50 protein-coding genes (2 of these 50 running past the window's edge) are annotated in these 57,671 nt (G+C 44.7%); 32 read left to right on the top strand and 18 right to left on the bottom strand.

What is annotated here, in order from left to right; all coding sequences use genetic code 11:
• The 4 genes from ACRD7A_RS09225 to ACRD7A_RS09210 all read right to left on the bottom strand — a co-directional run.
• A protein-coding gene (locus tag ACRD7A_RS09225) for a hypothetical protein (RefSeq protein WP_430810567.1) crosses the window boundary here: on the bottom strand, positions 1–128 show its 5' end (the start). Its footprint begins 970 nt before the window's first position; the window shows 128 of its 1,098 coding nt (coding positions 1–128); the start codon lies at positions 126–128; the stop codon falls past the left edge of the window.
• Positions 129–159: 31 nt separating this feature from the next.
• Positions 160–2,955: a TonB-dependent receptor gene (locus ACRD7A_RS09220; RefSeq protein ID WP_430810568.1), complete on the bottom strand. Its 2,796-nt coding sequence runs from the start codon at positions 2,953–2,955 to the stop codon at positions 160–162.
• A gap of 144 nt (positions 2,956–3,099) precedes the next feature.
• On the bottom strand, positions 3,100–4,881 hold the full coding sequence (locus tag ACRD7A_RS09215; RefSeq protein ID WP_430810569.1) for an inorganic phosphate transporter: 1,782 nt from the start codon (positions 4,879–4,881) through the stop codon (positions 3,100–3,102).
• Between the two features lie 80 nt (positions 4,882–4,961).
• On the bottom strand, positions 4,962–5,414 hold the full coding sequence (locus tag ACRD7A_RS09210; RefSeq protein WP_430810570.1) for an inorganic phosphate transporter: 453 nt from the start codon (positions 5,412–5,414) through the stop codon (positions 4,962–4,964).
• Positions 5,415–5,614: 200 nt separating this feature from the next.
• Between ACRD7A_RS09210 and ACRD7A_RS09205 the strand changes: the two genes are divergently transcribed.
• The 3 genes from ACRD7A_RS09205 to ACRD7A_RS09195 all read left to right on the top strand — a co-directional run bounded on the left by ACRD7A_RS09205 (position 5,615) and on the right by ACRD7A_RS09195 (position 7,965).
• The gene (locus ACRD7A_RS09205) at positions 5,615–6,655 is read left to right on the top strand and encodes a sensor histidine kinase (protein ID WP_430810571.1); all 1,041 of its coding nucleotides are present in this window, start codon (positions 5,615–5,617) and stop codon (positions 6,653–6,655) included.
• Positions 6,656–6,723: 68 nt separating this feature from the next.
• A complete protein-coding gene (locus ACRD7A_RS09200; protein WP_430810572.1) occupies positions 6,724–7,422 on the top strand; it encodes a response regulator transcription factor in 699 nt (232 codons plus the stop codon).
• 114 nt (positions 7,423–7,536) lie between these two features.
• Positions 7,537–7,965, top strand: coding sequence for an SPOR domain-containing protein (locus ACRD7A_RS09195; RefSeq protein ID WP_430810573.1), 429 nt, complete (start codon positions 7,537–7,539; stop codon positions 7,963–7,965).
• An 83-nt stretch (positions 7,966–8,048) separates the two neighbouring features.
• On the opposite strand, the gene purE is transcribed toward ACRD7A_RS09195, so the two are convergent.
• The gene (gene purE / locus ACRD7A_RS09190) at positions 8,049–8,555 is read right to left on the bottom strand and encodes a 5-(carboxyamino)imidazole ribonucleotide mutase (RefSeq protein WP_430810574.1); all 507 of its coding nucleotides are present in this window, start codon (positions 8,553–8,555) and stop codon (positions 8,049–8,051) included.
• Between the two features lie 235 nt (positions 8,556–8,790).
• Here purE and hpt point away from each other — a divergent pair, with 235 nt between their 5' ends.
• The 19 genes from hpt to ACRD7A_RS09095 all read left to right on the top strand — a co-directional run bounded on the left by hpt (position 8,791) and on the right by ACRD7A_RS09095 (position 31,024).
• Positions 8,791–9,327 carry a hypoxanthine phosphoribosyltransferase gene (gene hpt / locus ACRD7A_RS09185; RefSeq protein WP_430810575.1) on the top strand — a complete coding sequence of 179 codons (537 nt, stop codon included), beginning with the start codon at positions 8,791–8,793 and terminating at the stop codon, positions 9,325–9,327.
• Positions 9,328–9,363: 36 nt separating this feature from the next.
• The gene (locus tag ACRD7A_RS09180; protein WP_430810576.1) at positions 9,364–9,936 is read left to right on the top strand and encodes an adenylate kinase; all 573 of its coding nucleotides are present in this window, start codon (positions 9,364–9,366) and stop codon (positions 9,934–9,936) included.
• 73 nt (positions 9,937–10,009) lie between these two features.
• On the top strand, positions 10,010–11,008 hold the full coding sequence (obgE, locus tag ACRD7A_RS09175) for a GTPase ObgE (RefSeq protein WP_430810577.1): 999 nt from the start codon (positions 10,010–10,012) through the stop codon (positions 11,006–11,008).
• Positions 10,978–12,813 (top strand): MutS-related protein, encoded by a 1,836-nt coding sequence (locus ACRD7A_RS09170; protein ID WP_430810578.1) that lies wholly within the window; start codon positions 10,978–10,980, stop codon positions 12,811–12,813. Before obgE ends, ACRD7A_RS09170 begins: the two co-directional genes overlap by 31 nt.
• Before the next feature lie 125 nt (positions 12,814–12,938).
• Positions 12,939–14,795 (top strand): DNA topoisomerase IV subunit B, encoded by a 1,857-nt coding sequence (locus ACRD7A_RS09165; RefSeq protein WP_430810579.1) that lies wholly within the window; start codon positions 12,939–12,941, stop codon positions 14,793–14,795.
• 14 nt (positions 14,796–14,809) lie between these two features.
• On the top strand, positions 14,810–17,443 hold the full coding sequence (locus ACRD7A_RS09160; protein WP_430810580.1) for a DNA gyrase/topoisomerase IV subunit A: 2,634 nt from the start codon (positions 14,810–14,812) through the stop codon (positions 17,441–17,443).
• 6 nt (positions 17,444–17,449) lie between these two features.
• Positions 17,450–17,977, top strand: a complete 528-nt coding sequence (locus ACRD7A_RS09155) for a shikimate kinase (protein ID WP_430810581.1) — start codon at positions 17,450–17,452, stop codon at positions 17,975–17,977.
• Between the two features lie 209 nt (positions 17,978–18,186).
• Complete coding sequence (gene hemA / locus ACRD7A_RS09150) at positions 18,187–19,455, top strand: glutamyl-tRNA reductase (protein WP_430810582.1); 1,269 nt, start codon at positions 18,187–18,189, stop codon at positions 19,453–19,455.
• A gap of 52 nt (positions 19,456–19,507) precedes the next feature.
• Positions 19,508–20,446 carry a hydroxymethylbilane synthase gene (hemC, locus tag ACRD7A_RS09145; protein ID WP_430810583.1) on the top strand — a complete coding sequence of 313 codons (939 nt, stop codon included), beginning with the start codon at positions 19,508–19,510 and terminating at the stop codon, positions 20,444–20,446.
• A gap of 1 nt (position 20,447) precedes the next feature.
• Entirely contained in the window at positions 20,448–21,212 is a 765-nt protein-coding gene (locus tag ACRD7A_RS09140) for a uroporphyrinogen-III synthase (RefSeq protein WP_430810584.1), read from the top strand.
• 1 nt (position 21,213) lies between these two features.
• The gene (gene hemB / locus ACRD7A_RS09135; protein ID WP_430810585.1) at positions 21,214–22,194 is read left to right on the top strand and encodes a porphobilinogen synthase; all 981 of its coding nucleotides are present in this window, start codon (positions 21,214–21,216) and stop codon (positions 22,192–22,194) included.
• A gap of 55 nt (positions 22,195–22,249) precedes the next feature.
• Positions 22,250–23,542 (top strand): glutamate-1-semialdehyde 2,1-aminomutase, encoded by a 1,293-nt coding sequence (gene hemL, locus ACRD7A_RS09130; RefSeq protein ID WP_430810586.1) that lies wholly within the window; start codon positions 22,250–22,252, stop codon positions 23,540–23,542.
• A gap of 77 nt (positions 23,543–23,619) precedes the next feature.
• Complete coding sequence (hemE, locus tag ACRD7A_RS09125; protein WP_430810587.1) at positions 23,620–24,654, top strand: uroporphyrinogen decarboxylase; 1,035 nt, start codon at positions 23,620–23,622, stop codon at positions 24,652–24,654.
• 104 nt (positions 24,655–24,758) lie between these two features.
• Positions 24,759–26,138, top strand: coding sequence for an oxygen-independent coproporphyrinogen III oxidase (gene hemN / locus ACRD7A_RS09120; protein WP_430810588.1), 1,380 nt, complete (start codon positions 24,759–24,761; stop codon positions 26,136–26,138).
• A gap of 174 nt (positions 26,139–26,312) precedes the next feature.
• Positions 26,313–27,233 carry a ferrochelatase gene (gene hemH / locus ACRD7A_RS09115; RefSeq protein ID WP_430810589.1) on the top strand — a complete coding sequence of 307 codons (921 nt, stop codon included), beginning with the start codon at positions 26,313–26,315 and terminating at the stop codon, positions 27,231–27,233.
• Positions 27,223–28,602: a protoporphyrinogen oxidase gene (hemG, locus tag ACRD7A_RS09110; RefSeq protein WP_430810590.1), complete on the top strand. Its 1,380-nt coding sequence runs from the start codon at positions 27,223–27,225 to the stop codon at positions 28,600–28,602. The genes hemH and hemG overlap by 11 nt, the downstream gene beginning before the upstream one ends.
• Entirely contained in the window at positions 28,590–29,033 is a 444-nt protein-coding gene (locus ACRD7A_RS09105; protein WP_430810591.1) for a hypothetical protein, read from the top strand. Before hemG ends, ACRD7A_RS09105 begins: the two co-directional genes overlap by 13 nt.
• Positions 29,034–29,071: 38 nt before the next feature.
• Positions 29,072–29,749, top strand: coding sequence for a response regulator transcription factor (locus ACRD7A_RS09100; protein WP_430810592.1), 678 nt, complete (start codon positions 29,072–29,074; stop codon positions 29,747–29,749).
• 27 nt (positions 29,750–29,776) lie between these two features.
• Positions 29,777–31,024 (top strand): sensor histidine kinase, encoded by a 1,248-nt coding sequence (locus ACRD7A_RS09095; RefSeq protein ID WP_430810593.1) that lies wholly within the window; start codon positions 29,777–29,779, stop codon positions 31,022–31,024.
• Here ACRD7A_RS09095 and ACRD7A_RS09090 read toward each other — a convergent pair.
• The 3 genes from ACRD7A_RS09090 to ACRD7A_RS09080 form a co-directional block, all read right to left on the bottom strand.
• Positions 31,014–31,688, bottom strand: a complete 675-nt coding sequence (locus tag ACRD7A_RS09090) for an inorganic pyrophosphatase (RefSeq protein WP_430810594.1) — start codon at positions 31,686–31,688, stop codon at positions 31,014–31,016. The genes ACRD7A_RS09095 and ACRD7A_RS09090 overlap by 11 nt on opposite strands.
• A 149-nt stretch (positions 31,689–31,837) precedes the next feature.
• Entirely contained in the window at positions 31,838–33,376 is a 1,539-nt protein-coding gene (locus ACRD7A_RS09085; RefSeq protein ID WP_430810595.1) for a YifB family Mg chelatase-like AAA ATPase, read from the bottom strand.
• A gap of 92 nt (positions 33,377–33,468) precedes the next feature.
• Positions 33,469–34,287: an MBL fold metallo-hydrolase gene (locus ACRD7A_RS09080; protein WP_430810596.1), complete on the bottom strand. Its 819-nt coding sequence runs from the start codon at positions 34,285–34,287 to the stop codon at positions 33,469–33,471.
• 173 nt (positions 34,288–34,460) lie between these two features.
• Between ACRD7A_RS09080 and priA the strand changes: the two genes are divergently transcribed.
• Positions 34,461–36,932 carry a replication restart helicase PriA gene (gene priA, locus ACRD7A_RS09075; RefSeq protein WP_430810597.1) on the top strand — a complete coding sequence of 824 codons (2,472 nt, stop codon included), beginning with the start codon at positions 34,461–34,463 and terminating at the stop codon, positions 36,930–36,932.
• Positions 36,933–37,061: 129 nt separating this feature from the next.
• On the opposite strand, the gene lpcA is transcribed toward priA, so the two are convergent.
• The gene (lpcA, locus tag ACRD7A_RS09070; protein WP_430810598.1) at positions 37,062–37,649 is read right to left on the bottom strand and encodes a D-sedoheptulose 7-phosphate isomerase; all 588 of its coding nucleotides are present in this window, start codon (positions 37,647–37,649) and stop codon (positions 37,062–37,064) included.
• Positions 37,650–37,746: 97 nt separating this feature from the next.
• Between lpcA and ACRD7A_RS09065 the strand changes: the two genes are divergently transcribed.
• From ACRD7A_RS09065 to ACRD7A_RS09030, 8 genes are all read left to right on the top strand, one after another.
• A complete protein-coding gene (locus ACRD7A_RS09065) occupies positions 37,747–38,556 on the top strand; it encodes an ion transporter (protein ID WP_430810599.1) in 810 nt (269 codons plus the stop codon).
• 232 nt (positions 38,557–38,788) lie between these two features.
• The gene (locus ACRD7A_RS09060) at positions 38,789–39,115 is read left to right on the top strand and encodes a hypothetical protein (RefSeq protein ID WP_430810600.1); all 327 of its coding nucleotides are present in this window, start codon (positions 38,789–38,791) and stop codon (positions 39,113–39,115) included.
• Positions 39,116–39,188: 73 nt separating this feature from the next.
• Positions 39,189–41,099 (top strand): DNA mismatch repair endonuclease MutL, encoded by a 1,911-nt coding sequence (mutL, locus tag ACRD7A_RS09055; protein WP_430810601.1) that lies wholly within the window; start codon positions 39,189–39,191, stop codon positions 41,097–41,099.
• A gap of 128 nt (positions 41,100–41,227) precedes the next feature.
• Positions 41,228–41,965 carry a rhomboid family intramembrane serine protease gene (locus tag ACRD7A_RS09050; RefSeq protein WP_430810602.1) on the top strand — a complete coding sequence of 246 codons (738 nt, stop codon included), beginning with the start codon at positions 41,228–41,230 and terminating at the stop codon, positions 41,963–41,965.
• A gap of 91 nt (positions 41,966–42,056) precedes the next feature.
• Positions 42,057–42,944, top strand: a complete 888-nt coding sequence (locus ACRD7A_RS09045) for a rhomboid family intramembrane serine protease (protein ID WP_430817941.1) — start codon at positions 42,057–42,059, stop codon at positions 42,942–42,944.
• 6 nt (positions 42,945–42,950) lie between these two features.
• Positions 42,951–44,057, top strand: coding sequence for an endonuclease/exonuclease/phosphatase family protein (locus ACRD7A_RS09040; protein WP_430810604.1), 1,107 nt, complete (start codon positions 42,951–42,953; stop codon positions 44,055–44,057).
• 258 nt (positions 44,058–44,315) lie between these two features.
• Positions 44,316–45,110 (top strand): thymidylate synthase, encoded by a 795-nt coding sequence (locus tag ACRD7A_RS09035; protein ID WP_430810605.1) that lies wholly within the window; start codon positions 44,316–44,318, stop codon positions 45,108–45,110.
• 54 nt (positions 45,111–45,164) lie between these two features.
• Positions 45,165–45,659, top strand: a complete 495-nt coding sequence (locus ACRD7A_RS09030; protein WP_430810606.1) for a dihydrofolate reductase — start codon at positions 45,165–45,167, stop codon at positions 45,657–45,659.
• 24 nt (positions 45,660–45,683) lie between these two features.
• Here ACRD7A_RS09030 and ACRD7A_RS09025 read toward each other — a convergent pair whose 3' ends face one another.
• The 7 genes from ACRD7A_RS09025 to ACRD7A_RS08995 all read right to left on the bottom strand — a co-directional run bounded on the left by ACRD7A_RS09025 (position 45,684) and on the right by ACRD7A_RS08995 (position 52,679).
• Positions 45,684–46,367, bottom strand: coding sequence for a hypothetical protein (locus ACRD7A_RS09025; RefSeq protein WP_430810607.1), 684 nt, complete (start codon positions 46,365–46,367; stop codon positions 45,684–45,686).
• A 169-nt stretch (positions 46,368–46,536) separates the two neighbouring features.
• The gene (locus tag ACRD7A_RS09020; protein ID WP_430810608.1) at positions 46,537–47,877 is read right to left on the bottom strand and encodes a DUF58 domain-containing protein; all 1,341 of its coding nucleotides are present in this window, start codon (positions 47,875–47,877) and stop codon (positions 46,537–46,539) included.
• Positions 47,878–47,888: 11 nt separating this feature from the next.
• The gene (locus ACRD7A_RS09015) at positions 47,889–48,875 is read right to left on the bottom strand and encodes an AAA family ATPase (protein WP_430810609.1); all 987 of its coding nucleotides are present in this window, start codon (positions 48,873–48,875) and stop codon (positions 47,889–47,891) included.
• Positions 48,876–48,887: 12 nt separating this feature from the next.
• On the bottom strand, positions 48,888–50,099 hold the full coding sequence (locus tag ACRD7A_RS09010) for a DUF4350 domain-containing protein (RefSeq protein ID WP_430810610.1): 1,212 nt from the start codon (positions 50,097–50,099) through the stop codon (positions 48,888–48,890).
• The gene (locus ACRD7A_RS09005; protein ID WP_430810611.1) at positions 50,096–50,821 is read right to left on the bottom strand and encodes a DUF4129 domain-containing protein; all 726 of its coding nucleotides are present in this window, start codon (positions 50,819–50,821) and stop codon (positions 50,096–50,098) included. The genes ACRD7A_RS09010 and ACRD7A_RS09005 overlap by 4 nt, the downstream gene beginning before the upstream one ends.
• A gap of 17 nt (positions 50,822–50,838) precedes the next feature.
• Entirely contained in the window at positions 50,839–51,717 is an 879-nt protein-coding gene (locus ACRD7A_RS09000; RefSeq protein ID WP_430810612.1) for a glycerophosphoryl diester phosphodiesterase membrane domain-containing protein, read from the bottom strand.
• Positions 51,714–52,679, bottom strand: a complete 966-nt coding sequence (locus ACRD7A_RS08995) for a stage II sporulation protein M (RefSeq protein WP_430810613.1) — start codon at positions 52,677–52,679, stop codon at positions 51,714–51,716. Before ACRD7A_RS08995 ends, ACRD7A_RS09000 begins: the two co-directional genes overlap by 4 nt.
• Before the next feature lie 110 nt (positions 52,680–52,789).
• Here ACRD7A_RS08995 and ACRD7A_RS08990 point away from each other — a divergent pair, with 110 nt between their 5' ends.
• The gene (locus ACRD7A_RS08990) at positions 52,790–53,518 is read left to right on the top strand and encodes an RDD family protein (RefSeq protein WP_430810614.1); all 729 of its coding nucleotides are present in this window, start codon (positions 52,790–52,792) and stop codon (positions 53,516–53,518) included.
• 106 nt (positions 53,519–53,624) lie between these two features.
• On the opposite strand, the gene ACRD7A_RS08985 is transcribed toward ACRD7A_RS08990, so the two are convergent.
• Both ACRD7A_RS08985 and ACRD7A_RS08980 read right to left on the bottom strand, forming a co-directional pair.
• Positions 53,625–54,329 carry a zinc metallopeptidase gene (locus tag ACRD7A_RS08985; protein WP_430810615.1) on the bottom strand — a complete coding sequence of 235 codons (705 nt, stop codon included), beginning with the start codon at positions 54,327–54,329 and terminating at the stop codon, positions 53,625–53,627.
• A gap of 46 nt (positions 54,330–54,375) precedes the next feature.
• Positions 54,376–57,671 carry the 3' portion of a sensor histidine kinase gene (locus ACRD7A_RS08980; protein WP_430810616.1) on the bottom strand. The gene runs 493 nt beyond the window's last position, so 3,296 of the gene's 3,789 nt are visible here — the last part of the coding sequence; its start codon lies beyond the right edge, outside the window; it ends in the stop codon at positions 54,376–54,378.

Here is a 57,671-nt window from a genome sequence, read left to right as displayed (position 1 = left end):
TCAACGTTTGTAGTGATTGTTCCGGCTATGTTATCCGAATCAACCGGGTTTACGGGATCATTGTCATCGTTACAGCTTGCTAAAACAAGCACCATTAATGATAAAAAGAAAAAAGAAAGTTTTTTCATCTTTTAAAATGTTAAGTTAAATATAGTCTTATTAGAAATTGTATTTTAATGATAAACTGAATGTTGCTCCCCGTTTATATTGACGAACTAAGTGGTCGTCATCCATATTTTTCTGTATGCGTTCAAAATATGGGTTGAGTATATTCTTTGCCGAGAAGTCAATTCCAAACTTGTTGAACTTTGTTTTCACAATAAAATCAACGGTGTTAACAGCCTGATCAATCTGATCCCCCATGTTTGAGTGTCCGATCGAATATAATCGCTCTGAGGTGTAGTTATAAACACCGGCAATACTGATGGTTTTATTGTTTTCGTCCCACCTTTTTTTATACCCCAATGTTAGGTTGGCCAAGAATGGGGCAGCACCCTGCAGCTCAGATGTTTCCTTGTTAAAATTAGCGTTAAAGTTATAGTTGGTTTCTTTTCTGATTTTATCGGTATTAATATCTGTTTGAGATGTCATTACCGTTATATTACCTGAAGCATATACTTTTCTGATTTGATCATCTGTACTAAAGTTAAACAGATCTTTTTTGGCCGCTACCTCAACTCCATAAACATGCGCTGCATCGCCCGTGTTGGCGTTTACAAACTCATTAAATGTACCGGCAATAGTGAACTTATTGATGGGCTCGTTAATATACTTCCCAAAAACACTAGCACTTACTGCTTCTCCATTCTTGGGGAAGAATTCCCATTTTAAATCAGCGTTGTAAACTGTTGATGGTCTTAACCAAGGGTTGCCCCAGATAACGTCCGTTAACCCGGCAAAGGCAATAAACGGCATCTCTTGTAACTGAGGTAAGGTATAGGTTTGTGAAGCTGCAAAACGGAAGTTTGATTTTTGAGTAGCTGCATATTTCAATGATAAACTTGGTAGTACTTTAAATTGGTTAAAGTCAATCTTTTCTGTACGACCAGTGATATTTTGACGAGAACGTGTTTTCATTTCCTGAAATACACGCTCGGCACGAATACCTGCTAGTACAAGGAGCTTAGGCGATACATTGTACTCATACATTAGAAAGCCGGCGTGAATATTCACTTTACCTTCATAACTCTCTCCATATTTCTGCTCTCCGTTTTCATCACCTGCTGTTGGTGTGTCAATTCGGAATAAGCGATCAATAAAGTTTTCTTCATTAAAGAAGTCATCCACCTTATCAATATCAACCATTGTACCTGCATGCAGCACCTGGTGGTTGAACTGATAGTTTTCAAAGTTTCTTACTTTTATCCGACCTGAATAACCGGCAGTTACTTTGCTTCGGTAGTCAGCATCGTCAGTTAAGCCTTCACCAAATTGTTTAGAAATTGAAAAGTTAGCCGCAATTTCATTATCATCGAACTCCTGTGCGTAGCGGTAGTTACGACCAACAGCCTCGGTATCCAACTCACCCATATTGGTGTCTTCGTAATAGAAAAGGTAGGTGTTCTCAATACGGTCGGGCACACTGTTCCAAACATAGTTGTAGGCTAGTCCCCAATTAAGTTGAGTAGCTTCAGTTAACTTGTGCTCGCCAAGCAGCTGATTCACTAATACAAAGTTTCTCTGAAAATCGCCACGACGCTTTAAACCAGGTGTTTTGGGGTCATCGTTTACATCACGAATATGACCAGCCATGGTTGTCAGCTCCTGCTTCGATGTGTTAAGCATCAAACTATTGAAATATATTTCCGTGTTAGGACGAGCGTAATTAAGATTAATCATCCCGCTTGTTTGAGTAGCATAATTGTATTCATCACCCCTCAGATCATCCCAGGCATTACCTCCTGCATTAACAACGCGCTCAAGCTTTTCAGTATGGCTACGGTCATTCTCAAATGAAAAGGTAAAAAAGGTATTTAGCTTTGATACTTCGTTTAGTTCAAATGACTTCCCACCTGAAACTCCCATGCCAAAGGCAGGTACAACATTACTTTCAACCGGATTCCATGAGTTTTCGAAACCATAGGCTTCTCTATTTTTGACCGCATCAATATCAGGTAATTTTGTAGTTGAAAAACCTGTTTTCCCCGGGCCATCGTTTAAGTAGAACTTATCTAAGTTGAATAAACTTGAGTTTTGAGATCCTTTAACGCTTAAAGTGAGGAATGAATCTCCCGTTAAGCGTTTAGATACAATATTAATATTAGCACCACCAAAGTCACCATATAAAGGTACTGAGTAGGTCTTTTCAATATTCATATAAGAAATTACATCTGTTGTAAACAACCCCAGGTCGATGTTTTTAAGTTCAGCATTATTTGAGGGTAATGGAAGTCCATTATAAGTAGTTGTATTATATCGGTCTCCTAATCCACGAACATTCAACGACTGTGAGCCTTCCTGTTTTGCAATACCGGAAACTTTCGTTGCCGCAGAAGCCGCATCGCCAACCCCTTGTGCCGATAGCTGTGAGGCTCCGATGTATTCAACGGCCATGGCTGCCTGCCGCTGTTCCAGCATTAAAAAATTTTCAGATTCCCGGTTGGCTTTGGCAACCACTTTTACTTCACTTAAATCAAGCTTTATCTCATCCATCGAGAAGTTAACGATCGTCTCTTTTCCTTCGCGCACTACTATCTGCTCTTTTACTTGGGGCTCGTAAGCAATATACTGACAGCGAAGTGTGTAGGTGCCAGGCTTCAGGGCGCTCAGGTTATAATCCCCCATCACATCGGTGGTGATGCCGGTGGAGGTGCCATCAATTACTACAGCTGCACCAATAAGTTCCTTTCCTGTGTCACTATCGGTGATTTTCCCTTTTAACCTGCCTGTTTGTGCAAATCCTGTTGTCAGGCTGATCAGCCATGCAATCAAAATTCCAAATACTTGTCTTTTCATTTTCCTCGCAATAATTCAATTCTTTCACGAGCAAAAGTAGGGCATTGATTAGGCGAAGCTGATAAGCGAAAGTGAACAAAACATTAATAGTATGTTATGTGCTTTTGGCCAGTGTTAATTGATTATTAAGCGGATAAAAACGGGCTATTTTTTCGTGTAGGATTTTGAGAAATCGCGATGTGCCTTCATGAGGTTGACAGAATGCAGAAGCAAATTTTTTGTTTCGCTCAGTACATCCATAAATACAATAGTCATGCGCGTGCGGCCGTTTCCTTTTTGAATGCGCTTAATTTGATTGCGTCGTATCGTATCCAAAAAGGTGATTAAAAAATTATACTTACTACTTATTTCGTTGAGGTGGTCAAATTTTTGCTCTTTTTTGATGTGAATCAGGTGGTTGAAGTAAGCGGATACTTCATCGAGCAATTCCTGAAGATCATTGCGCTGAGCCTCTGTCATGCCTTTGTGTTGGTTTTCAATATGTGAAAACAGAATCTGTGAAATATTGGTCAGGCTACTAACCAGTTCGGTGAGGTAATCATAAGCTTGCGCGAAGTATTGGCCTGAGTCGACATTTTCTTCAGCGATGTGGGCATAGGCATAAAAAAACTTCGATTTGCTGTTGCGTGTATATTTATTCAGTAGAAGTGCCTTATGATGTGCCTCATATAGCTGGCGCACATCTTCATCAATAAAGCCCTGTAGGCTGAGATAAAAAACCTTGGAGGCTTCCTGCAAGTGCTGCCGTATTTGGTCACCCCCTTCTTCTGCCAGGTGTTCCAGGTTGTTATCGATCCCCTCCTCAAGCTCTTCCTTAAGATGTTGCTTTTCTTCTTGTTTCCTCCGGTGATATCTGCTGCTAATAATCAGCCATGTAATGGCCACTGCTGCAAGAGCGAGGGCGGCTATCCACTGACCATGCCATATAATATAGGTAAAGATGAATGTTCCAATAAAGGCCAGGCTGGCCGTAAAAAACCAGCCGCTTAGAATAGATAGGACTCCTGATACGCGATAAACGGCACTTTCGCGTCCCCAGGCCTGATCGGCCAATGAGGTGCCCATGGCTACCATAAAAACGATAAAAGTAGTGGAAAGCGGAAATTGGAGATAGGTGCCCATGGAAATGAGAACGCTGGCAACCACCAAGTTGACCGCTGCTCTTACGGTATCGAAGTATATGATGCCGTCAATGCCTTGATGCTCCATTTGTTCAGCTTTGCGATAGCGTGATTCAATAAGGCTAGCCAAACGCTTGGGTAAAGCACCCATTATAAAGGTGTGCGCATGAAGGGCGTTGCGCACAATAATTCTGGATAGATGGGAGGGTTCAAAGCGCTCGAAGCCGCTGGATTGGCGTCCCAGGAATACTTCTGTTTCAGTAACACTTCGGGCTTTACGTGACGTAAATAGAGTGATAATCATAATTACAGCCGCCAGGGTAAAAAGAAGCATGTAGGTATAGTCGTTAAAGAGGTCTTTGCGAACCACTTCATCACTAATAAAAGCCATTGAATATTGCGCAGGAATAGATTGGCCGGAAGCCAGAAAAGCTCTAAAGCTTTCAAAGGCCGATAAAGGAATGCCAATGAAGTTTACTAAATCGTTGGCTGCAAAGGAAAGAGCCAGTGCAAAAGTGCCGAACAGCACTATTATCCTTGGTATATTCAAATTAAAGGATAGGCCAAAGAACAGGAATATGAAGGTGGATCCGGCAAAAATGCCCAATAGTATCTCATGCTGATAGATCATGATGGCTTCAAACCACTGGTGGCCGTCAAATAGGCTCGACTGACTTAGAGATTTTTTAAAAATCATAAAAACCATAGTGCTAATAGCCAGTCCGCCCACCACAGCAAATAAATATTTGAGTCGGTTTGTGTAATTAAAACTAAAAATCAGGCGGGTAACAAATTGAACGACCATGCCTGCGACAAATGCCAGGAAAATTGACAGCAGAATGCCCGCTAGAATAATAAAGGCCTTGTCGGTGTTAACCAACTGAGCTAACTCAAGACTTGGATATTATCAGTTTTGCTTTTTATAAACGAGAGGGCCGTGGCTCCACCCAATAGCTCAAAAACAACAGCAATTGTTGTGGAGGTGGGGAAACCAAGGGTGTTAAATCCGTCTATAAGAATGATATCCAATATCATAACGGCAGTAAACACTACCATGAGTTCGACGAAATTAAAGCTTGAAGGATAGATAACACCTTTGCGCGCTACTTCCATCATGTTGGCAGAAAGCAGGGAGCCAAACAACAGACCAATGGCGGCAATCCAATATATCAGCTGTCGCTTAGCCGCCCGTGATCCAAGTGCCGCATTTAAAAAATTAACTGCGTCGTTAGATACGCCGACTACCACGTCGATAATGGCAAGCAAGCTTAGGAGAACGACTGCGATCCAGATAAAAGTCATAAGGCAATCGAAATTTAGTGCAAAGATAGGTTGCATGGAGTTAGTGTTGATGTTGTCAATGTTAAGTTTGTGTTATTTTCTACATAGTCTTGAAGGTAGAAAATGCAGGTAATCGCAGGCTGGTAAAGAAATAGGCTCTTAATATTTTTTTAACATGGGCAGAACGGTTTATGGCTTGAGAGATACGCTTATAAATCTGTTAACTTTGCCCATATACGATCAATTACTATTGTGTTATGAAATCTCTCGAACCGCAGAAAATCGCTGGTTTTGTGTCCATTGGTTTTCTAGTAATGGCTTTTATTTTTTTCGGGGTGAATTATTATAGTCCTAATCTGTATTATTCCTTGGTCATTTCGGTGCCGGTTTTCTTTGCCATCGCTTTTGCATTTGTTAATTTCCTGATTAATACCTTTATCTATTCCAAGATTAAAACCTTATATCAAAAAGTGTACAGTCATGATAAGGTTTCGTTAGCTTCGAATAATCAGACTGATAGCGATGATATCTTGTCAACTGTTAACAAGGAAGTGGTAAGTTGGATGCAGGACAGAACTCAGGAGATACAGCAGTTGAAGAAGATGGAGAAGTATCGTAAAGAGTTTTTGGGTAATGTATCGCATGAACTTAAAACACCTGTTTTTAATATACAAGGGTATATCCTAACCCTGTTAGATGGCGGTATTGACGACCCTAATATCAACAAGCGTTTTCTTACACGTACGGAGAAGAGTATTGATCGCATGATTTCCATTATTGAAGATCTGGAGGCCATATCGAAACTCGAGACCGGGGAATTGAAATTAAGTACTGAGCGTTTTAATTTGATGCAATTAATCGATGAAGTGTTTGAGATGCACGATATGAGAGCCCAGGAAAAGAAAATTAAGCTATTGCAGGGTAAGGGTGTTGCTTCGCCTTTATATGTGATGGCTGATAAGCAGCGTATTTTTCAGGTTATGAGTAATTTGGTGGTTAACTCCATTAATTATGGAAAAAAGGGAGGCAGTACCACTGTTAGCGTCTTTAATATGGATAACCGGGTTTTGGTGGAGGTTGAGGACACCGGTATTGGGATAGCAGAAGAAAATTTGCCGCGTGTCTTTGAGCGTTTTTACAGGGTTGATAAGAGCAGAAGTCGCGAGCAGGGCGGAACGGGTTTAGGCCTGGCCATTGTTAAGCACCTTATCGAAGCTCATGGGCAGCGCATTAATGTGCGCAGTGTTTGCGGGCAGGGTTCAGTTTTTGCTTTCACACTTGAAAAAGCTGCAGAGTGAAATTTTATGTAGCCTCAATGTTTTTTATATTACTATTTGAATCTATTTTTTCTTATTAAGTTAGCATTATGGATGTGGAAAATTACAAAGTGCTCCTCGTGGATGATGAGCCCGATATATTAGAGTTTATAAGTTATAATATGCGTAAAGAGGGCTTCAATGTGCTTACCGCGAATAATGGGCAGGAGGCTATTGAGCTTGCTAAGACTGAGAAGCCCGAACTCATTGTTTTGGATGTGATGATGCCCGAGATGGATGGCATAGAAACCTGCGAGGAACTGAAAAAATTTCCCGATTTGCAGAATACGATAATCGCTTTTCTGACGGCCCGTGGTGAGGATTACTCGCAAATTGCTGGATTTGATGCCGGTGCTGATGATTATATTACTAAGCCGATTAAACCGAAGGTATTTATTTCGCGGGTAAAGGCTTTGCTCAAAAGGTATCGATCAGAAGAAGTTTCGACCTTAGATGATCAGCCGGATACTGTCAATATCGGCAACCTGGTGATCGACCGTGAACGCTATTTAGTTATTAATTCGGGCAGCGAATTGGTATTGCCTAAAAAGGAATTTGAGTTGCTTTTATTGCTGGCATCAAAACCGCACAAAGTTTTTACCCGCGAGCAGATATATAATGAAGTGTGGGGTGAAAATATTATTGTAGGTGACCGTACCATCGATGTGCACATTCGCAAATTGCGCGAGAAGCTTGGTTCTGAGTATATTAAAACGATTAAAGGGGTGGGTTATAAGTTCGTGGTTTAATCGCAAAACAATATAGTTGTTATAAATATTGTATAGCCTTAGCAAATTACTTACTTTTATCCTTGTTTAATTTATGCCTAAATGTTAGTGGGCTTATCAAGCAAATTTAGTTCTATGAGGAAACTAATAACATTTTTTGCCATCACTGCACTGTTGGTAGGAGCAGGATGTAAAGACAAAGATGCCAAGGTACCACAGAAACCGGTTAAAAAAGCCGTTGTCCAGAAAAAGGTGGAAGTAAAAGATACCCTTGTGCAGGAGCCCATTGTTGAGGAGGTGATCCCTGAACCGCCTAAGCCAGCCAATAAATACTTCCTAATTGCGGGTAGTTTTTCAAAGCGTCACAATGCGGATGTATTCATGGAAAAGTTGATAAACGATGGGTATAATGCCGAAATAATTGAGCGACGCAATGGTCCGAATGAGGAGTTTTTTAAGGTGTCGTATAAGGCTTTTCATGATAAGACAGAAGCGCTGGCCGAACTTCAAATTGCCCGCAATACCGCCGGCAGTGAGAATGTATGGCTGTTGATAAAAAAGTAATCGGGAATACAGAATAAAAATTGGGAATTAAAAAAAGCTTGCCAGTGTGGCAAGCTTTTTTTTAATTGGTAACTAATGCAATATTAGTTTGTTTTGTAGGCATATTTAACTGTTTTAAGCTCTTCGTTGGCTTTAACAATTTTATCCTTCAGGCTTTCTTTAAAATCAGCGAGTTGTTGCGATAAGGCGGCGTCGCCGGTAGCAATCATTTGAACGGCTAGTATACCTGCGTTTTGGGCGCCATTGATTCCTACGGTGGCCACCGGAATGCCCGGAGGCATCTGTGCGATAGACAAGAGGGCATCCATGCCATCAAGGCTGGCGTTAATGGGCACACCAATCACCGGTATCTTTACCATCGAGGCTATTACGCCCGGCAAGTGAGCAGCCATACCGGCCGCTGCGATAATCACTTTTATGCCACGCTGTTCAGCGTTTTTGGCAAACTCTTCTACTTGAGCTGGTGTGCGGTGAGCCGAGAGTGCATTAATCTCAAATGGCACTTTCAGGTCATTTAAAAAATCAGCGGCTTTCTTCATCACCGGAAGATCCGATGTGCTACCCATGATAATACTGACTTGTGGTTGCATAATTAATCGATATATGGTTTTTAATAATTCTTTGTGAGTAACTTTCGATGATCTTTTTTTCAGTCACAAAAATAGTTAAGAAAGGTTATAATCATGTGGTTATTCTTATTTTTTATACTTTTGCAGCTTAAAATCCAGATTTTTATTTGTAAGCAATGTCCTTCTAATATGTAATTATTTATTTTTCAAACAATTACATTGGATTGTTGTTTTAACCAGATTAAAAAAAGAAGCAATGAGCCGAGTTAAGTTGTTAGACAGAGAATTCGAATTGTCAATACCTGAAGAAAAACTGTTAAAGGCAGTTGATCAGGTAGCGGAAAAAATGAACAACGACCTGAAGGATAAAAATCCCCTGATGGTTTGTGTACTCAATGGTTCGTTTATGTTTGCTTCTGATCTGATGAAGCGACTTACCTTTCCCTGTCAAATAAGCTTTGTGAAACTATCGTCTTACGATGGCACAGGGTCTACCGGTAATGTAAAACAGTTGATCGGTTTAAATGAGGACATTAGTGGACGTACTGTGGTGCTGCTCGAAGATATTGTGGATACAGGCCTAACGATTCAAAATACAGTGGAGCAGGTGAAGCAAATGGGACCTGAGGCTGTTAAGGTAGCTACCATGTTGTTTAAACCGGATGCCTGTAAGCGTGATGTGCAGCTCGATTATGTAGGGATGGACATACCCAACGATTTTATTGTGGGTTATGGTTTGGATTACGATGGATTTGGAAGAAATCTGAAAGACATTTATACAGTAGTAGAATAACATCTATATATTTTTTCATTTTAAGGGGTAAAGAAAATGCTCAATGTTGTCATATTTGGCGCACCCGGATCGGGAAAGGGTACGCAAAGTAAATTAATTGCCGAGAAGTATAACCTGGCTCACGTGTCTACGGGTGATCTGCTAAGGCAAGCCATTCATAACAATACACACGAAGGTGTGATTGCGAAAAGCTACATCGATAAGGGTGAGTTGGTGCCCGATGAGGTAATCATTGGTATGCTCGATGCTTTTATGGAGAAGTTGCCACAGGGCAAGGGTATTATATTCGACGGCTACCCACGTACCGTATCGCAGGCCGAAACCTTAATGGAAATGATGAAGGATCATGGCACTAAGGTGTCAGTGCTTCTAAACCTTGAGGTAGACGAGGCCGAGTTGATGGATCGTTTGCTGAAACGTGCTGAAACAGAAGGTCGTTCTGATGATAATCCGGAGACGATTAAAAAGCGCCTTTCTGTGTATGAAACACAAACATTGCCGGTGATAGAGTTTTATCGCAAGAAGCGTTTGTATAAGCCTATCAAAGGGGTTGGTGAAGTCACCGAAATATTTGATCGTATTTCAGAGGTTCTAAACGAGCTGAAGTAATAATATTTAACGATATTTGAGCCACGGTAATAACTCTTTTGCCGTGGCTTATTGTGTTTATAAAGAAGTAGGTATGGCGAGTTCTAATTTTGTTGATTACGTTAAAATATTCTGCCGCTCAGGTAAAGGGGGCGCTGGCTCAACGCATTTGCGTCGCGAGAAGTTTGTGGCCATGGGGGGTCCTGATGGAGGTGATGGTGGCCGAGGGGGGCATATCATTGTCAGAGGTAATCGCAATACCTGGACTTTGTTACACTTAAAATATAAACGCCATGTCTACGCAGGTCATGGAGCCAACGGTAGCAAGCAGCGTTCAAGCGGTGCCGATGGTGAAGATCGCATTATTGAAGTGCCTTTGGGTACCATTGCCAAAGATGCTGAAACCGGGGAGGTACTTTTCGAGATTACCGAGCATGATCAGGAGCACATTCTGGTAAAAGGCGGACGAGGCGGATTGGGTAACTGGAACTTTAAGTCGGCCACCAATCAAACTCCACGCTATGCACAGCCCGGAGAGGATGCTGTTGAGATGGCTGCCATATTGGAGCTTAAGGTATTAGCTGATGTGGGGCTTGTGGGTTTTCCCAATGCCGGTAAATCAACCCTTTTGTCGGTTATGTCTGCTGCCAAGCCAGAGATTGCTGATTATCCGTTTACCACTTTGGTGCCCAATCTGGGAATTGTTGCTTATCGCGACCATCAGTCCTTTGCCATGGCTGATATACCCGGTATTATCGAGGGTGCCAGCGAAGGTAAGGGATTGGGCATCCGTTTTCTGCGTCATATCGAGCGTAACTCCATTCTATTGTTTTTGGTGCCGGCCGATGCCGAAAATATTAAGCAGGAATATCAAATATTACTCAATGAGCTTCGTCAGTATAATCCTGAGTTGCTCGACAAGGGTCGTATGTTGGCCATCTCAAAATGCGATATGCTGGATGAAGAGCTGATGGAGGAAATTAAAGCTGACTTGCCCGATCTGCCCTATGTTTTTATATCTTCGGTGGCCAATATTGGCATTACTGATCTGAAAGATATGATATGGGAGCAATTGATGGCGGCCAACGCGTAAATGACACCAAACAGTTTTATACCCAAAGCCTGGGGCATTGGCAGGTAAAAGAGCAGGCGCTGAAGCGGCGTTTTGTTGTCAATGCCTGGTTGCGCCTGGTATTTTTTGTGGCGGCCTTTAGTCTGCCTTTCATGTTTTTTCATTATTGGTCGCTGACCTTCTTTATTGCTTTTGCTCTCTTATTCATTGCTTTTATGGCCTTGGTGTGGCGTGCCGGGCGTATCCGGAAACAACGAGAGTATGTAAAGCACCGCAGCGAACTCATCGCAAAAGAATTAGCGTGCATTGACGGCACCTGGATAGAGGCAGATGATGGCGCAGCTTTTATGGAGCATGACCATGACTATGCTCACGACCTTGATTTATTTGGCAAGGGTTCTCTTTTTCAATTTATTAATCGCACGGTTACTCCTCAAGGAGCAAAGTGTCTTGCTGATCAGCTCAAGCATATTTCATGTAATCGCACTGCGTTAGAGGCGAGGCAGGCGGCTATGGGTGAATTGGCAAAGAAAAGCGAGTTCAGACAGCATTTTTATGCTTTGGCAGCCTTGGCAGCTGCCGATAACAAAAGGAATGAGCCCTTGGATTTAACCCGGCAACCCGATTTAAGTTTTCTGTCAAAGGGAACGCGAGTGCTTATTTTTGGCTTTCTGCTGACTGCCATACTGGTTGTATTTCTTATTCTTACGGGCGTTTTAAAGGCTAGTTTGTTGCTGGTTCTTTTCTTTAGTGGTTTGGGTGTTGTTGGTCTTACCATTAAAAAAATTAATAAGGCCCATTCAGCAGTCAGTTCTTTAGGACGCTATCTACAACGCTATTCTCACTTGATTCGTTATGTTGAGCAAAACAAAATGGAGACTCCTTACCTTCTTGGCCTTAAGAATACTTTAATCGCTGATGGACAATCGGCTAGCGAGATAACCGCTCGGCTCAGTGTGTTAATTCAGCGTTTCGATCAGCGCCTGAATATGTTGCTTGGTGTGGTGCTTAATGGGTTTTTGCTTTGGGATTTATTGGTGTGCATGCAGTTGCAAGGTTGGTATGCTAAGCATGGTGGCCGCATGCAGCTGTGGATGGATGCTCTGCATGAGATGGAGGCTTTGAATAGTTTTGCGACCTTCGTTTTTAATCATCCGCAATATGTATTTCCAAAGTTTTCAGATAGTACTATCCTGCAAGCTCGTCAGTTAGGACATCCCCTCATCCCTGGTGCAGAGCGGGTGCGAAACGATTTTGCTTTTGATGAAAAGCAACGGGTGTGCGTGGTTACGGGTGCAAATATGGCGGGTAAAAGCACTTTTTTGCGCACGGTGGGTGTGTCCCTGGTGTTGGCAGGTAATGGCTGTGTGGTCGATGCTCTTGAGTTTACTTATAAGTCACAGCCTTTTATTACCAATATGCGGGCCACCGATAATTTGCTGAAGCACGAGTCTTATTTCTTTGCCGAGCTCAGTCGTCTTCAGAGGATACTGGCATATTTGAAAGAGCAAGGCTCGTTGTTTTTTATTCTCGATGAAATATTAAAAGGCACAAACTCACTGGATAAATATCAGGGTTCCATGGCGCTGATAAAACATTTGCTCAAGCACGGCGGTACTGGTTTGGTAGCTACCCACGATTTGGAACTCGGGCAGCTTGCCGCGCAAACACAAGGGCAGGTTTTTAACAGGTGCTTCGAAGTGCAATTTGTTGCAGGCGAACTTCGCTTTGATTATAAGTTGCGTACGGGGCTCACGCAGAGTCATAATGCCAGTTATTTAATGGCACGGATGGGGTTGATTCCCAGGGAGGACGTACGACTCTAGTCGGTGCTCGATTAATTATTATTGAAAAAGAAATTACGAAACAAATCTTCTTTTAACTATATTTGGATGGTTTTCCGCAACAAGGGGACCTTCACTTTTCCATATTAACTAGTTGATTTTTAAGTATGAGTAGTCAAAATACACAGAACTATTCCGAAGACGCTATCCGCACCCTCGACTGGAAGGAACACATCCGTCGTCGTCCGGGGATGTATATTGGTAAACTGGGAGATGGTACCTTTGCTGACGATGGAATTTATGTTTTACTCAAAGAGGTAATGGATAATTCCATTGATGAGTTCATGATGGGCAATGGTAAAAAGATTGAAGTTACCGTGCACGAAGGGCGTGTTACCGTCCGCGACTACGGGCGGGGCATTCCATTGGGTAAAGTGATTGATGTAGCATCCAAAATGAATACCGGTGCTAAATACGACTCCAAGGCGTTTAAAAAGTCTGTGGGACTTAATGGAGTAGGTATTAAGGCGGTTAATGCTCTTAGTACCGAGTTTACTGTGCAGGCCTATCGCGAAGGGGAGACCAAGCGGGTGGAGTTTAGCCAGGGCGAAGTGGTGACCGACCATGAGCTAACGACTTCAGACGAGAAGAATGGTACCTTTATTGCCTTTACGCCTGATAATACCATCTTTGAAGATTATCTGTTTCAGGATGAGTATATTGAAACGCTGCTTCGTAATTATACCTACCTGAACAAAGGGCTGTCCATTATTTATAATGGTAAAACCTTTCAGAGTAAGAATGGTTTGCTCGACCTGCTGAACGAGAATATGGATGCCGAAGGACTTTATCCTATCATTCATCTCGAAGGAGAGGATTTGGAAATTGCTATCACTCACGGTAATCAGTATGGCGAGGATTATTACACCTTTGTTAATGGTCAGCACACCACTCAGGGAGGTACTCATCTGGTAGCTTTTCGCGAAGCTTATGTAAAGACTATACGCGATTTCTATAATAAGAATTTTGATGTGTCCGATATTCGTACAGGCATTATCGCTGCGGTAAGCATTAAGGTGGAAGAGCCGGTGTTCGAATCGCAGACCAAAACTAAATTAGGATCAAAGGATATTGGGCCCGATGGCCCGTCGGTGCGTAATTTCATCCTCGACTTTGTTACCGAGCACCTGGATAATTTTCTGCATAAGAATCCGGCAACGGCCGAGGCACTCAATAAGAAAATCCTTGAATCGGAGAAAGAGCGAAAGGCCATTTCAGGCATTAAAAAACTAGCGCGTGAGCGTGCTAAGAAGGTGAGTCTTCATAATAAGAAGCTGCGTGACTGTCGTATTCACTATACCGATATTAAGAAAGAGCAAAACAGCGATAGCTCTATTTTTATTACCGAGGGTGACTCAGCCAGTGGTTCCATTACAAAAGCCCGCAATGTGAATAGTCAGGCTGTGTTTAGTTTAAAGGGTAAGCCACTGAATAGTTTTGGGCTAACACGTAAGGTGGTGTACGAGAATGAGGAGTTCAATCTTTTACAGGCGGCTCTTGATATAGAAGACGGTTTAGATACCTTGCGTTACAATCATGTGATTATAGCCACCGATGCTGATGTGGATGGTATGCACATCCGCTTGTTGTTGCTTACCTTTTTCCTGCAGTTTTTCCCTGAGTTGGTGAAAAACGGACATCTTTACATATTGCAAACACCTTTGTTCAGGGTGCGTAATAAAAAGAAGACTTTTTATTGTTACTCGGATGAAGAAAAGACAGCCGCCATTAAAAAGTGCGGACCGAAACCTGAGATTACACGCTTTAAGGGACTGGGTGAGATATCGCCTGACGAATTTAAGCATTTCATTGGTAAGGATATACGATTGGAGCAGGTGCGTTTGAAGAAAGATGTGCCGGTGAAAGATCTACTGGCCTTTTACATGGGTAAGAACACGCCCGATCGCCAAAATTTTATTATCGATAATCTGGTTATTGAAGAAGACCTGGTTACCCAGGAATAAATAGTTAAGGAAGAATGAGTTTCGACGATACAAACAATCCAAATACTCCGGAGGATAATGCTTCGGCATCATCAGAAAATCAGCCTAAGGACGAACAGCACGTGTGGGACACCGACGCAGCATCAATGAGTCACCTGCCGGGCATGTACCGCGAGTGGTTCCTTGATTATGCTTCTTATGTGATACTGGAACGTGCGGTGCCTCATATCAACGATGGCTTAAAGCCAGTACAGCGCCGTATTCTGCATGCCATGCGCCGCATGGATGATGGGCGTTATAATAAGGTGGCCAATATCATTGGTTTCACCATGCAGTTTCACCCCCACGGCGATGCTTCCATTGGCGATGCCCTGGTGCAGTTGGGACAAAAGGACTTACTAATCGACTGCCAGGGAAACTGGGGTAATGTTTACACGGGCGATAGTGCAGCGGCACCCCGTTACATCGAGGCCCGACTAACGAAGTTCGCTCAGGAGGTCGTTTTTAACCCCAAAACTACCGAGTGGAAGCTTAGCTACGATGGGCGTAACAACGAGCCGGTGACCCTGCCGGTGAAATTTCCGCTGCTGCTCGCTCAGGGCGTAGAAGGAATTGCGGTGGGATTGGCATCCAAGCTGTTACCCCATAACTTTAATGAGCTGATAGACGCTTCTATCGCTTATCTTGAAGAACGTCCCTTCGAGATATTCCCCGATTTTCCAACGGGTGGTATGATTGATGTATCGCGTTATAACGATGGGTTGCGCGGAGGAGCTGTGAAAGTAAGGGCGAAGATTGCCAAAGTGGATAGTAAAACCCTGATGATTTCAGATATTCCTTACGGTAAAAGCACCACTACCCTGATCGAATCCATCCTTAAGGCCAACGAAAAGGGGAAGATTAAGATTAAAAAAATTGATGATAACACGGCTGAGAATGTGGAGATCATGATTTACCTGCCAGCCGGATCATCACCCGATAAAATGATTGATGCCTTGTATGCCTTTACCGACTGCGAGGTGTCGATATCACCCAATGCCTGTGTTATTCAGGATAACAAACCTTATTTTGTGGGGGTGAGCGAGATCCTTAAGGAGAATACGGATAACACCGTGACACTGCTTAAGCGCGAACTGGAGATACGCAAAGGTGAGTTGGAAGAGGCCTGGCACATGTCTTCGCTCGAGCGTATCTTCATCGAGAACAAGATATATCAGCGTATGGAGGACTGTGAGTCGATGGAAGCTGTGGTACAAACCATCGATCATGGGCTGGAACCTTTTAAAAACCTGCTGCGACGGGAGGTAACACGCGATGATATTATTAAGCTGACACAGATTAGAATGATTCGTATCTCCAAGTTTGATGCGAAAAAGGCAGATGAATACATTGCCTCGCTCGAAGAGGAAATGGAGCAGATTGCCTATCACTTGGCTAATCTTATTGCCTATGCTATAGCTTATTACAAGCGTATTAAAAAGCAGTTTGGCAAGAGTTATCCACGGATGACAGAGATACGCAGCTTTGCCAATATTGAGGCATCCAAAGTTGTGGTGAAAAACGAAAAGCTCTACATTAATCGTGAGGATGGTTTTGTGGGTACTTCCCTTCGCAAGGATGAGTATGTGTGTGACTGCTCTGATATTGACGACATTATCATCTTCTATAAGGATGGTAAATATTTGGTCACCAAAGTGTCAGATAAGGCATTTGTGGGTAAGGACATCATTCATATTGCTGTGTTTAAGAAGAATGATAAGCGCACCATCTATAACGCAGTGTATCGCGATGGTAAGGCCGGTAATACCTATATGAAGCGCTTTGCCGTTACGGGTGTTACGCGTGATAAAGAGTATCATATCACCAAGGAAACACCGGGCTCTAAGTTGATGTATTTTAGTGCTAACCCCAATGGGGAGTCCGAAATATTGAAAGTAGTATTGCGCCCTAAGGCACGAATCCGCAACCTGGTGTTTGATGTGGACATGGGAGACCTGGCCATAAAAGGCCGTGCTGCCATGGGAAATATTCTCACTAAATATGAGGTGAAAACCATTTCGCTAAGGAAAAAGGGTGAGTCAACATTGGGAGGACGTAAGATATGGTTTGAGCATGAGACCCTGCGACTCAATGCTGATGGACGCGGTCAGTTTTTGGGCGAATTTCAGGGCGGCGATCAAGTGCTTGTCGTTACCCGTAACGGACAGTATTACCTCACCTCCTTCGACTTAAGCAATCATTATGATGATGATATTCTGCTCATTGAGAAATTCTGTAGCGATGTGGTATGGTCAGCCGTTTATTTCGATGCCGATCAGGATTATTACTATATAAAACGCTTTCAGTTTGAGAATGCTACAAAGCGACAGTCGTTCATTGGTGATAACCCAAAATCACGTTTGGTTAAAATCATGCATGTTGATTATCCGCGTCTCGAGGTGAAGTTTGGCGGCGACGATAAGTTGCGTGAGAAGTTGATTGTGGAGGTGGCTGAATTTATTGGCGTAAAGAGTTACAAGGCCAAAGGGAAACGTCTTACAACTTATCAGGTGTCAAAAATACACGAGCTGGAACCCGCAGTGAAGGATGAACCAATGAGCGGTGATGGGAATGACGAGGGCGATCAGCCTGATGAAGATGATAAAAATCAGATGTCTCTCTTTGAATAGAACCGGATGGAGATAAAACGCATTTTCCTCATTGGCTTTATGGGTAGTGGCAAGTCCACCCTGGGCAGGCGCCTTAAGTCCGAACTGCATTGGGATTTTATCGATTTGGATGATTATTTCGAGAATCGCTATCAAAGTAGCATCAAGCAGTATTTTGCTGATTTTGGCGAGGAGGCTTTTCGTGAGGCTGAACAGCAGATCTTGAGAGAGGTAAGTGTGAAGGGGAAGGTGGTGATTGCCACAGGCGGCGGCACACCTTGTCACTTCAATAATATGGAGCTTATTAATTCCTGCGGCCTGAGTATTTATATTAAGTTGTCGGTCGATACCCTGGCAGATCGTCTGAGCAAGGCGCGTCAGGTGCGTCCGCTCATAATGGGTATGTCGGGTGCTGCTTTAAAGGATTATATTCATAATACCCTCATGCAGCGAGAGTTGTACTACAATCAGGCAAGTATAGTAGTGGATGGCGATGTGCTGGGGGTGGATGGCTTTGTGCGTATCATAAAAGCCTCAGGTACTTTAATGGATTAGGGGAAGATCTTAAGTGTTGTAGGATGTTGATGGTGTAATATAATTCTCTTACGAAGGGCTATCTTATCTAAAACCATTCTAAAAAAGTAAGAGATTGCCGAATTTGTTCATTTCTTCAGATTTGCTACAGATTTCAATTTTACTTTTGGTTAGCAAGCTGCAGGTGTGGTTTAGCGAAAACAAACGAACAAGTAATTCAGAATTGAAATATGGTTGGTCTAATCGGCATAAGTCACCAAACGGCACTACTGGAAATACGCGAGCAACTGGTAATTACCCGTGAGGAAATTACCGGATTATACGAATACCTGAATCGTAAATGCGAGGTGGAAGGTATTATGGCATTAAGCACTTGTAACCGTACCGAACTATATTTCGAAGCCAAGCCTGGCAAGGATGATGCCGCTAATGATTACGTGGATCGTATTATTAGTGCTTACATTGCCTATTTTAAAAAAGATGAGAGTGTTAGGAAATACCTGTATACGCATACGGGCATTGATTGTGCGCGACATTTGTTTCGGGTCGCCACCGGGCTCGACTCCTTAATTCTGGGTGAATATCAGATTGTGTCGCAGTTGAAAGAGGCTTTTTCATGGGTCGATAATACCGCTATGGTAGGGCCGGAGCTTACGCGTATGGTGCACAAAGCCTTTGAGGCCGGTAAGGCTGTGCGCACACAGACAGCCCTCAATAAGGGCGCCGTGTCGGTTAGTTCAGCAGCCGTAGAGTTAGCTGCTAATAAGCTTTGTGAATTTCCCAATGTAAAGGCCCTAACGGTAGGTGCCGGCGAAACAGGTACCATTGTGGCACTTAACCTGTCAAAAAAGGGCTGTGTGAATAACTGGGTAACCAACCGTACTTTGGGCAAGGCCGAACAACTGGCCGACCGTGTGCAAGGCGTTGCCTTTCCCTTCGATACTTACCTTGAACAGCTGGAAGTAGTGGATATTGTAACTTATACCACAGCTTCTTCGCGTGTGCTGCTCAGCAAGGAAACACTGAGTGTAGTCATGCAAAAAAGAGGCGGCCGACCACTGATGATACTCGATTTATGCAGTCCGCGTAATGTGGAGGCTGCCGTAAGTCAGCTTGAGGGTGTTACTCTCTATGATCTTGATCATCTGGAAGATGTGGTGAAGGCGAATTTTGAAAAACGAAAAGGAAAATTAAAGGAGGCCGAAGCCATTATTGAAGATGTACTGGCCGAGTTTGACGACTGGTTGAATGTGCGCCGTATGCGCTCAGCCATAAGCGCCATTACCGATACACTAAAAGATGTAAATACCCTGGAGGCCAGGAATTATAAAAAGGTGAAGGATGATGATGAGGTGGCCCAAAAAATCAATGAATACGGCGAGCACCTGAGTGCTAAACTCACGCGTATGCTCATCAAGCAAATGAAAACCGTCACCAATGAAGGACGGGACTCAGAAAAAGTAAAATTACTCCAAGAATTTTTTAACTTTAAAGCATAGAAAGAAATACAGATGATATCATCTGTATTTTTTATACAAGCCATAGTAGGATATGAACACACCCACTGTAAAAATAGGCACCCGCGGCAGTAAATTGGCGCTTTATCAGGCTAATCTGGTGAAAGATAAGCTTCAGGAGGCCTTTCCTGATCGCAGTTTTGAGATTGTTATTATTGCCACTAAAGGCGATAAAATATTGGATGTGGCGCTGTCGAAAATTGGTGATAAAGGATTATTTACCAAGGAGCTGGAGCATTCTCTGTTCAGCGGTGAGGTGGACATGTGCGTTCATAGCCTTAAAGATTTGCCCACCGTATTTCCCGAAGGAGCTCAGTTGGGTGCCGTTTTGGAACGTGGTGAATATCGCGATGCCTGGGTGAGTAAAGAGGGTCTTATGCTGGAAGAGATGGGCGAAGAACATGCTGTTGCCACTTCCAGCCTGCGACGTATGGCGCAGGTGCATCGACTCAATCCACGCGTTAAAGTGGTGGATATACGTGGTAATGTGGATACCCGCCTGCGCAAAATGAAAGATGGACATTGCGATGCCATGGTCATGGCTGGTGCCGGGCTCAAGCGACTGGGTTACGATGAGGTGATTACCGATCTTTTTGAAGCGGACTATTTTGTGTCTGCCTGTGGCCAGGGAGCTATTGCAGTGGAAGTTCGCCAAAATGATGAGAATATTATGGTTCTGATGAGCAAGCTGCATTGTGAGAACACCCATCGCCAAATCACTGCCGAGCGCAGCTTTCTTAATGAGCTGGAAGGTGGGTGCCAGATTCCCATAGGGGCGCATGCCCGTATAGAGGGTGATAATCTGCATTTGCTGGGCTTGGTAGCCCTTCCGGATGGGAGTTGCGAGATGAGAAATGAGCTGAGTGGCAACGCTTGCGATGCGGAATCCATTGGCCGTAAACTGGCACAACAGATGGCTCGTGATGGCGGGCGCGAAATTCTGGAGAAAGTAAGGACCTTAAATAAACAATGATATGACTTCTCTGCCACAACCAACATCGGTGATATTGACGCATCCTATGGGGAAAGATGATCTGCTGTTTAACGGTTTGGTGAATGAGGGAATAGAAGTGTTGTGCGATCCCATGATTGACACCGAGCCCTTAGTGCTTCACGATGACTGCCGTCAGCAGCTGTACGAAGCCCGTCGTATTATTTTCACTAGCAAGCGGGGTGTTGAGTATTTCTTTCAGCAGGTAAAACCTGCCGATGTGCTTGATAAAAGCTTTATCTGCATTGGAAAGAAGACGGCGCATGTGCTTGAGCAGTACGGCATTAAGCCATGGTGGGTGTGTGGTGGCCGTACAGCCTCCGATCTTGTAGTAGAATTACAGCAGGCGCATATACGGAAAGGTGAGAAATGGCTGGGACTTTTGGGTGAGCTGGCCGAAAATACCTTGGCGGAAGGACTTAAGGAGGTGTGTCATTTTCAGCGCTTTAACATTTACCGTACCATTATTACTACCGAGCAGCATCCTGATACCGTGGCGTGGCTCAATGCTCAAAAGCCTTTACTGGTTGTGTGTACCAGTCCATCGTGCTTCCATGGCTTCAGCGATGTTTATAGTGGCCTGCTCCATAGCGAGGTGCGTTATGCTTCCATTGGTCCGGCTACTACTAAAGCTATGCGAAAGCGCAATGTTACTCCAGTTGTAACGGCTCGTTTATCGACCTATGAGGGCTTGTGGCATGAAATTAAACAACAGTTAAACCTCAATATCGTTAATAAAAATATTTAATATGGCATTTCCTGATACCCGATTAAGACGTTTAAGATATAATAAGATAGTGCGCCAGATGGTTACAGAAACACACTTGCGTGTAGATGATCTGGTGTATCCCCTGTTTGTGTGTCCCGGTGAAAATGTAAAGAAACCCATCAGCTCGATGCCGGGTAACTATCAGATGTCTGTTGATGTGTTGGTAGAGGAGTGTAAAAGGGCTGCATCCAAAGGTGTTAAAAGTATTTTGCTCTTTGGTATTCCGGAGCATAAGGATGAGCATGGACATGTTGCATGTCAGAGTAATGGTATTGTTCAGCAGGCCATTCGTGCGATTAAAGAAGCTATTGATGATATGCTGATTATTGCCGATGTGTGTAATTGTGAATATACTACTCATGGTCATTGCGGTACCATCATCGATAATGATGTGGACAATGACAGTACACTAAAAACACTGGCCCAGCAGTCGGTGTCTTTGGCCGAAGCTGGTGCTGATGTGATTGCACCCAGCGATATGATGGATGGACGCGTGGCACGTATTCGTGCGGCACTTGATGAGTCAGGTTATGAGAAGTTGCCCATTATGTCCTACGCCGCCAAGTATGCATCAGGTTTCTATGGCCCCTTTCGTGAGGCGGCTGAGAGTGCTCCGCAATTTGGTGACCGTAGCACCTATCAAATGAATCCTGCCAACTCCGATGAGGCTATGCGCGAGATTGCCGCTGACATTGAAGAGGGAGCCGACATAGTGATGGTCAAGCCCGCTTTAAGCTACCTTGATATCATCTATCGCACAAAAAATGAGTTTGAGATGCCCACCGCGGCCTATAATGTAAGTGGTGAATTCAGCATGGTAAAAGCGGCTGGTGCCAACGACTGGATCGATGAGCAACGGGTAATGATGGAAGTATTGCTTTCCATCAAGCGTGCCGGTGCTGATATTATCATTACTTATCATGCCCTGGAGGCAGCCGATATTCTAAATGGACAAAAGTAACAGAAAGAAACTAGCCTCTAGCCTCTTTTTTCTTAAATCTCACATCTTAAAGATAATGAATAACAATAATAGCAAAGCCTCATTTCAAAAAGCTCAGGAAGTGATTCCGGGAGGCGTAAATTCTCCGGTGCGGGCTTTTAAAAGCGTGGGGATCGATCCAATTTTTGTAAAAAAGGCCAAAGGAACAACCCTTTGGGATATTGACAATAATGAATACACCGATTTTGTGGCTTCCTGGGGTCCACTGATCCTGGGCCATGCACATGATGAGGTGCTGGATGCCGTAACGCAGGCAGCCGCCAATGGAACCAGTTATGGAGCACCTACCGAGATAGAAACAGAAATGGCAGCCCAAATCGTTAAGATGGTGCCATCTGTTGAAAAAGTGCGCATGGTTAATTCGGGTACTGAAGCTACCATGAGTGCTATACGATTAGCGAGGGGGTATACCGGTCGCGAGCTAATTATCAAGTTTGCCGGCTGTTACCACGGCCATGGCGACAGCTTTCTGATCAAGGCCGGCTCTGGTGCCATTACTCTGGGACTGCCCGATAGCCCCGGTGTTACCAAAAGCACAGCCAAGGATACCCTGACGGCCGATTATAACAATATTGAGTCGGTTTGTCAACTCTTTCAGGATCATCCGGATCAGATAGCAGCCGTTATCGTTGAGCCTGTTGCGGGCAATATGGGTGTTGTGCCGCCGTCCAAAGACTTTCTGGAGGGACTTCGTGAGCTGACCAGCCGCAATGGTGCTCTCTTGATATTCGATGAGGTCATCACCGGTTTTCGACTGGCCAAAGGAGGCGCACAGGAATATTTCGGTGTGATGCCCGACCTTACCACAATGGGTAAAATCATAGGCGGTGGATTGCCCGTGGGTGCCTATGGTGGTCGTAAGGAGATTATGGATATGCTGGCGCCGATGGGCCCTGTTTATCAGGCTGGTACTCTGTCGGGTAACCCATTGGCCATGGCAGCGGGTTTAACAGCCTTGAAAAAACTGGATGAAACGCCCGATGCTTATGAAGATTTGGAGAAGAAAGCCGCTTTTGTGGAGGCCGGTCTTCGGCTGAATGCCGAGGAATTAGGAGTGAAGGTAGTACTCAACCGAGTAGGATCCATGATGACCGCATTCTTCACCGAAGCAGAGCAAGTAACTACTTTTGAGGAAGCCATGACGGCGGATACAGATAAGTATGCCGCTTATTTTAAAACAATGGTGGAAGAGGGCTTGTACATTGCTCCATCACAGTATGAGTGTTTGTTTATTTCCATGGCACATAGCGAGAAAGATCTGGAGAAACTGATTAAAGCTAACAGAAAGGCATTAGAAGCAATTAAATAATTGTGCCCGGTGCTCAGTGCCCTGTGCTCACTAAATGAGTACTAAGCACTTGGCACCCTGCACTGAGCACTTAAATTATGAAGAACCTATTTCTTGATACCATACACGGTAAAAATACCGAGCGGCCTCCTGTCTGGTTTATGCGACAGGCAGGACGCGTATTACCCAACTATCGTGCCCTAAAAGAGAATTACACCTTCTCGCAGCTGATGGAGGATCCTAAGCTGGCAGCCCAAGTAACCTGGATGCCTACTCACGATCTGGGCGTTGATGCGGCTATTTTATTTTCCGACATACTGGTGGTGCCCGAAGCACTGGGTATGGCGCTTAAGTTTACTGATGCCGGCCCTGAATTTGGTGCGCCGCTTCATACTTTCAGCAATCCGGTAGCACAGTTAAAGCGCGACATGAGTAAGCTGGATCATGTGTATGCAGCCATTGATAAAATTATTGAAACACGACCTGAGGGGAAACCGCTGATTGGCTTTTGTGGTGGTTTGTTGACAACGTTCTGCTTTATGTTTCGCGATAATGTGCGCGACATTACTTTTAAGAATGCCATTGAGTTTCTGTATAAGAACCGAAAGGAGAGTCAGCAGATCATCGATGCACTGGCCGAGGTGTCTACCGAGTATGCGCTTACACAAGTAAAGCATGGTGTTCAGGCTTTTCAGCTGTTTGAAACCTACGGAGGTCTGCTGCCCGAAGATTTATATCTCGAGCTCTTTCTTCCGGCTTCTAAAAAAATATTGAATGCCGTGCGCGACGCGGGTGTGCCTACCATTTATTTCCCAAAGGATCTGGGTAATGGCATACGAAAGGTGGATAAATCAGTGGCTGACTTTGTAGGTATTGACTGGCGTATGAACCTGGCACATGCCCGCGAAATTGTGGATCCTGAAGTGGGTTTGCAGGGGAATCTCGATCCGCGTTTACTTTATGCATCGCAGCCCGAGATTGAGAAGGTGCTGAATGATACTTACCTGCCTTTTGGCCGGGACAATCAGAAATGGGTGTTTAACCTGGGACATGGCATCCTGCCCGATCTGCCCGTTGAAAATGTGAAGTTTGTAATTGACTGGGTGAAGTCAGTTGATTGGGGAAGGAAGTAATTATTAATGATGAGTGGTTAATGTGTAGTGAGCAAAACGCATTAACTGTTGTTTACTTTTCGGAGCACTAATCATTAATCACTAACAATTAATCATTAAAAGAGATGTTACAATTTGATAGGAATCTATTGGAGAAATATAATATTGCCGGACCACGCTATACAAGCTATCCGCCGGCTACATTTTTTCACGAGGGGTATGGAAACGAGAATTATAAGGAGAGTGTGATTCTATCAAATGATGAGACGCCGGAGAATATTTCTGTTTATGTGCACATTCCTTTCTGCCCGCAGCTGTGTACTTTCTGTGGATGTACCACCTACACGGGTATGGGACAAAGCATTATTGAAAAGTATGTTGAGGTATTAATAAAAGAGATTGAGCTGGTATCTAAAGATATATCGCGCACACGTAAGCTCACACAGGTGCATTGGGGCGGTGGCACCCCCAACGCCATCTCGCCCGATCTGATCCGCAAGGTTACCAATGCCATCAAAGCTAATTTTACCTTTGCTGATGATTATGAGATGGCCATGGAGTGCAGCCCTGCTTACCTGGATTTTCGCATGGTGGATCAGTTGCGCGACATGGGCTTTAACCGTATAAGCCTGGGTATTCAGGATTTTAAGAAAGAAGTGTTGGCAGCCATCAATCGTCGTCCGGCCAAGGTGCCTGTGGAGGAGATGATTACCTACCTTCGTAAGATTGGTTTTTCGGGTATTAATCTCGACCTGGTCTATGGTCTGCCTTTTCAAACCCGTGAAAGTTTTCGGGCTACGGTAGCTAAGGCGCTGGCGGCAAAGCCCGATCGCCTCGTTACTTTTTCTTATGCGCACGTACCCCATGTTATCACGCGCCAACGTATGCTTGAGCAGTACGGTCTGCCTTCGCCCGATGATAAGATATCTATGCTTGAGGATGCCTATAATATGGCCATAGAGGCTGGGTATGTGGCCATTGGGATGGATCATTTCGCGCGTCCTGACGATGAGTTTGCCGTTGCCCTGGAGGAGAAGAAACTCCACCGTAATTTCCAAGGTTACTGTACCCGTGCCACCACGGGGCAGGTATATGGCTTTGGTACTTCTAGTATCAGTCAGCTGTTTAATGCCTACAGCCAGAATGAGAAGACTATTAAGCAGTATATGGAACGGGTGGAAAAGGACGGACGAGCCGTTGTGCGGGGTTATCGCCTCAATCGGGAAGAACAGATCGTTCGCCAGGTGATTAATGAACTAATGTGTAATTACTTCGCTGATTTTAAGCAGATAGCAAACGATTTTGATGTGACAGTAGATGCTGTTTACGAGGCAGTGGGTTTTGCCACCGAAAAGGTGCAGGCTTTTATTGATGATGAGCTCTTGCTTGTTGGCGAAGATACTTTTACGGTAGTAGGGCAGGGGCGTTATGTCATCCGCAATATCGCCATGGCTTTCGATCCGGCTCTTAAAAAGGGGAAAGGACAATACTCGAAAACAGTGTAACAATATTGTGCAAAGTGTTTGTCTTTCATCTGTGCAGTAGGCTTCATGTCAATGATATCGGTAAACTGTATTGCCTAAATTGAGACTTTGTGCTCACTTGTTTTTTCAACCATTCTGCTTATCTTGTTGTTTCTTATTGTGATAGAAAAGCATAACTAAATCGCACATTCTTATATGAAGGGGATATTATTGGTTAATATGGGCGGTCCGCAATCGTTAAGTGAGATGCGCCTGTTTCTTAAAAATATGTTTAGCGACAAATATATTTTACCGTTACCATACGGGCTGCGTCAATTTGTAGCTACTATGATTGCCCGTAAGCGGCATCCATCATCTTGGAAGAAGTATCAGCTCATTGGCGGTACACCGATTATTAAGCATACCGAAGCAACGGGTAAGGCCCTGGCAGCCCTCTCCGATCATCCTGTATACACGGCCTATTCCTATACGCCACCTTTTATAGCCGACGTGCTTCAGAAGATGTGCGATGATGGCATTGATGAGGTGGATGTGCTGACCATGTATCCACAGGCGAGCGATACTACTACCACTTCTGTTTTTACCGATGTGAAGAAGGCGGCCAAGCACCTCAATGGCATGAGCATTCGTGAGATATGTGATTATAGCGTTCACCCTACTTTTTTGAAGTATTGGAAAACCTTGGTCGAAGAGCATATTGCCCGCGAAGGCCTTAAGGATCCCTTACTGTTGTTCACAGCCCATGCCATTCCGCTGTATGGGGTGAAGCGAGGAGATAAATATCCCGATACCGTGAAGCACATGGCCAAGCGGCTGGCCGATCTGATGCAGCGTCGTTATGATGTGGCCTTTCAGTCGCGGGTGGGGCCTGTTAAATGGGTAGGGCCTGATACCGATGATCATCTGGAGAAACTGGTGGCTGACGGGGAAAAGAACATTGTACTCATCCCACTCAGCTTTACTACAGAATGTCTGGAGACAGTGTATGATTTGAATATTAAATTAGTAGATATTTATAAGGAAGATAAGCGGGTGAAGCACATCTCCCGGGTAGAGATACCGGTGGCGCACCCCTTGTTTATTGAAACATTAAAACGTGTAGTTGATGAAGGATAAGCATTATCCGGTGGTGATATTGGGTGCCGGTGTTACCGGCCTCACACTGGCCCATTTACTCAATAAGAAGGGGGTTGACTTTAAGGTACTGGAGACTCGTCCACGAGCCGGCGGTGTTATCAATACGCAGTGTGAGAAAGGTTTTGTGTGTGAGTCGGGTCCAAACTCGGGCATTGTGTCGCACCCCGAGGTGGTGGCTTTATTCGACGATTTGGGTGAGGCCATTAAAGTAGAGAAGGGCAACGATCTGGTGAAGGTGCGTTACGTGTTAAAAAAAGGACGGTGGCATGCTCTGCCACAAGGGCCCTTGTCGGCCATTGCCACGCCATTGTTTAGCCTAAAAGATAAGTTTCGCATATTGGCTGAGCCCTTTCGAAAAAAAGGTACGAATCCCGATGAAACACTGGAACAATTGGTGTTACGCCGCATGGGTAAAAGCTTCCTGGATTATGCCATCGACCCGTTTATACTAGGTATCTATGCCGGTGATCCCGCCCGCCTGGTGACCCGCCATGCACTACCTAAGCTTTATAATCTGGAGCAGAAGTATGGCAGTTTTATTGGAGGCTCCATCAAAAAAGCCAAAGAGCCTAAAACGGAGCTTGAAAAAAGAACGGATCGTGCCGTATTTTCCATTGAAGGAGGACTAAGCGGCCTCACCAAGGCTTTGTTGGAAAGTGCCGGTAAAGAGCATTTTTCTTTTGGCGTGGATGGGGTGCGTATTCAACCTTCTGCCGAGGGTTTTTTTGTTGAATATCAGGAGGAAGGTCAGCAATATTCGATTCATGCTGACCGTGTTATCACCACTTTTGGCGCAGTGGGATTGGAGAGTACGCTGCCCTTTATAGCACCTGCCAACATGAAGGCTTTGACAAACCTTAAATACGCACGTGTAGTGGAAGTTTCGCTGGGCTTTGATGCCTGGAACGGGCGACCCCTCGATGGTTTTGGTGGCTTAATTCCACACAAGGAAGGGCGTAATATGTTGGGTGTTTTGTTTATGTCATCGCTTTTCCGTGATAGGGCACCTGACGGCGGTGCACTGTTGACAATTTTTATGGGCGGTGTGCGCAACGAGTCATTTTGCGAGCTGGATGATGCTGCCATTATGAAAGTGCTGGAGCAGGAATTTTCTGAGTTGATGGAACTGCCTACTTTTAAGCCTACACTGGTAAAGATAAAGCGTTATGCACATGCTATCCCACAATATGAAGTGAATTCGGGTGAGCGCTTTGCCGCCATCGATAGGGTGCAAAAAGAGTATCCCGGACTCATCATAGCCGGTAATCTGCGCGATGGCATTGGCATGGCCGACCGCATTAAGCAAGCCACGCATATTGCCAAAGAAATAACCTCATGCGAGAGCTGATATTGATTGTGCATATTGTGGCCAGTGTGATCGCCGCCATTATTACTGGGATAATACTGGTGCGTGCTATTCTGGGATTGTATCGAGGAATGCCGCTAACCAAAGCGGAGGTGAGACTTCCCTTAGTGGCCACCATCCTGCTGTATGGACAGTTTGTTTTAGGTACTATTCTGTTTATTTTATATATGCTTGAATTTGGTAGCGGCCAGGTCAATATGTATCAAGACCAAATGGTGAAGGGACGATTTTGGGCAGTCGAGCATTTTATTCTAATGGTGTTTACCCTGGTGATAAGTCACATTGGATGGCTCTTTGCCAAAAACAATCATACGCCCCGCCTTATTTTTAAGAAGAATTTCCTGTATTTTGGAATTGCCTGTGCCATGATCTTAACCTCTATGCTTATGAACGTGGTGAGGTATGTTTTGTAAAAGATACGGATCGATAGCAGTAACCATTCGATAAAATTATGAAGATACTCGTAGTAGAAGACGAGCCTCAATTGGCACAAAGTATACAGCAGTTTATCAGTTCGCAAGGCCATAGCTGTGAGCTAGCGCCTACACTGAGCGATGCGCTGCATCGGATAGATAACTTATTCGATATTATTGTGTTGGATTTAAACTTGCCGGATGGTAATGGACTGGAGGTGGTGAAAAAGGTGAAGCAGAATAATATGCTGACAGGCATTATCATTCTGTCAGCGCGCAACAGCCTGGAGCATAAAATAGAAGGTCTTGAGCTGGGTGCCGACGATTATCTGACCAAGCCTTTTCAGATGGCAGAGCTCAACGCTCGTCTAAAGTCGCTGGTGCGCCGCGTCCATTTCAATGGGGAAGAGAACATTGTGTTTAATGAGTTGGAGATAAGTCCTGGTCAACTCCTGGTGAAAGTAAAAGGGCGGGTTATTGACCTAACCAAGAAGGAGTATGATCTGCTGGTGTATTTCATTGCCAATAAAAACCGTGTGCTTACGAAAACGGGTATTGGTGAGCACATGTCCAAAGATTTTATGGATTATGGCTTTACCGATGATCTGATCTATTCGCATATTAAAAATCTGCGTAAGAAATTAATTAAAAGCGGGTGTGCCGATTATATTAAGAATGTATATGGTGTAGGTTATAAGTTTACCGACGCGCCTTAACACTACAAAACCATAAGCTGCCACATTATGAAACTACTAACCAAAACGGGTCTTAACTTTATTTCTGCCAGCATATTTTTCTTTTTCATAGGTAGCCTGGGGGGGTATTATTTTATTCGTTATGCGGTTAATAAGATGTTTAACAACGAGTTGCTGGAGGCACAGCAGATGGTTGAGGCCAATGGTGGGGCGGGCTTAAGTTATGCCGATGTGCACGTGGATACCTTGAACTTGAGGCTTGATACAAAGCAATATGCCTTCACCGACACAGTGATGCAATATGGGGCGGATAGTAATTATGAGTTTTACCGTATGTTGCGTTATCGCAGGCCCATCAATAATGGGCAAACAGTCCAATATACGGTCATTCGATCGACGGCTCCTTCCGATCTTATGGTGATGAAGTTCACCCTTATGCTGGCCGTTTTTCCTGTAATCTTCTTTTTGATTCTCTATTTAGTCAATAGGGCCTCCATCAAATATTCACTTAGCGTATTTTACGATACCATAAGCAAGCTGCGAAGTTTTGATGTGAATAAAGATAATCGACTGGATTTAATGACTTCTGATATAGATGAGTTTGAGCAGCTTAATGAGGTGTTTAATGCCATGGAGCGAAAGATAAAGGAAGATTATGAACGCCTGAAAGAATACACCGAGAATACCTCGCACGAGTTGCAAACACCGCTGGCTATTATCAATGCCCGGCTCGATGAACTGATACAGGCCGATAACCTGCATGAGGAGCAGGTGAAGAACCTGGCCGGACTTATTGAAACCACCAATCGCCTATCCAAAATTAATCAGGCGCTTATCTTTCTGGCAAAACTTGATAATCGGGTGTTTTCCGAGGCCGAAGAGCTTGATTTTATTGCATTGGTTCAAAAGGAGCTAAATAACCTGGATGTCCTCATTGCCGACAAGCAGCTCGCAGTAAAGGTTGAATCAAAGGGGGGGCTGCAAGTTACGATGAATACTTCGCTGGCACACACCTTGATTCAGAATCTGTTGAAGAATGCCATTCGTCATAATGTGCAAGGAGGATATATCCACATCGTTATTGAGGAGTATCAGTTGCGCATCAGCAATAGCGGAGTGACGCTGAAGCATGCACCCGAGAAGATGTTTAGCCGCTTTCGAAAGAGTAGCCAACACCCACAATCACTGGGTATCGGCCTTTCCATCGTTAAGCGTATCTGCGATATATCGGACATTGCCATCAGTTACAAGCATAAGGACAATGAACATATCATTCAGCTCTTGTTTAATAAGTAGATAGCGCTTTTCGCAGTCCTTCGAAGCGATTTTCATAATCCTCAATGGATATCTTAATGATCTCCTTGGCCTCGTCGGCATTGTATACATGGGTTATCTCCGAGTCGTTGCTTAATCCTGGCATGTCTTTGTAGGTGAGGAAATAGTGCTTAAGTCGTGTGATCACCATCTCGGGCAGTTCATTAATATCTGTATATTTACCATACACCACATCATTTTTCAGCACCGAAATAATTTTATCATCAGCGGCGTTGCCATCCAGCATGCGGAAACCACCAATGGGTATTGCCTGTGCCAGCACATCGCCGTGCGGAATATCTTTCTCGGTGAGCACCAGGATATCCAGCGGGTCGCCATCTCCTATTATTTCCTCTTTGCCTGCTTTCTCGGCGCAGTATTTTCCAACCAGTTTACCGCAGTAGGTTTGGGGGATAAAGCCATAGGGTGCCGGTACCACATTGGAGTATTTCTGTGGGCGGTCGATGCGTAGATAGCCACTCACCTTATCCACTTCGTATTTAATGGTGTCGGTGGGTACCACCTCAATAAAACAGGTTAGAATATCGGGTGCTTCGTCACCAATATCAACGCCATGCCAGGGGTGCGACTTATAGCGTAAGCCCATTAAGCGTCCTATTGGATCCATTAAGCTGTTTGATGTCATGTGCTTTTGTATTAAGTAGTTTTCAATATGTTTTTTTAAACAGCTGGGTGATAGTATTGTTTACCAATCAGCTTTTTTTGCGAAATAATAAAAAACCGAGCAGAAAAATGGGTTCTCCGACAGAATATTTTGTTTATGACGACCTGTTATTAAGCACCCCAATTGGATCGGTCGAGGCTCCGGTACTGTACTGCCTCTGCTACATGATGGCTTTGTACTGTTTCGCTAGCTTCCAGGTCGGCAATGGTGCGGGCCACTTTCAGAATTCGGTCGTAGGCTCTTGCCGATAGATCCAGCTTTTCCATAGCTGTTTTTAAGATGTTCATTCCGGCCTCGTCGGGTGTGGCATAGTTGGCCAGCAGGCGGCTACTCATCTGGGCATTGCAATGAGTGTTTTCCTGTGTGTCGAAGCGTTCATTTTGTATCTTACGGGCTTTTATTACCCGTTCACGCACGGCTATACTGCTCTCTGAGGGAGGCGCTTCGGCCAGCTTATTAAAAGGAACGGGTACCACCTCAATGTGCAGATCAATACGGTCGAGAAGAGGACCCGATATCTTACTCAGGTATTTTTGCACAACGCCGGGGCTGCATACACATTTTTTATCCGGGTGGTTAAAATAGCCGCAAGGACATGGATTCATGGAGCTCACCAGCATGAAGCTGGCTGGGTAGTCAATGCTGAAGCGTGCGCGGGCAATACTGATCCGTCTATCTTCCAGCGGTTGCCGCATTACTTCCAGCACTGTGCGTTTAAACTCGGGTAGTTCATCGAGAAACAAAACGCCGTTGTGTGCCAACGAAATTTCGCCAGGTTGAGGAAAGGAGCCGCCACCCACCAAGGCTACATCACTAATGGTGTGGTGCGGACTGCGGAAAGGGCGTTGGGTGATCAGCGCCGTATTATTTCCTGTTTTACCGGCTACCGAATGAATTTTCGTCGTCTCCAGTGCTTCGTCCAGCGTAAGGGGTGGTAGTATGCTTGCCAGCCGCTTGGCCAGCATTGACTTACCGGCACCCGGAGGGCCTATCATAATCAGGTTATGACCACCGGCAGCCGCTATCTCCAGCGATCGCTTCACGCTCTCCTGCCCTTTCACATCGGAGAAATCAAAATCTACCGCTTCGGTGCCTTTTTCAAACTCTTCCTCTGTGTTGACGGCTACCGGATCTGCTACATCGTCATTCTCCAGGAAATGAATCACTTCGCGTATATTTTTAAAGCCATAGATGGCGATGTCGTTCACCACCGCTGCCTCGCGTGCATTCTCAAGGGGTAAGAGGCAGCCTTTAAAACCTTCTTCTTTGGCGCGCAACGCCATGGGTAAAACTCCTTTGATAGCTTGCAAACTGCCATCGAGCGATAACTCACCCATAATCAGGTAGTCACCAAGTTTGTGTGAGCTTATCTGCGATGAGGCCGCCAGCACGCCTATGGCCAAGGGTAAATCATAGGCCGCACCCTCTTTGCGGATGTCGGCGGGTGCCATATTGATAACGATTTTGTGGCCGGGCCATTTATAACCACATACTTTTATGGCTGAGTCAATGCGTTGCTGACTTTCTTTCACTGCATTATCGGGCAGTCCAACCAAAAAGAAACGGATGCCTTTGGAGATGTTTACCTCCATTGTGATGGTGTAGGCATCAATGCCACTAACGGCAGAACCAAAGGTTTTTACGAGCATGCTAATTTATTTTATACGGAAGTTAAGTAAAAAATAATTAGCAGGATAGTATAGCTACGCTAAGTTTTTGTGCTAAGGATGATTGGCAGCCTTTATAATTTCAGCGAGTAACCGCTGCCACAATAGGTAACGGTGCCACTTTGTGTGTTTTCAAACAGTTCAAAGGCCTTATCGCCGGTGCAGTGGTTCAACGCCCATTGTTCTACCTTAAAATCAGTGATGCCTTGCAGCACATGTTTGATGCTGTCAGTGTTTTGACCTTTGAGGTGAAGGCCGCCGGCTACACATCGAAATTTGTGGCAGTTGAGACGCTTACTAACGGTGCTAAGTATATTGACAATGCCGTTGTGGGCGCATCCACACAGCACGATTGTTTCATCTGACTGCTGTGCCACAAGGATAATCTCATCTTCAAAATCATCGGGCACGTAGTCTGAATCTTTCTTAACCACTAGGCGTTGATTACTGACTTCGTGGCCGTCTACAGCTTCAATATTCGTTAGGAGACGAATGCCCGGTGCAAGTTGGGTATCTTCATTAATAAGCTGCAAACGATCTTTGAACGTATCCATCTCTTTGCGCCAGGGAATGCCATTTTCCTTAATCATGACTTCCGACCGGGAAAAACGTTCTTTAAAAGCAGACCGATGAATGAGTACTCTGGCCTTCTTATTGATACGCAAGAAATGCGGGAGACCGCCGGTGTGGTCGTAATGACCATGGCTGAGCACTACCGTATCCACCTTTGTCAGATCAACACCCATTTTTTGGGCGTTGCTGATGAATTTATCAGATTGCCCTACATCAAACAGAATGATATGTTCGTCGGTTTCCAGGAGGAAGGAAAGGCCGTGCTCACATTTTAGCTGTTTTTTACTTTGCTTATTATCAATGAGTGTGCGCAGTTTCATAGGACAGTAATAATTTTCTGTGCAAAAAATTACGCGTGGTATTTTGATTTTGCGTGATGTTTTTTGCTTTGTGTAAAAGTAGTAAGTAGTTTTCAAACGAGGGTTGATCGTGGCTGTTTTATGCTTAAAAACTCACAAAGGATTAGCTATCTTTAGGCCTTCAAATTATACGGATGAGTAACAAAGCCCTTTTTGCCGATATTATTTTGCCGGTGCCTTTACCGCGCCTGTTCACCTATGCCGTGCCTGCAGAGCTAAGGTCGTTTGTGGTGCCTGGTATGCGTGTAGCCATTCCTTTTGGAAAGAAAAAAGTGTATTCGGGCATTGTGTTTTCCCTGCACTATAATAAGCCCGACGAATATGCTACTAAAGATATCATTTCTGTGCTTGATGAAGCGCCCGTAGTAAATTCCTATCAGCTGAAATTCTGGAGCTGGATTGCCGAATATTATCAGTGTACGCTGGGCGAGGTGTATAAGGCGGCATTACCATCAGGGTTGAAGATGGAGAGTGAGACCCGTATTATTTATAATGCTGACTTTGTTGCCGATGCCCCATTGGATGAGCGAGCCGGCATGGTGCTCGATATTATTGCCGCTAAAAAGGTTTGTTCCATCAATGATCTGAATCAGTTGAGTGGCCTTAAAAATAGCCTGCCAGTGATCAAACGACTCCTTGAGTGTAATGCCGTGTTTGTGAATGAGCGACTGAAGGAGAGTTACAAGGCCAAAACAGAGAAGGTTATTGCTTTGCACCCTTCCTGTCACTCCGAAGCTGCCTTGCAGGATGTGTTTGATCAGTTGAGCCGGGCACCTAAGCAGCAGGAACTTTTGATGACGCTGCTGTCGATGCTGGGCGGATTAACGGCTGCCATCACCCATAAAACTGTGGGCAAGGCCGAGTTGCTCAAAAAAGCCAATGCCAGTGCGGCAGCCTTGAAAGAGTTATGCAGCAAAAATATTTTGCAGGAGCAGGAGAAGAACGTGGACCGGCTGGATTTGCAGGAAACTAAAGTGCATACGGTAAATGCACTCAGTGAGGTGCAGCAAACGGCGTATGCAGCCATAAAGAGTGCCTTTGAAACGCATGATGTAACGCTGCTGCATGGTGTTACCTCAGGGGGTAAAACCGAAATTTATATTCATTTGATAGAGGAGCAGTTGAGGCAGGGAAGGCAGGTGTTGTATCTTTTGCCGGAGATAGCTTTGACAACCCAGATTACGGCTCGTTTGCAGAAGCATTTTGGCAATAAGATGGGCATTTACCACAGTAAGTTTGCCGATGCCGAGCGTGTTGAGGTATGGCATAACTTGTTGCAGAAAAAGAACTATCAGCTTATTGTGGGCGTTCGTTCGTCGGTGTTTCTGCCCTTCGATAAACTGGGCTTGGTCATTGTAGATGAAGAGCATGAGAATACTTATAAACAGTTTGACCCGGCGCCTCGCTACCATGCCCGTGATGCCGCCATAGTGCTGGCTAAGTTATTTGGAGCCAAAGTATTGCTTGGTACTGCTACCCCGGCCATAGAAACGTATTACAATGCCCGTGAGGGGAAGTATGCCCTGGTGGAACTATTGCAGCGCTACGAGGGGATTCAGATGCCCGAGATTGTGGCGGTTGATGTGCGTGAAGCACGTCGTAAGAAACAGATGAACTCGCACTTTACGCCCTTACTGCTGGAAAAAATAGATGAGGCACTGCAGAATAGTGAGCAGGTAATCTTATTTCAGAACCGGCGGGGCTTTAGTCCATTTATTGAGTGCGGACAGTGTGCCTTTGTGGTGAAATGTACCAACTGCGATGTGTCCATGACCTATCATAAGCATCTGAACCAACTGGTGTGTCACTATTGTAACCACAGCATGCCACTGCCAACAGTGTGTCCGGCCTGTCATAGTCCTGCCATTGAAACACGGGGCTTCGGCACCGAGAAGATAGAAGAGGAGATGCGTATTCTCTATCCCAACTATAAGGTGGCCCGTATGGATCTGGATACTACGCGAAGCAAATCGGGTTATGACAAGATGATTGGTAAGTTTGAGCGGGGTGAGATACATATCCTTATTGGTACGCAGATGATATCCAAGGGGCTGGATTTTGATAATGTACGTGTGGTGGGTATTCTTAATGCCGATAATATGCTTAACTATCCCGATTTCAGGGCTTTTGAGCGCAGTTATCAGCTGATGACACAGGTGAGTGGTCGTGCGGGACGAAAAAATAAGCGGGGACTCGTGATCTTACAAACCTCCAATCCGCAGCACCCTGTCATTATGGATGTCATCAACCATAACTTTCAGAACCTTTATGCTACGCAGCTCGAGGAGCGGCAGCTATTTAAGTATCCGCCCTTCTTTCGTTTGATTAACATTACGATTAAGCACAAGAGTGAAGGAGTGACCAATAAAGCAGCTGTGGTGCTGGCTAATCAGCTGCGAGTGGTTTTCGGCAGTCGTGTGCTGGGACCTCAGGCACCGGTAGTGAATCGTATTCAGAATCTGTATATCAAAAAGATATTGATGAAGCTGGAGAAGAGCGCCTCACCGGCTAAGGTTAAGTCTTTAATGCGGGAGGTGATTTTTAGCTTACAGGCGCAGCAGGCCTTTCGTTACGTCGTGTTTCAAATAGACGTGGATCCGGCCTAGTGTTATCAATTATTAGCGTTGTGCATCAGGTGTTTAGTTCATTGTTGGATGAGCGATACTAAGCAAGCTGCCAATAGAATCTTGATACTTAAATCTCGATCCTTTGTACTTTTCTGTCTTAGGTTATTCTTATTCGCCTTTTGTCAGCACGGCTGCTTCGATGTATTGGATGAGCACATGAATAATCTTGATGTGAATTTCCTGTATACGGTCGGAATAGCCATTGTGGGGTGCGCGCAGTTCTACGTTGGCTAGGTCGGCCATTGAACCGCCCGATTTGCCGGTTAGTGCAACTACATTAATGCCTTTTTTCTTTGCCTCCCGGGCGGCGTTCAGTACATTGGGTGAGTTGCCACTTGTGCTAATGGCCAGCAGCACATCACCGCTGTTGCCCATTGCCTCCACGTAGCGCGAGAAAATATAATCGAAACCATAGTCATTACCCACACAAGTGATATGGGTGGGGTCGGAGATGGCTACCGCTGCCAAACCCCTGCGGTTATTGCGGAAGCGGCCGGTTAGCTCCTCGGCAAAGTGCATGGCATCGCTCATGGAGCCCCCGTTACCACAGGCAATGACTTTGCCTCCCTGTGCGATGGCTTCCGCCATTAGTTTGCCAGCAGCAAGCATCTTGTCCCAGTTACTGTCATCGCTCATAAAACGCTCCAGCACAGCTTGTGCCTCACTAAATTCCCGGATGATATCTTCTCGTGTCATGTTCCTTGTTTACACCGTAAAAGTACAATGGCTTTTCTAAACTTAAAATTTTTTTTCAAGCAAAGGTTTTTATCTTTGAATGTAGAAGCATATCGCTATGGATTCCTTAAAAACAAATTTATATCGCATCATCTTTGGTTCTAATACCAAGGCGGGTAAAAACTTCGATCTCTTCCTCATACTATTGATTGTATTCAGTATTGTGATCGTTATGATTGAGAGCGACACCAAGGTGTTGCCCAACTATACCGGGTGGCTGATTCTGGCTGAGTGGGTAGTCACTTTTTTATTTACGGTAGAGTACGTGTTGCGCATATGGATTGTTAAGAAGCCTCGTCGTTACATCTTTTCATTTTTTGGCATTATTGATTTACTGGCTATCCTGCCCACTTACCTGGGCTTGTTTTTTGGGGGTACACAAATGCTTATCGTAGTGCGCGCCCTGCGTCTGATACGCATTTTCAGAGTGCTTAAGCTCACGCGTTACGTGAAGGAGGCCAGTGCCCTATGGTCGGCCCTTGTAACTGCGCGCAGTAAAATTGGAGTCTTTCTGTTTGTGGTGCTAATTCTAGTAACCATACTGGGTACTGTGATGTACATTATTGAGAATGAGCATAACCCTGGTTTTAAAAGTATTCCGCAGAGTATTTACTGGGCCATTGTAACGCTCACCACAGTAGGTTATGGCGATATAGCCCCCGAGTTGCCCTTGGGTAAGTTTGTGGCTGGCTGCATAATGATTATAGGTTATGCCATTATTGCTGTTCCCACCGGTTTGGTGACCGGAGAGCTGGTTAAGGAAAGTCTGCGGCCCAGCAGTAGGCGCGCCTGTTCGACCTGTCATAAAGAAGGGCACGATCATGAGGCTGCTTACTGTAAATACTGTGGTAATCCACTGGGGGAATAGTTATCATGTTTTTCTCCACAGTCTTTGTTAGTAAATAGTATTGTCCATCAGGCTAGCTATTTAATGTTAGTTTTTGATGCCTATATTCCTCCGCTGCTTAATATTTAGCGATTACTTGTTATCTTTGCATAGGTACGGATGCAAACCTGTTATTGCATAACCATCAGGCAATGGATGCCAGATAGCTTATAGTTATCATTGATATCTGATCCTGATATTAAAAACAAGCAAGATGAAGTTTACATTTTCAAAAGTTGCGCGTCATCGTGTCTTTCAACACGATCCAATTTATTACGATGAGCAGAAGGAAAAGCGGGAGGAGCGAGAGCGTCGTATTAAAGAGGAGTTGGGATTACTCACCGATGAAGACAAGGAGGGCTACGCCGATCGTATACGGGGAGGAATGCGTCGCCGCATGAAATCGCACTACGAAGTAAACCGTAGCGAGAAACGCCGCTCAAATCTACGCTTGGTAATCATCCTTATCCTGCTTATGATCCTCGGTATGTATCTTATTCAGGAAGGAATGATTTGGATGGAATCCTTTTTTGCCGAATAAGAATTGTACCCTATACTAAATCAAGCCCTACCTGCTAAATTCAATAAATCAAAAAAAAGAAGATACATAACAGATGTCAAATATAATACAGTTATTGCCGGATTCGGTGGCTAACCAGATTGCTGCCGGTGAGGTGATACAGCGGCCTGCCTCGGTTGTGAAAGAGTTGATGGAGAACGCGATTGATGCAGGAGCAACCAATATTCAAGTGATTACCAAAGATGCCGGCAAAAGCCTGATTCAGATCATTGATAACGGCTATGGTATGAGCGAAACGGATGCCCGCATGGCTTTTGAACGCCATGCTACCTCAAAAATACGGGAAGCCAATGATTTATTTGCCCTGCGTACCATGGGTTTTCGGGGTGAGGCACTGGCCTCTATTGCAGCTGTTGCGCAGGTGGAACTTAAGACACGACGTGCCGACGAGGATTTGGGTGTACAAATCAATATTGCCGGTTCGCAGCTGGAGTCTCAGGAGCCCGTTCAGTGTTCTGTTGGCAGTCAGTTTTGTATCAAAAATCTGTTTTATAACGTTCCGGCGCGACGTCGTTTTCTGAAAAAGACCTCTACCGAGCTACGCCATATCATCAATGAGTTTCAGCGTGTGGCACTGGCTCATCCACAAGTAGCGCTTACCCTGGTGCATAATGAGGTGCCCATGTTCAGCCTACCCGCCGGTAACATTAAGCAGCGTGTGGTTAATATGAATGGTAAGCAGATGGGCAGCAACCTCATCCCCATAGATACGGATGCTGTGATGGTGAAAATCACCGGTTTTATTGGAAAACCCGAGTCGGCTAAGAAAACCATGGGCGATCAGTTTTTCTTTGTGAACAACCGTTTTATGAAGCATCCATACCTGCACCGTGCCGTGATGGATGCTTATAGTAATATTCTGCAGCCTGACACCATACCAGCCTATTTCATTTTTCTGGAGGTGGATCCGCAGATTGTAGATGTGAATATTCACCCTACTAAAACAGAGGTTAAATTTGAGGATGAGCGTGCCATCTGGCAAATTCTCAGTGCCGCCATTCGTGAGAGTTTGGGTAAATACAACCTGATGCCTTCCATTGACTTTGATACAACCGATCAGATCCATATTCCTGTATCGGGCGGAAAGGATGCACTTGTGGAGCCCAGTGTGGAAGTCAATCCTTTTTACAACCCTTTTGAGGAGGAGCAGCGACAAACGGCATCTTCATTTAATACGGGAGGGGGCACGGCTACGTTTCGCTCTAAGGCTTCGGCCGGCGATTGGGAGAAGCTATATGATGACAAGGACAATAACGCTTTGCCCGACTTTTCGGCATTGGCCAATGCCGAAATGGGAAATCAGTCAGCCGCCATTGAGACGCCTGAGCAGCCCCCGGTACAGCAAACTTTCATGTCATCTTCGCAAAATGAGGCTGCGGTGAGTAGCAGTCGTTTCTTTCAGTTGAAGAACAAATACATATTAACATCGGTTAAGTCTGGCCTGATGATGATTGATCAGAAACGAGCGCATGAACGCATCGTTTTTGAAGGCTTCATACGCACCTTGCAAAGTGGTGCTTCTCTGTCGCAGAAAAGTCTCTTTCCCGAGGAGCTTAATTTTGGACCGCAGGAGATGGCCATGGTCGATGAATTATTGCCCGACCTTATGACGCTGGGGCTGGAGTTGCAAAAGTCCGGTGAGGGACAATTTCAGGTACTGTCAACACCTGCCGGCCTGGATAATGTGTCGGCAGCGCAGTTGATCGATGGTATACTTACAGATTTTAGAGACGGCGAGGTGGATCTGCAAAAGGAAGTAACCGAGCAAATTGCCACCTCTATGGCGCGACGTGCTGCCGTGCCCTATGGCAAGGCTTTAACAGTTGTGGAAATGAGCGAATTGTTTGATCAGCTCTTTGCCTGCATGGTGCCCAATTTTTCACCGTCGGGTAAGCCTATTATTTCCATTATGGACATGGAGGAGATGCATAAACGCTTTAGCTAAGGTGTCAATATGACAGATTGTTGATGGTGAGCTTAACAAAGATTGCCGCTTTTGCGTTTATTTAGTGTGTGAAAACGAATTGGCACTGATCTTGTCCTGATCAGTGTCTTAATTTTAAAATTGAGCCGATGAACTATCGACCATCACCGTTGGCAGGATTGCCGCCGGTAACAAAAAACTTATTGATTATAAACGGACTGTTTTTACTGGCCACCTGGGTGGTGAAAACTACTTTTGGTCTGGATCTGACACGCTTTCTGGGCTTATATTTTCCCTTGTCTGAAAATTTTAATCCCGCACAGTTCGGTACTTACATGTTTATGCATGCTGATTTCATGCATTTGTTTTTTAATATGTTTGCCTTATTTATGTTCGGCCGCGTATTGGAAACCTATTGGGGCCCCAAGAAATTTATTGTTTATTACATAATTACGGGAGTTGGAGCTGCTGTTCTTCAGCTGGCATTTAAGTATATCGATTACCACAATGCGATCTCCGTCCTTAATGAACAGGAGATTGCCATCGTGTATGAACAGGGAGCGCAGGCTTTGCGTGAGTTCAAGAACTTCACCAATCCCGATATGGCTCATTTCAATTTGGTGCTGAATATTCCCATGGTGGGAGCATCGGGTGCTGTTTTCGGTATTTTGCTGGCCTTTGGTATGTTGTTTCCCAATACCGAGCTAATGCTTTTATTTCCGCCCATCCCCATCAAAGCGAAATATTTTGTGATGCTATATGGAGTGGCTGAGTTGTTTATGGGAGTAGCTAACTTCTCGATGGATAATGTGGCGCACTGGGCTCACCTGGGCGGTATGGTATTTGGTTTCATCCTGATAAAGTATTGGGATAAAAAGGGGATTTAGCAGATGAGATGGATGGGGTTTCTGTGTGAGATGTGATTATTTTAATGTAAATTGCTTATGCCTATTGGCTGGAAGCTATCAGCTCAATAATATGGGAATACTGGATGAAATAAAATTATCGTACCGACAGGGTGGTGCTCTTACTAAGTTGATTTACATCAATATAGGTGTTTTTATTGCCATCCGTCTGTTACAGGTTTTCTTCAGCTTTTCGAGTGGTTCGGGGAGTCTTATGGATTATCCGCTGCTAAACTGGATAGCCGCCCCGGCCGATCTGGGCAGTCTGCTATTGAAACCCTGGACGGTACTGACGTATATGTTTGTGCATTACGATTTTTTGCACATTCTTTTTAACATGCTTTATCTCTATTGGTTTGGCCGCATTTTTCTTGAGTTTTTAAATCCTCGCCAGCTGCTGGGTGTCTATTTTCTTGGCGGCCTAAGCGGAGTGTTGTTTTATATTGTTAGCTATAATCTTATTCCCATCTTTCAGGGTGAAGTGCCTTATGCCTTATTAATGGGTGCATCCGGTTCGGTGATGGCCATCCTGTTTGCTATTGCCCGCTATGCCCCCGAACACAAGATTTACCTTTTATTTTTTGGTGGCGTACGCCTGAAATACATTGCCCTGGCGGCCTTGCTGCTTGATTTGATAAGCATGCCGCAACTACAAAATACAGGTGGCATTATCACGCACTTGGGAGGAGCCGCTTTTGGCTACTTCTATGGCGGCAGTATTTCTGCCGGACGCGATGTAACCATTGGATTTAATCGGGTAATGGATCGTTTGGCCGGTTTGTTTAAGTCACGTTCTAAAATGACGGTCACCCATCGTCGGCCCATGACCGATATGGAGTTTAATGCCCGTAAGGCCACCAAGCAGAAGGAGGTAGATCGGATTCTGGAAAAAATAAAAGCCAGTGGCTACGATAGTCTCAGCAAAGAGGAGAAGAGAATTTTATTTGACGCCAGTAAATAGGTAAGCTTGATACGAAGATTCTTTAAATCAATAGTAACTATTATTAGTCTGATAGCAACGGGGCTGTTGCTCCTGTCGGTGCTGACAGCCTATATAAGTCCTGCCCATATTTCGGTGATGGCTCTTATGGGCTATGTTTTTCCGCCGCTGTGGGTCATCAATTTTTTGCTTTTTGCATTCTGGTTAATCAAACGGCGCTGGCAGTTTTTCATTCCGTTATTGGCCATAATCATTACCTGGGGGCATTGGCAGCATACTTTTCAATGGAAAGGGCAGCACAAAGCCATAGAAGAGATGAGTCAGCCTTTAAAGGTGATGACTTTCAATGTGCGCATGCTGGATTATTATGAGTGGAAGGGGGAAAATACCAATGAGAAGATTTTCGATTTGATACGTGAAGAGAATCCTGATATACTTTGTTTCCAGGAGTTTTTTACTACAACCCAAAGTCGCGACTATCGTGAGCATTACATTCTGCGCCGCCTTAGTCAATTTCATCACCGGCATATTGAATACCGGTCAGGCCACAACAATAAGCGTAACTATGGGCTCGTAACCTTTAGCAAGTATCCCATTGTGGAACGGCATAGCCTGAAGTTTCAGGACTCCAATAATTTTAGCATCTACACCGATGTGGAAGTGAATCAACAGCGTATCCGTATTTTTAACAATCATTTGGAATCCATTAAGTTCAGCCGACAGCAGTTGAATTTTCTGGATAGTTTGAATTTTCAGAACAAGGAAGAGCGTAACGAAAAGATCAAAGCCATTGGGAGCAAACTGAGCACAGCCTTTGATCAGCGGGCCCGGCAGGCGGAAAAGATTGGTCGATACATTGCTAACTCCCCTTATCCTGCGATTGTTTGCGGTGATTTTAATGATACGCCGGTTTCTTATGTCTATCGGATTATGCGAAGTACTTTAAAGGATGCATTTGTAGAATCGGGCCGGGGCGTAGGTGGTACTTATAACGGTCCCTTGCCTTCGTTTCGAATCGATTTTATATTTCACGACAAAGCATTCAAGTCCTATAATTTCAGACGTCTGAAACTTGATTTGTCTGACCATTACCCAATCCTCACTACCATTGATCTGGGGGCAGCAGCTTCGTGATTTGGAAATGGTGGATGACCGGGAAGGCAGTTAAATATCATTTTTTAAAGGATATTCAGCCTCCGTGTGGTTGATGCGTTTATTTTCCCTATTTTTATGCTCATTTTTAACATGATGTAGTGTTAATGACTTGATTGTATGGGGATTATTACTCTGACTTATTGAGTGATTCCAGGCATGGAAGAAAGCGGACAATCATTAGTATAACATAGAATAGCACGTAAGTTAATACGTGCTTATATTATAAAAATAAAAGCGATGAAGCAGTATTTAGATTTACTGGAACGGGTTTTAGAGGAAGGAACAAAGAAGGAGGATCGCACGGGAACAGGAACTATCAGCGTTTTTGGTCATCAGATGCGCTTCGATTTGAGTGAGGGTTTTCCCTTGTTAACCACTAAGAAACTGCATTTGAAATCCATTATTCATGAGTTGCTTTGGTTTTTAAAGGGTAGCACCAATGTGAAGTATTTGCAGGATAATGGCGTACGCATTTGGAATGAATGGGCCAAAGACGATGGTGAGCTGGGACCAATCTATGGATATCAGTGGCGTTCGTGGCCCGACTATCAGGGAGGACACATCGACCAGATTAAGCAGGTGATTGATGATATTAAACAAAACCCCGATTCGCGCCGTCATATTGTGAGTGCCTGGAACGTGGGCGCCATCGATGAAATGCAGTTACCGCCTTGCCACATCCTGTTTCAGTTTTATGTGGCCGATGGCAAGCTTAGCTGTCAACTGTATCAGCGCAGTGCCGATATTTTTCTGGGTGTGCCTTTTAACATTGCCTCCTATGCTATTCTGACCCTTATGATGGCGCAGGTATGTGGTCTGAAGCCCGGTACTTTTGTTCACACACTCGGTGATGCACATATTTATCTTAATCATATTGAGCAGGTGAAACTTCAACTGACACGCTCACCCAAGGCATTGCCTCAATTCAAATTAAATCCTGCGCGAAAGGATATCGATGATTTTGTTTATGAAGACTTTGAGCTGATTAACTATGAGGCGCATCCACATATCAAAGGAGCCATCTCTGTGTAAAGTTACTTTAGGTTGGTGCATTATCTGTTCACTATTAATAATTAAAGAAAAACCATGACCCTATCAATGATTGTGGCCATTGACAAGAATAATGGCATTGGAAAAGGTGATGATCAGTTGGCTTATATATCTGCTGATCTGAAGCGTTTTAAGGCGCTGACGACCGGTAACACTATAGTAATGGGGCGCAAAACCTATGAGGCCTTGCCTAAAGGAGCCTTGCCCAACAGGCGTAATATCGTAATAACACGGCAGGACAATTATCGGGCACCCGGTGCCGTGGTGGTGAATACCCCTGAGGCGGCTCTTGGCCTTTGTGAAAAAGATGAGAAGGTGTTTGTGATTGGAGGTGGTGAGATATACCGCGCCTTGCTGCCACAAACCAAAGCTTTGTTTTTGACCCTCATTGATCATGCTTTTGCCGAGGCAAGTGTATTTTTTCCGACAATAGCGGCAGATGAATGGACAGTAGTAGCTGAAGATGGGCCGTTTACTGATGAAAAGACCAAGTTGCATTATCGCTATCAGAACCTGGAACGTAAGGGTTAAGACCCTGTATAAAAGGTGATGAGCCTATACGTCCATGGGTTTTATGGCGGCATGTCGTCGTTGTAAGGTCTTTTGCCAGTATTCATGCAAATCCATCTTATCGCTTCTTGAGCTGCCCTCGGTTTGTACCAGTTGACTGCGATTGGCCACCACTACAGAACTGATATACCGCCCTGTGCCATTGAACACCATGTAGGCAATGTTTAGCTCATTGATCTCATGCAGCCTCAAGGGGTTGCGTCGGCAGTGTACAATAAGGCGCAGTGTGGTTTTTTGCAGTGCGCTTGCTATTTGCCTGAGCTGCATCCTCTCCACCGGATCGTTTACATCGCACGAAATAAGAATATGCGAGTAAAGATTCAGTTGATGATACTGATGGATAAGTCCCTGTAGGGCATCATCTGCCGTGGGTAAAGATACAATGTTGCTGCTTACTTCATAGCTTTCACATAATTTATGCAAGTGCAAATCATCGTAATTATTGGCAATAATCAGCAGCTCTTTGTCCAATGGCACCACGGAGGATAATACAGTTTCAAGGGCAAACTCACGGGTTCTTTTAAAGCTGATGGTTTCATAACCGGTAAGGTAGAAGTCATCCGGATGGATAGGATTTTGCGTCATCAAGGCAATTAATTCGTGATTCACCACATCATCGAGCTCAATTTTATCAGAAAAAGAGGAAAGGCTTGAGTTAAGTATTTGCATAGCTTTTTTCGTCAAAAGTTAATATATGGCAAAGATACTCAGCACTGTGTCTACCCCGTTATGGCGACCTTAGCTTATCGTTAATCTTTCGTTAATACGACAAACTAAATGAGCTGCATACGTAGTAGAACACACCTTTTTTCCAAATATTTTAAATAGGCTCTATCCCTTAGATGTAGCCCCGTGCTTTCAGCGCCAGATACTTATTGAGCGTTTCCACTGTTAAGTCCTTTGGTGGTGTCAGCACTGCATGTATGCCATAGCGCTCAAATTCCAGTATAATCCGCTTTTTATCGTAGGCAACTTTTTCGGCAATGGTTTTAATATAGATGCCTTCAATATCCATTGCCCGTTCATTGGTCAGTTTTGTTAATTCCGTATTTTCAAAAAATACAACTACCAACAGGTGATCACGTGCCATCTTTTTTAGGGTGGGTAGCTGACGGCGTGCGGCACTGAGGCTCTCGTAATTGGAGAATAGCACCAATAAGCTACGCTGGTGCAGTTGTCGGCGCACAGCGCTGTATAAGGCATCCATGCTTTGCTCCTCAAATTGTGTGCGCTGCTTATACAAGGCTTCCATTATCAACTGCAGCTGCTTGCTGTTTCGCTGGGGGTTAATTATGCTTCTTACCTTATTATTGAAGGTAATCAGGCCGGCTTTATCGTGTTTGAGCATGGCTATTTTAGACAATACCAGTGAAGCATTAATGGCATAATCCAGTAACGTCATGCCTTCAAAAGGCATTTGCATGGTGCGTCCCATGTTAATCAGGGAAATTACCTGCTGCGACTTTTCATCCTGATATTGATTAACCATCAAGTGACTCTTTCGTGCTGTCGCCTTCCAGTTAATGGTGCGGTAGTCATCTCCCTTGGTGTATTCGCGTATCTGGTCAAACTCCATCTGATGCCCCAGGCGTCTTACCTTCTTAATGCCCATTTCTGTCAGGCGGTTAGAGATGGCCATCATCTCAAACTGACGCATCTCCTGAAAAGCAGGATACACCTTTACCATTGTGTTACGCCCGTATCGCAATCGTCGTTCAAGTAGTTGCAGGGGTGATTTGATGAATACATTGAGGTGGCCGAACCAGTATCCTCCTCGCTCGCGTGGGCGTACTGTGTAGCTAACCCTGGCTGTTTCGCCCCTCCTTAGGCTCCTCTTTATGCTAAAGTCACGTTTTTGAAACTGCACCGGCAACTCATCAATGGCTTTAATATGTACACGAAAAGGAAAATCGTTGGTGAATATAAGTTTGATGTTATTGTCATGTCCGTTGGAAAATCGCTCATCGAGGAATCGATGAGCCGTAAATAGGTGCTTAGGCCTCGCAAAAAGAAGCAGGCACTCAGTTACCAGCAAGACAGCAAACAGTCCCAGCGCCATAAGGCTGAGCAGAAAAATAAACTCTCCAAACTGACCCAGCGCCAGAAAAAAAACTAAGGCACCCAGTAAATAGTAAAAGAGGGGCGTAAAGTATACGTGATTTCTTATTCTGATAGCCATAGTTTGTATGCTTATCGGGGCACTTCAACAGAGTCCACAATTTGTTGAATAATGAGTTCTGCTTGAGCGCCTTCCATCTCCTTTTCAGGGGTGAGGATGAGTCGATGATTCAGCACCGGGGTTATCACAAACTTGATATCATCGGGCGTTACAAAATCCCGGCCTTCAAGGGCTGCGTAGGCCTTGGCAGCATGGAGTATAGACAATGATGCGCGTGGGCTGCCTCCCAAAAACAGGGCGTTGTTATTGCGTGTTCTATCAACAATTTGTGCAATGTAACGCAGCAGATCATCTTCCACGATTACCCGCGCTGCCAGGTCTTGGTAGGCGGTTATTTCTTCTGCACTCAGCACGGCATTGATCAAGCTTAAAGGATCACGTTCTTGTCGGTCCTGGGCATTGGAAAGGATGGATACCTCCTCATCGAGGCTGGGATAATCAATGGTGATCTTAAACAGGAAACGATCTAGCTGTGCCTCGGGCAAGCGGTAAGTTCCCTCATGTTCAACAGGGTTTTGGGTGGCCATCACAATAAAGGGCGGAGACATAGGGCGGGTGGTGCCATCAATGGTAACTTGTCGCTCTTCCATCACCTCAAAAAGGGCGGCCTGTGTCTTTGCCGGAGCGCGGTTTACCTCGTCAATTAGTATCAGGTTGGAGAATATGGGACCTTTGTTAAATTCAAAAGCTGATTTGCCGGTGTTAAAAACCATGGTTCCCAGCACATCGGAGGGCATCAGGTCAGGAGTAAATTGTATGCGAGAGAAACCTGAGGATACGGATTTGGCCAGTAACTTGGCCATCATGGTTTTGGCAACGCCGGGCACCCCTTCTATAAGTACATGGCCATTGGCAATGAGGGCTGTTAGCAGCAAGTCCAGTACCTTTTCCTGCCCTACAATTACTTTGTTAATCTCATTGCGAATGCGGTAGGCTGCATTGTTCAGATCCTCAAGGGGGAGACGATTTTCAAAAGGAGGGTTTGTCTGTTGATCCATATTTATTGTTTTTTATTGACAGTGGTCGTAAAAATATTCTATGCGGCGGTTAAATTGCTCAAGATCTTCTTCACTGATGCGTTGTAGTTGATCCAGATTTAGGCCAAGTTCAAATAGCTGTTTAATGGTTCTGACTGAGACGGATGATTTATCGGCCAGCTGTTGATAAAATTCATCGTTGATCGCAGTTGTATTCAGGTAATAGCGGTTTCGTACATAGGCAAGCAGATAGCTGAATCGTTTCCTGGCAATATCCAGGTGGTTTTTGCGACTAAAGTATAGGCGACCAATGGTTTCTATAAAATTTACCGTGGAGTTTACCGGTATCTTAATGGCAGGTATGGCGCGTTGCCGGCGTGCCGACTGGAATAAGAGAAATATGAAAATACCTATTAGCAACAGGTACCAGGCCAGTCGCAGGGGTGTGCGTGCTAGAATAAAACCGAGGAGCGATCCTTGCCCTTCACTTGCAGGGGCACCCGCTCCGTATTTGTATTTGTAATGCTCGTCCCATACCGTGGATTGATTGGGTAGGTAAGACAGGCATTTAAAAGCATACTCGTAGTTGTCGCCCTGCACCAGGTTAAAATTGGTAAAGGCCTGTGGGTTTAAGTTTAAATAGACCTGGCCACCTCCCTGCTGTATCTTAATAAAGTTTGTTTTTCCGCTGTTGTTGAAGCCCAGCACCGTTGTGCGAGTACTATCATAACGGGTAAAGTAGTTATTGCTTATGCCTTTATTATACCAATAGCCCAGGTGGGTTTTTAGTTTTCTGTTGGCCAGGTTAAAACTCACTGAATCGCCCATTAAGGTGATACCGTGGCGCTGTTCGTACTCAATACCGAGCTGTTGGCGCAGTGAATCGCCTATGGAGGATGCCGCCATAAACAGATGATTCTGCTGTTTAAGCAGTTCATTTATTTGGATGATATCGTCCGCATCGGGTGCAAATTCATTGTTGATGATGATGATGTTGGTTGCCGTTGGTGTTTCAGCCGAGAAAAATGAGGCAAGCGCACTGTGTGATGTGGTGATGGGTGAGGAGTTAAACAGCTCAGGCAGCAGCCTGTAGAGCAGTTTACTGCCAAAGGGTTTCGTGTCCTGCTTTGAAAAGCTAAGCGACCAGTCGATGGGTTGGGGGGCTGCGGCCATCATCAACACCATTAGCCCCACCACAAAAAGGGTGGCCGATAGCAGTATTTTATTGTATGAAGGCCCTTTCATTGGCTATCATGTTTAGGATTAATCAGTTTAAAAAAGCGATTAAACTCCTTTCTTAAGTGAGTAAAAGCTGCTTCACCGATATTAAACTTACCATACCAAATCCGTTCATACTGTTGCATAAGACTGAAAAATGCTGTTTTGACCACACCATTATCGATTTCGTAATAGTATTCTCGGTCAGTTTTATAGGCGTAACGTTGTATATGGTTCTGACGGCTCAGCTCGCGCAGACACAGTAAAAATAATATTCGGGTGGCGGTTCTGAAGGCACGCCCTTCCACAAAACCCTGTAATAGGTCCTCCAGCTTGTCATCCTCAAAGCCGGCATTATCCAGTCCAAAGTTGAGGTCAGTGACTTTGGTTGTTTTTGAAAAAATAAAGAGCCCCTTTACGGGAATGCCCAGTAGCTTGATAACCATAAAAACGACCGCAGCCATGCCCAGCGCAAGAATAAGCCACCCGATGAAGTTGAGCTTACCATTGCTGAGACGCAGCATGGAGAAGAACCAACGCTGAAATTTCTGCCATAGGTTGAGCAGGTCGGTGTTTAGCTCATAGCTATATTCGCTTAGTGCCTTGTAACTACTCATGGTATCCGGTGCCGGGCAGCGGTAATCAACCTGTGTGTTATCCCAGGGTATTACAGTATCTGACACATCGGTATGTTGTCCGTGTGTCAGACTGCTAATGGTCAAAAATAGGATGATAATCAGGTGCTTCATGGGGCTCACAAGGCTTCTTATTCGTGCTTTACTTCTGCATCGGATGTACCAATCTCGTTAATGCGATCCAGTAGTGTGGATGCATTGTCTTTTTCACTGAGGTTGAAATACTGAATGCCGGTTACAACATATACAAAAGCCTTCAGATAGATGCTTAGTACAAGCAGTAAAATATAGGAGGTGATTACAAAGGCAGCGTTAAGTTGCGCCCAATCGCCCGATTGAATTAGAGTGGGTATTTTTAGCTGCATATATATTTGAAGAGGAACACTGATAATACTGCTGACAAATCCGACCAGAAGGCTGGCTACTAATAGGATGGCAAAGGTAATCCACCAGTTATTTTTAATCAGCTGGAAACAGCGACTCAGATTTTGACCTAAGCCCTTATTCTCAATAAACATAACCGGAAAGATGAGACTGAGTGTAATGGCAAGATAGATGCCCGGTAGGATGAAAAAAGCAAAGCCGATCATCATCAGTATGGTGATGACAATGCCATAGCCAATAACAGGGAAGAAGCGACGAGTAATATGATGACCCACATCCGAAATAGTAAAATTGCCCGCGCCCTTTTCGTGATACTCCTTCATATAACCATAACTGGCGCCCACAATAACAATTTGCACCGCAATGGCCAGCAGCAGAAAAATGAATAGGGGAATGAAAAAGTTGATGATGGCCATGGGGTCGGGTGAATTGGTGATGCTTTCGAAACCTCCGTTGATAAACTGCAGCACCATGTAGGCAAGACTTGCTATCATGGCAATAACAGGTATGCCTGTGTAAGTAAGCATGGCCTTGATGAAAAATAATCCTTCTTGTTTAAAAAATTCCATGGCGGCATTAATTACGCCACTAAAATCTCGTCGTTGTGCAAATTTGAGTTGGGTCATTTGTTTTTAAATTTTGAATAAACGATGCTGGGATATACGAAAAAATATCCGATGATGATAAGCAGCGATGCTGCTATGATGAGTATGTTCAGCCAATGGTTGATGCTGTTGTAATGGCGGGTAACGAAGCTTTCAAGTATGCCCGCTGTAAAGAATAGCAGGGTAACGGGTAGCATTACTTTCACGCCCTTGAGGGTGCCGTAGATAAAGGCATCCTTGCGGGGATAAGTACCCGGAAACAGCATGTATCTGCCCAGCATAATGCCGGCGCCACCCGCTAAAACAATGGCCGAAAGCTCCAGCGTGCCATGTATCATGATTGCATAGGTAGATACGGCCAGTAAATTTTTTTGGTAGAAAAAGGCTTGGAAGGCACCCACCATAACGCCATTCTGAAACAGACCATAGGCAGCCCCCAGTGGTGTTAGAAAGCCGTATAGAAAAACGTTCCATGACACATTTACGTTGTTAAAAATGATGTAAAAGCTCATGGGTAATTCGCCCATTTGTCCGTACACAGCCATGGGATCGCCTCTCTCAATATTGTCCAGTGTCATGTTTACATAGCTGTCGCCCAGTATGGCCCTTACAAAGCCAGCATCGTCAAGTGCGGAGACGACACCCAGAGTCCAAGCAGCTATAAAAATAAGTAGCGAAATAAGGAAATAGGGACGGGCACTGTGCAATACCAGCGGCAGTTCGATTTTGAAAAAGCGGGGCAGGCGACTACCCTTCTCTCTTTTGTTACGATATACCTCCTGATGTGTTTTTTGCGACAAGGAATTCAGGTAGGCCAGTGTGTGACTGCCCGGATAAAAGGTACGGGCGTATGCAAGGTCGTCAGTGAGTTGAATAAACTGATCAGCCAAGCTGTCGGGCCTTACTTGTGTGGGTTTTCTCAGTTGCTGTTCAAAGGTCTCCCAGCGTGTTTTGTTGCGGTTGATAAACGTAATCTCCTTCATGGGGTAGCTGCATGAGCATTACGAATAAATGAATTTTTCGGCAGATAAAAAACTTATTTTGCTATTTTTGGCTGATTACATCAGGATTCTAATCAATTCTTCGAGCATTTATGGAGTATTTAAATATCTCAACCACGCAAAATGTAAATATAGAGTATCAGCTGGCCAGCGTGGGCGATCGTATTTTTGCCTATATCATCGACGGCTTTATTCAAATCTTTGCCGTGGTGGCTATCATCCTTATTTTTATTGTAGGATTGGGTATTGAATCGTGGTGGCTTGCGCTCTTATTTCTGCCACTGATGTTCTATCATTTGCTTTGCGAAGCCTTTTTAAATGGTCAAAGTTTCGGTAAGATGATGATGAAAATAAAAGCCACTAAAATTGATGGGAGCGAGCTGCGTTTTATTGATTGTTTCCTGCGCTGGATTTTTCGTATCGTTGATTTTAATCTTCCCATAGGGGGGGCATTGGTAGGTTTGCTCACAATTATTATCGGGGGCAAGGGGCAGCGTATAGGCGATATTGTGGCCAAAACAACCGTAATTAAAGTAGGAGCAAATGTAGGCTTGCAGGCAACGGCTTATGTTGAAGTGGAAGATGATTATATTCCGCAATATGCCAGTGTGGCTGTGCTAAGTGAGCGCGATGTGCTTACTATTAAGGAAGTGCTGAATCGGGTCGAAAGCGCTCGATCCAATCGAAATGGGGATGCTTCGGATCCACTTGTCGTTAAAACCACGGAAGTAGTCAGCAGAAAGATGAATGTGGAACCAACGCAAACGGCCGGCGATTTTTTGCGTACTGTCCTAAAAGATTATAATTTTTACCATCGCTAAGTGATGGTTTGTTTTTATGTAACACAAACGAGTCAAATTTACTATTCATTATCTGTTGATAAGAATATTTTATTTTGACTCGTTTGTGTTCGCTGAATGCCTATCCTTAATCGCGGTTACCCACAAATAGCATTACATAATACATTAGTGTTGCCAACGATGACAAGGCTGCCACCACGTAGGTGTAGGCTGCCCAGTTAAGCGCGTCCTTGGCTTTGCCATGTGTATCTTGTGTAGTAATACCGGCTGTATTGAGCCAAGCCAGTGCGCGTCGACTTGCATCAATCTCCACCGGTAGCGTTATAAAGGCAAACAGTGTGAAGATGGCATAACAGGCAATAATGATTTGCAGTGCCAGATTATAGCTGATTAAACCCGGTAAGGCAATCGCACCAACAAACAGCGCGATAAACATGAAGTTAAGAATTTTAGCACTCACATTTTGTAAAGGAACCAGTGCCGATCTAAACTCCAGAAAAGCATAACTATTGGCATGCTGAATGGCGTGTCCTGTTTCGTGGGCCGCCACGGCTGCCGCCGCCACACTGCGTCCGTTATACACATCGGGGCTAAGGTTAACCGTCCGGTTGCCAGGGTTGTAATGGTCGCTTAACTGCCCTTGTACACAATTAATCTGAATGTTCATTAAGCCATTCTGTCGTAGCATTTTCTCTGCCACTTCCCTGCCGGTCATACCATAATTCATTGGTACCTGCGAATACGCTTTGAACTTGCTTTTCAGTCGCGAGCTTACCACAAAGCTAAGGACTGCAAAGACCGCAAAAATTAAAAGTAAAACTGGTGAAAACATAGTTAATAAGTTTAGGCCAATACCCTATCAAAAACACTGCCAATTTTTACTTTGGCAGTATAACATTAAATGTGGTTCCTTGGCCAAGGGTGCTGTCGCAGCTTATAGAGCCGCCAATTGCATCCAGGTAGCGTTTTACAATGTACAGCCCCAGACCCGATGAGGGAGCTCGATGCCCGGAGCCATGTTGCGCCTTTGTGTATTTGGTAAATAAGTTGGCGAGTACATCTTCCTCTATGCCAGGCCCCTCATCGCGAATGCTCATGATCAGACGATCCGTCTCAGGCTTAAGGCTTAAGGTAATAGTAGCGCTTATGGGCGAAAATTTGATAGCATTGGACAAGAGGTTCGTAATAATTTTTTCCAGTAGTGTGTAATCGCTTACGATGCGCTCATCCTCTGCCTGCCAGGCAATATCAATCTCTTTTTCTGCCAAAAGTTCAGTATGTTGCGCCACCACTTCGCGCATGAGCGCCAAAAGATTGAAGGTTGTATTATTCAGGGCAAATGGTCCACTCTCAAGGCGTTTGATCTCTCGTACCTGGTTCACCATTTCTTTCATTTGCCACAAGGCATCAAAAACATATTGCAGAGCCTCATCCTTTTCCTTCTCGTCAACGTCATCTTCATTTTTGATGCTGCCAATGAGGCCGACTGATGAAGTGATGGGGCGTTCCATCTCCTGGGTGAAAAGGGTGATGAGGTGATCATTTTCCTTGTTGAGCCGATCTACATCGGCCTGTTGTTTCAGGATGAGCTGATTCTGTTCAAAGGCATTTTTGTTAACCTCCTCCAGCGATAGGCGTTGCTCTTCCAGCTTACTGAAGGCCCTTGCATTTTCAAGTGCAATACTGGTGTATATGCTAATGTTGCGCAAAAAGTTGAGATGATAGGCTGTGTAGGCTTTTTTGCTGGCACTCTGCACGGTGATTACACCAAAGGGCACATCACTGACTTTCAGTGGGATGTAGATGATGGACTGACTGCTTATATCGCCAGGCACCGGACGTATCTCCTGCACGTAGTTTTTATACTCGTGCTCAAAATCATTGATGTATATCTCCTTATTTTTTATGAGGCAGTGAATAGATAAGCGCTCCACATCATCCAGTGGAAAAGTAATGAATGGCATGCGCTCCCCGTTCAGTATTACGTTGTTAAAATTCAGGGTGTTGGTGTCCTGCACATACAGCCCAATGCCAAAAAGATAGGTATCCATCATTTCGCTTGCTGCTTTATACACGAGGTTAAAGATGCTGTCGGCCGATAAGTTGGCGGTAAGGATCTTACCGATGTCGGTCAGGCGCTCCAAATCGTTTAATGCATCACTAATGGATTTCGCTTGTTTCTCAATCTTCAGGTGCTGGTTCTTAAGCTGTTCATTCTGGTTTTGTATCTCTTTTCTTTGTTTGTTTATTTCCTTTGTTTTGGCGGCAATAAGTGTCTCTAATTCAAATCGTAACACTTTGGTGCGTTGTTGCCAGGTGATTACCACACTGCTGATAAGCCCAATGATTAGCATAATTACCAATACTCTGAAGGAGGTAGTGCGGTACCATTCTGGGTGTATACTAAACTGAAAGCTTGCACCTTCCTCATTCCATATGCCACTGTTGTTGGCAGCAATCACCCGAAAGGTGTAGTCGCCTGATGGAAGCGAGGGATAGGTTACAGTGTTTATATTGCCTTCAACCCACTCGTCTTCGATGGGATCAAGGCGCCAGCGGTATTTTATTTTTTCAGGCACCGAGTAACACAGTGCATCAAAGCCAATGGAGATGGTGTTGTTGGCGCTGGAAAGCTCCAGTTGATCAGGTATGCCAAACCAGGGCACGAGGTCGTTGTAATTATCCTGATAGTTTTCACTCAACCAGTCGGCCTGTGTGTAGGCCAACTTGATATTGCGGATGTAAACGGGGGGTGCCAAAAAGTTGGTACGCTTCTCCATAGGATTGTAACGGATAGCACCTTTGATGGTGCCAAACCACAGGCGTCCATTCTTATCCAGATAGTTGGCAGCTCCATTGTTTTCACTGCCTATAAAGCCGTCGTAGCGGTCGTAGTGAGTGATGTCGATTAGCTTGCCACGCGATGACAGGCTTAATTTATCAATTCCATTTTGAGCGCCGGCAAAGATATTTCCTTCAGCATCGGCTATCACAGAGTAAATATTATTGGCCGACATCCCTTTGCTCGTGTCAAATACCTGCCACTGACTACCATCGTAACGTAAAAGTCCATCGGTGTAGGAGGCAAACCATATATTGCCGGCTTTATCTTCTGCAGCCTGTATGATATAGGCGGCCGGAATATCCTTTCCTTCAAGAAAGGGAGTGAAGGCACCTTTGTTATATTGTATAATACCTCTACCGGTTGATAGCCACAATCGCTGTTTACTATCAGCAAAAAGGCTTAAAATATTGTTGTCCTGCATATTGGCATTGGACTTATCATAGTAGATGGCCTGCCCTCGGTGGCTTTTTATGAGTCCGTAGTTAAATGAGGCAAAGAAAAAAGTATCTTTCTGCACCTCAATGTCGTTAATGGGCACTGAATGCGCAAGGCCATAGCGTTCGTTGACAGGGCTTACCGTATGGCCATTAAACTCCCACAAACCATTAATGGTGGCCATTAGTATTTTGCCTGATGGTAATTCATAAAAGGCACGTATCGCCCGCATGTCCTCCAGTTCCTGCTTCGGATAACGTTTTATATTGCCCTCTTTCAGGGTCGAAAACCCTCCTTCACCATCGGCAAAGTAATAGGTGCCTCGGCTATCCTGATAGATAACGCGAATAATATCGTCAGTAAGGCCATTATTGCGGCTGAGGGACACGAATAAGTCACCACTGTAGCGAACGAGCCCGGCCCCCAGTGTGCCCAGCCATATGTTGCCTTCACCATCCTGCAAAATATTTCCCACCGTATTAATGGGCAGACCGTTGGTTTTATTAAAATGGAGCCAGCCCTCTTTGGGGCTGTATTTCAATACCCCGGCGTTGTATAGGATAAACCAGTAGGTGCCTTCCCGATCCTGATAGCCTCGTATAATTCTTTCCTGTCGTATATTTTGTGGCAATTGTATAATGTTGTCGCCCTCGCCATCAGTGTGCATGATCAGCGAGTTGGTGCCATTATCTTCAAAAAAGCTGATCCACAGATTTTTATTGCGATCACGCAGAAGGGGGAGGCGAAGACCTTTCTTGTTGGGTGCCACTTGCCTTTTATCATATTCCACTATCTGATCTTTCTTAAGCACAAACAATTGCTCAGTAGTAGAAAGCAGTAATTCGTTCCTTCCATGCGGAGCTATTCGAAGCAGAGAACCTTTTCCTTGCAAGC

It is taken from the genome of Carboxylicivirga longa (genome assembly GCF_050589825.1).
Taxonomy (GTDB): Bacteria; Bacteroidota; Bacteroidia; order Bacteroidales; family Marinilabiliaceae; genus Carboxylicivirga; species Carboxylicivirga longa.
This window is presented reverse-complemented; position numbering and strand designations above follow the sequence as displayed.

Excerpts from the sequence above, each read along its gene's own strand:
- ACRD7A_RS09080 (WP_430810596.1), bottom strand. The coding sequence starts at position 34,287 with ATGAAACTGCGCACACTCATTGATAATAAGCAAAGTAAAAAACAGCTA.
- hemH (WP_430810589.1), top strand. The coding sequence starts at position 26,313 with ATGAAGGGGATATTATTGGTTAATATGGGCGGTCCGCAATCGTTAAGT.
- ACRD7A_RS09195 (WP_430810573.1), top strand. The coding sequence starts at position 7,537 with ATGAGGAAACTAATAACATTTTTTGCCATCACTGCACTGTTGGTAGGA.
- ACRD7A_RS09085 (WP_430810595.1), bottom strand. The coding sequence starts at position 33,376 with ATGCTCGTAAAAACCTTTGGTTCTGCCGTTAGTGGCATTGATGCCTAC.
- ACRD7A_RS09090 (WP_430810594.1), bottom strand. The coding sequence starts at position 31,688 with ATGACATCAAACAGCTTAATGGATCCAATAGGACGCTTAATGGGCTTA.
- hemL (WP_430810586.1), top strand. The coding sequence starts at position 22,250 with ATGAATAACAATAATAGCAAAGCCTCATTTCAAAAAGCTCAGGAAGTG.
- mutL (WP_430810601.1), top strand. The coding sequence starts at position 39,189 with ATGTCAAATATAATACAGTTATTGCCGGATTCGGTGGCTAACCAGATT.
- ACRD7A_RS09180 (WP_430810576.1), top strand. The coding sequence starts at position 9,364 with ATGCTCAATGTTGTCATATTTGGCGCACCCGGATCGGGAAAGGGTACG.
- ACRD7A_RS09205 (WP_430810571.1), top strand. The coding sequence starts at position 5,615 with ATGAAATCTCTCGAACCGCAGAAAATCGCTGGTTTTGTGTCCATTGGT.
- priA (WP_430810597.1), top strand. The coding sequence starts at position 34,461 with ATGAGTAACAAAGCCCTTTTTGCCGATATTATTTTGCCGGTGCCTTTA.
- ACRD7A_RS09045 (WP_430817941.1), top strand. The coding sequence starts at position 42,057 with ATGGGAATACTGGATGAAATAAAATTATCGTACCGACAGGGTGGTGCT.
- ACRD7A_RS09215 (WP_430810569.1), bottom strand. The coding sequence starts at position 4,881 with ATGGTCGTTCAATTTGTTACCCGCCTGATTTTTAGTTTTAATTACACA.
- ACRD7A_RS08995 (WP_430810613.1), bottom strand. The coding sequence starts at position 52,679 with ATGAAGGAGATTACGTTTATCAACCGCAACAAAACACGCTGGGAGACC.
- ACRD7A_RS09060 (WP_430810600.1), top strand. The coding sequence starts at position 38,789 with ATGAAGTTTACATTTTCAAAAGTTGCGCGTCATCGTGTCTTTCAACAC.
- ACRD7A_RS09035 (WP_430810605.1), top strand. The coding sequence starts at position 44,316 with ATGAAGCAGTATTTAGATTTACTGGAACGGGTTTTAGAGGAAGGAACA.
- ACRD7A_RS09000 (WP_430810612.1), bottom strand. The coding sequence starts at position 51,717 with ATGACCCAACTCAAATTTGCACAACGACGAGATTTTAGTGGCGTAATT.
- ACRD7A_RS09160 (WP_430810580.1), top strand. The coding sequence starts at position 14,810 with ATGAGTTTCGACGATACAAACAATCCAAATACTCCGGAGGATAATGCT.
- hemE (WP_430810587.1), top strand. The coding sequence starts at position 23,620 with ATGAAGAACCTATTTCTTGATACCATACACGGTAAAAATACCGAGCGG.
- ACRD7A_RS09010 (WP_430810610.1), bottom strand. The coding sequence starts at position 50,099 with ATGAAAGGGCCTTCATACAATAAAATACTGCTATCGGCCACCCTTTTT.
- lpcA (WP_430810598.1), bottom strand. The coding sequence starts at position 37,649 with ATGACACGAGAAGATATCATCCGGGAATTTAGTGAGGCACAAGCTGTG.
- ACRD7A_RS09030 (WP_430810606.1), top strand. The coding sequence starts at position 45,165 with ATGACCCTATCAATGATTGTGGCCATTGACAAGAATAATGGCATTGGA.
- ACRD7A_RS09170 (WP_430810578.1), top strand. The coding sequence starts at position 10,978 with ATGGGAGCAATTGATGGCGGCCAACGCGTAAATGACACCAAACAGTTT.
- ACRD7A_RS08990 (WP_430810614.1), top strand. The coding sequence starts at position 52,790 with ATGGAGTATTTAAATATCTCAACCACGCAAAATGTAAATATAGAGTAT.
- ACRD7A_RS08985 (WP_430810615.1), bottom strand. The coding sequence starts at position 54,329 with ATGTTTTCACCAGTTTTACTTTTAATTTTTGCGGTCTTTGCAGTCCTT.
- ACRD7A_RS09220 (WP_430810568.1), bottom strand. The coding sequence starts at position 2,955 with ATGAAAAGACAAGTATTTGGAATTTTGATTGCATGGCTGATCAGCCTG.
- ACRD7A_RS09005 (WP_430810611.1), bottom strand. The coding sequence starts at position 50,821 with ATGAAGCACCTGATTATCATCCTATTTTTGACCATTAGCAGTCTGACA.
- ACRD7A_RS09020 (WP_430810608.1), bottom strand. The coding sequence starts at position 47,877 with ATGGCTATCAGAATAAGAAATCACGTATACTTTACGCCCCTCTTTTAC.
- ACRD7A_RS09140 (WP_430810584.1), top strand. The coding sequence starts at position 20,448 with ATGACTTCTCTGCCACAACCAACATCGGTGATATTGACGCATCCTATG.
- hpt (WP_430810575.1), top strand. The coding sequence starts at position 8,791 with ATGAGCCGAGTTAAGTTGTTAGACAGAGAATTCGAATTGTCAATACCT.
- ACRD7A_RS09155 (WP_430810581.1), top strand. The coding sequence starts at position 17,450 with ATGGAGATAAAACGCATTTTCCTCATTGGCTTTATGGGTAGTGGCAAG.
- ACRD7A_RS09100 (WP_430810592.1), top strand. The coding sequence starts at position 29,072 with ATGAAGATACTCGTAGTAGAAGACGAGCCTCAATTGGCACAAAGTATA.
- obgE (WP_430810577.1), top strand. The coding sequence starts at position 10,010 with ATGGCGAGTTCTAATTTTGTTGATTACGTTAAAATATTCTGCCGCTCA.
- ACRD7A_RS09065 (WP_430810599.1), top strand. The coding sequence starts at position 37,747 with ATGGATTCCTTAAAAACAAATTTATATCGCATCATCTTTGGTTCTAAT.
- ACRD7A_RS09025 (WP_430810607.1), bottom strand. The coding sequence starts at position 46,367 with ATGCAAATACTTAACTCAAGCCTTTCCTCTTTTTCTGATAAAATTGAG.
- ACRD7A_RS09015 (WP_430810609.1), bottom strand. The coding sequence starts at position 48,875 with ATGGATCAACAGACAAACCCTCCTTTTGAAAATCGTCTCCCCCTTGAG.
- hemN (WP_430810588.1), top strand. The coding sequence starts at position 24,759 with ATGTTACAATTTGATAGGAATCTATTGGAGAAATATAATATTGCCGGA.
- ACRD7A_RS09095 (WP_430810593.1), top strand. The coding sequence starts at position 29,777 with ATGAAACTACTAACCAAAACGGGTCTTAACTTTATTTCTGCCAGCATA.
- ACRD7A_RS09165 (WP_430810579.1), top strand. The coding sequence starts at position 12,939 with ATGAGTAGTCAAAATACACAGAACTATTCCGAAGACGCTATCCGCACC.
- hemA (WP_430810582.1), top strand. The coding sequence starts at position 18,187 with ATGGTTGGTCTAATCGGCATAAGTCACCAAACGGCACTACTGGAAATA.
- ACRD7A_RS09050 (WP_430810602.1), top strand. The coding sequence starts at position 41,228 with ATGAACTATCGACCATCACCGTTGGCAGGATTGCCGCCGGTAACAAAA.
- ACRD7A_RS09105 (WP_430810591.1), top strand. The coding sequence starts at position 28,590 with ATGCGAGAGCTGATATTGATTGTGCATATTGTGGCCAGTGTGATCGCC.
- hemG (WP_430810590.1), top strand. The coding sequence starts at position 27,223 with ATGAAGGATAAGCATTATCCGGTGGTGATATTGGGTGCCGGTGTTACC.
- hemC (WP_430810583.1), top strand. The coding sequence starts at position 19,508 with ATGAACACACCCACTGTAAAAATAGGCACCCGCGGCAGTAAATTGGCG.
- purE (WP_430810574.1), bottom strand. The coding sequence starts at position 8,555 with ATGCAACCACAAGTCAGTATTATCATGGGTAGCACATCGGATCTTCCG.
- ACRD7A_RS09200 (WP_430810572.1), top strand. The coding sequence starts at position 6,724 with ATGGATGTGGAAAATTACAAAGTGCTCCTCGTGGATGATGAGCCCGAT.
- hemB (WP_430810585.1), top strand. The coding sequence starts at position 21,214 with ATGGCATTTCCTGATACCCGATTAAGACGTTTAAGATATAATAAGATA.
- ACRD7A_RS09210 (WP_430810570.1), bottom strand. The coding sequence starts at position 5,414 with ATGCAACCTATCTTTGCACTAAATTTCGATTGCCTTATGACTTTTATC.